The organism is Aequorivita sp. CIP111184 (genome assembly GCF_900489465.1).
Classification (GTDB): domain Bacteria; phylum Bacteroidota; class Bacteroidia; order Flavobacteriales; family Flavobacteriaceae; genus Aequorivita.
The window spans coordinates 461,373-519,043 of sequence record NZ_UEFQ01000013.1 but is presented as its reverse complement, the minus strand read 5'-3'; the positions used below and the strand labels follow the sequence as shown (position 1 = coordinate 519,043).

Below are 57,671 nucleotides of genomic sequence, written 5' to 3'. Positions count from 1 at the left end.
ACCCTTGAAACATACCATACACGTATAGCCCTGGTAAAAGAAATAAATCTTGAATGTGGCAAGTGATATATAATGCCATAATAAATTATTAGCGTTAATTTTTTGTACATACCTTTTTAAGTTGATCCAAAAGCATCTGCATAACATGTTCGCTTTCATATTCTTTAGCAGTTTCAAAAGCGGCATTCCTCATATTTTGTTTTTCGTGAAGTGAAAAATTAAGAAATTTTTCAATACTAATAGTCAATTCGGAAACATTTCCAGGCTCAAATAACATTCCGTTTATATTGTTTTCAATATATGTTTTCAATCCGGCAATATTTCCTCCAATTACAGGAGTTTTACAACTCATAGCTTCAAGACCAACTAGACCAAGACTTTCTGCTTCCCTTTTTGTAGGAAACACCATTACGTCCATTTTATTGTAAAGGTGAACTAACTGTTCTTGTTTTATAAGTCCTAAAAATTCTACTTTGTCTTGCAAATTAAAATCGACTATCATGGATTTCATTTCTTTTTCCTGAAGTCCTTGTCCTGCAATTAATGCTGTGAAGCTTATATTTTTTTCATTTAAAACCTTTAAGGCTTTTAAAAAATCATCCCAACCTTTTCCTTCATCTATTCTTGAAATCATTCCCAAAATTGGGATTGAATTTGGGGCTTTCTCAATGGGGTAGAATCTTGTAGCATCCACACCGCCAGAGGGAGAGACAAAAATTTGTTCCTGTGTTAAAAAAGGATAATTTTCTAGCATCATCGTTTTAAAATAGGCAGAGGGTGTAACTACCAAATCTACTTTCTTTAAAACAAATTTATTTAATATATCAATTTTTCTGCCTTTTGAATTTGTAACGTCATCGCCGTGGACGTTCATAACCAAAGGCTTCTTTTTTTTGAATATAAAAAATAAAAAAGCTAATACCGGAGTATTATGCGACATAAAGTGAACATACAAAAGGTCGTATTTTTTGAAAATAAAATTATAAGAAACTGAAAAATAGTATTTTAAATAAGAAATTGATTTGTTAAAATTATCAGCTCTTTTACCTTTTATAACAGATATTGCGGAAAAAATAACTCCTTTTTTTTCAAGCTCTATCCTAAAATTCTTCACAAACACACCAAAGAGCGAATCTTTCGAAGAAGGATACATATTTGAAACTAGGAAAATCTTCATATTTAATTTTTGAAATTTATTTGTTATCCTGCAACCAATAATAAATACTAAGCAAAAGAAATATTTGCTTTTCTCTGTTATAACCTTTTAAATGCTCGTCGAGAACATTCTTTATGGCTTCTTTATTAAATATCTCTGTAAATGGACTTGGTTTTAGAAGCAGTTCCAAAATTTGTTCGTTATAATTTTTAAACCAAATTTTTGTTGGGGATTGAAAGGCGAATTTTTTTCTATTAATAATTCGTTCAGGTAAAATTTTCTTGGCGTATTCCTTGTGTATAATTTTGGTCTTTCTAATTGCCAATCTTTCTTTTGCAGGCAATGATTCAATATATTTTATCAATTCGGTATCTAACATTGGCACTCTGCACTCCAAGGAAAAGTTCATTGTAATTTTATCGGTATAGAGCAGCAAATCATCTGGAAGATTCATACGAACGTCTATAGCCATCATCCTTTCTGCCGCAGTCTTTTTACGCTCGCAATTAAGAGTTTCATAAAAATAGGATATCAATCCAAATGCCTTATCCTCTTTTACATTGAGCAACTTGAGTATATCATTTTGTGTAAAAATAGAATAGACGTTTAAAAAACGTTGTACATCATCTCTTTCTCCCAGTGCATTTGCAGAGCGCAGTAGGCGTTCATTTTTAATGCCAATATGGGGAATGAGCTTATTAGAAGAATGTATAAGGCCTCGGGGAATTTTTTCTGAAATAACCTCGCCTTGGTATCTTTGATACCCTCCCAAAGGCTCATCGGCCCCTTGTCCTGTCAGTACAACTTTTACATGCTTAGATGCCAATTGTGAAAGGTAATACATGGGAATAACGGAGGTTGTGGCCAGTGGTTCCTCAATTATCCTTGTAGTTTCTTCAAAGATGGACAGAAAATTATCAAAATTTATTTTTTTTGAAAAATGTTCCAGCCCTAAAATTTCGGCGGTTTCCTTTGCTGCATCAATTTCATCTTCTTTATGCAAGCCTTCAAAACCAATAGTAAAAGCCTTAAGTTTTTTATCGGAATGTTTCTGTGCTATTGCAGCAACAACTGCGGAATCTACCCCTCCGCTTAACAAAACTCCTATTTCCACATCGGCCATTAATTGTCTTTTAACCGCGTTTTCAATATAAGTTTCATACCCTTTTAAAGCATTCCCTTTTCTTGGAGTTTGCGCTAATGGTTGCTCTTTAACGAAATATTTTTCAGTGTAATGCAGTTTTTCAGAAGTTAGATCTACTTCAATATAATGACCTGGTTTTAGTTTTTGAATATTTTTGTGAAGCGTTAATGGTGACGGAAGATAACGCAGACGTAATAAGGTTGGAAGATTTTCAAAATCTGGTTCTGGGTTATCCTGCAAATTTTTAACTGGGCGTATTTCTGAGGAAAAAATAAAACTTTTCTCGTCTTGAAAATAGTAAACTGGTTTCACTCCAAAATGATCCCGGGCCAAATACAACTTTTCGTTTTCAATATCCAAAAAGGAAAATCCAAAAATTCCATTGAAATCTACAACGCTGTCAATACCAAATTTTTTAAGGTAATAAAGAATGGTCTCGGTATCTGAATGGCCTTTAAATTCAACTTCCTTAAGTTTTTCCCGTAAATCAAGGTGGTTGTAAATTTCACCATTAAAAGTAATTGCGAATTTCCCGCAGGAAGAAATCATGGGTTGTCTCCCAGCGTCAGAAAGTTCAACAATTGCTAGACGTACAAGACCCAACCTAATGTCGTGTTGGGCTACCTTGAAAGTTTCAATTTCGGAGGCATCAGGGCCTCGGTGTTCTATAAGTTTGAGGGCACTTAAATTGTATGATTTGTTTATTGAACCAATTATTCCACACATAGGCTTTTGTTAGCTTCGTTTTATTTAAATTTTATGGCTTTATTTGGGTACCAAAGAATAAATAGGGAATAGAAAAAAGCAAAAATAAACACTCCTTTACTTAATCCAAAAATGCTTTCCGAAAATGAAAATAGCGCTATTATTATAAAAAAGCTCATCGCTTCCCCTTTTAAATTTGTATTCCTAAAAAAGATAAGCAAAACAATAATAAAGATGGATAACCCCAATAATCCAGTTGAAATGAGAAATTCTATATATTGATTATGTGCATTATAGTGATTGTCCAGTGCTATTGTAAATCCGCTCTTGCTATAGGCCATATCATATAATGCCTGCGAGTCCCCTGTACCTATTCCGAAAATCCAATTTCCCCGATTACTAAAATCTGAAAGAATAGCTATCCAACGCGGATATCTGTCCAATGTTACATTTCCTTGGGTATCAACAATTGTGGCAAATTTGGAGCCCAAATAATCAAATTTTATGGAAAGTATGGCCAAGATTGCAACCAAACCAATTAAGTAGAAGATCTTTTTAATTTCCAGTTTTCTAAATATAGTAACAACAATCATCACGATTAAACAAATAACTCCAATTCTGCTGCTCGTTTCTATTAAAAAAAGAAAGAAAGGAATTAGCAAAAGAATAAGTTTCAGTTTATTCTTCCTTAAATTGATGAATTCTGGCATTCTTATAATACCCAAGATAAAGATTACAATCATTATTGCAAAATAGCTTGGGTGACCTTCTAAGGGTATTAGGGCATTCCACCCGTTGTATATCCATTTAAAAAAGTATCCTGCCTGAACCCAAGGGGTAGCATTGGTTACAATTGATTTAATAATATATGCCCAGCAAATTAGCATTCCAATAAAAAGTCCTGTGCCCAAAGAAATATAGATTCTTTTAAGGTTAAAATCTTCTCGTTTATGGGAAAGTATAATGAGTGGAATTAAAACCAAGGTCAAGGTGCGTTCCATATCCCTGAGAGCATCTTTTACATTGGTAGAAAAAAACCAACCCATTACAAACAGTAAATAGAGGGCGACTAAAAAATAAAAAGCAATATTATTTTTTTTGAGATTCTGCAAACGCTCTTTTGGCGCTATTAAAAATACTGAGGAAGCAACAAAAATCCACAATACAATAGTATTCAGGTTTTCCCATAAAGGTAAGGTAGCAACAAAAAGACAGGTGCTGGCTTCAAAAAACAACCTTCTTGGTGAATTATTGTTCCAGTAACTTCTGATACCTTTTATCATACGTATTGTTAAGGGCTATTGTTTTTAGGGAATGGAGCAAATCTTTATATTCTGGGGCTCCAATACTGATAATTTTTTGATTTATTTGATCACTATTTTCAAAAGATGCAAAAAGGGGATAATCGTTGCTTAAAAGGTTTTCTAGTGGAATATGTTTTTCAGTAAAAAAGGGGAGTTGAAAACTTAAAAAATCGAACACTTTTATAGGAAACGTGAGATCGTCATACATATTTCGTGGTCGGGTATGTAGCGCATACGCAATATTATTATTCTGAATAAAGGCTGCAATATCAGCACGTGGAATTTTTGAGGCTTTAATAGTTGTTCCTTGAAGCATTTCGCTAATATTTGTGGCTCCAGATAGCACAAAGAAATTATAGTTCTGAGAATATTTTTTTGCGAATAAAATAAAAGCATCAAAACCAGAGTTTTTATAGTCAATGCTTCCCAAATATAGTAGTCCAAGTTTCTTTGAAAAATCTGGAAGTTTTATATTTTGTGTGATATTATAGGTTCCGGGTGGCAAATCGGAATAAGGCCTCTTGGGAAAAAATTTGTTTTTCTGAAAGAAAACCTCACCCATTTCCTTTGTGGGAAATACCATAGAAGTAGAAACCCAAGTAAGGTAAAAGTTGCTAAATTTATTTAGATAGAATGTAATTTTTTTGCGAAAACCACTGTAATCCTCCGGAAAAAGTTCGATGTAAATATCTCGTATAAAAACAATTACTTTTTTGGATCTAAATTTTATAAAGAAAAGAGGCAATAAATCTATTAGCGCTATTCTGTTTGTGGCCGATTCTATGTAGCAAATATCCCGTTTCTGAAATATTGATTTAAGTTTATTCTCTTCAGTTATTATTTGTCCGCCTTCTTTTTGAAACGCTTTTTTAAATAAATTAATTCTTGTAATGGGCCCTCCGGAAATTTTATTCAGATTAGGCACAACGTATAAACTATTCTTCATTACTTATGCTTTTGGAGAGCTGCTTTTTACTTCTTATTTCAGTTTCAAGAATTAAAAATGGCACTATTAAATAGAACATGTTTGTAAAATAATGGATAGAAAGAAGGTTTGTAAAAAGAACTAATGCTATAAACCCAAGTTTTGCCTTCATGGAAGGAATTTTAAAAACTAGATAAATATGAGCTATTAAAAATATGAAGAGCAACAAAAACCCACCTCGGTGATAGACATAATAAAATCCGTTATCTATTTCCAGAAATGTAAATTTCCCGCTGAAAAATTGTGCTATTTTATTCTCACGATATACCGTTGTGGTTACACCAAAACCTTTTCCAATTAATTTTTCGGACCAAGTAAAATTTTCTGTCAATAGTGCTGTGTTTAAATCCTGTATTCTAATTTTCAAACTATCATATTCCCATGGTTTAAGCACGTACGGTAATTTTTCCTTAATTGCCTCAGGAGCATATTTTGAATTAAAGAATGCTATAGAAACAACAATCATTAAGGAAAAACCTAAAATAAAAACTGGTTTGAAAATCTTGCTCACATTTATTACAATCAATAAAAGCAAGACACCTGCTGTAACGAGGTTCATTAAATTTGAAGTAAGAAACAAATAAATCAATGCAATTACCCACGAGACAGCAAGCGGCAAATCAAAAGACATTCTGTTGTATAGATAGTAAAAACCAATAAGAACAATTGGTATAATTGCCGGGCCGTATACGCGGCCTCCTTTTCCGGTAGTATCTATATTCCACAAGCTGGGTACAAAGCCTAAATAACTTAATATATAAACAATTGCGACTACGGCATTTAAAATAAAAAGTACGCGGAGTATTTTTAGATCTTTAACGTTTACCAGAAAAAGATAAAAAATAAGTCCGTAGAACTGAAATTTTATATCAATAGTTGGATTTGGATATTCGTGTATTAATCCTAATATTAAAAAAGGAATATAAAAACAAGCCACAACAATAACATAATGGGGCACTTCCAACTTTCCCTTTTTAGTAGCTACCCATGCTCCAAAAAGCAACACCACTAAGCAAAGTGCCATTAAACTACTGAAGCTGAGCGTGCCAACACTTAAAAAAAGGACAACCAGTATTATTTGATATATAGACTTCAATGTATGAATTTATGGATGGACTATCCCCTTCCAGTGATGCCACAAAGCTACTGTTTTTAAAATTTTCTCGTGAAAAAGAAATGGATTAAAAATTTAAAGGCCCTGGATGTAAATACATAAAACCTATACCGAAAAAGTTTTTATTATTTAAAATTGAGATTAGAAGCTTTTAAATTTGCAAGCTGTGTTTTAGGGACAAATAAATATTCGCAATTATTCATATCTGAATGAATTTCTATTGTCTTCAGTTCCTTTATGCCAGTAAGATCTTTATTATTTTTGATAATTCGGAACATAGTATATTCAAGCGACATTAGAAGTTCTTGAAGTTTGTTTTGTCTATCATATCGTTCTGGATTTTCTAATTTATCATAAACAGGTAATATTTCGGTAATTATAAAAGGGCTGCTTTTTAATATTTCATCTTTAAAACTGTTTATCACTTCCAGTTCTGCGCCTTCTACATCAATCTTAAGAATGGACATGCCATCAAAATTTATATTGGCTTTTAAAGTTTGTACATCAAACAAAGGAATATACTCTTTACGGTTTACCTTAGTATGATTAAAGTTATTTAAGATGGAGGCAGAACCATCAGTTTCACTTTCATAAAAGAAGTTAAGTTCACCCAGCTCAGTATTGCTTGAAATTCCCACAGGATATAGCGAGGTAATTTTAATTGAATTGGCTTTTATCAATTTATTTACATAAAATATACACGTAGGGTTTGGCTCAAAACCCAGATATTTAACATCGTTGTCAACACTCCTCAATTTTAAAAGTGTTTGCCCTACGTTAACACCAACGTCCACAAATTTTTCACCTTTTATTTTTAATAAAACCTTAAGCAGATCGACCATCCATTGTTCACTAATGGATAGGTTAGATATACCTACATTACCTTGAATGGGTATTTTAAAATACTTTCCATTTACCTTGCTCCTTGTGGTAAAATTAAAATTACTAATCCCCTTTTTCACTAATGAGTTGATTGTTTTCCTACTGGACATTATTTAAGAAATTTATGGTTAGATTAGTTTTTTGAGAGTTGCAACAAAGATACTTTTTTTTAAATTTTACCCTAAGGGAGCACGAATTATAAAAATTAAATAACCTTAAAATTTTAAAGCTATTATTTTATGTAGCTTTGAAATAAAAACAGAAAACAACTTTCGGCCCCATTAACAATTATGACCTCTTACAAGTTTTACTTCGTTCTTATACTTCCACTTATTTTTCTTGCTTGTAATAATCAAAGAACAGAAAAATTAAAAGATACCTCCATCAATATCAGCCTAGGTGAAAAAAATTACGCTCTTGGCTTATACGATATTTCTGAGTCGTTAGATTTTGAAGAAATACCTAGAACAGTTCCCTATGATTCTATTCAAGCAAAAAAATATGCAGATTTAATTTTAAAGGATTCAATAGTTGTTCTACATTCCTTTAAACCCCAATTTATTCCATTAGATAAAATTACGTGGACAGAAAATCCAGAGAACAATGCTAGTTGGCAAGCGTATTTTGAAAACCTATTTTTTGTTTCTATTTTAAACCATACTTACCACAGCTATGGCGACAAGCAATATCATGAAAAAGCGAAAGCCTATGTTTTAAGCTATGTTGCGGCACACAAATCTCTTGCGGAAAAAACCTCAGACCAAACTTGGGAAATGGGTGCGGTGGGCATGCGGACTGCACATCTTTTACAAACTGTATATAATGAATTAGAACAGGATGATCCAGATACTGAATTTATTCAAAAGGCTTTTGATCTCCTGTCTCTCAATGCCACGTATATGTTAGATCCTAAAAATTATCATCCCACCAACCATGCATTGATAATGGATAGAAGCCTTTTAACGCTGGCAAAAATTACAAAAGCGAACACTCAATTATACAAAGCTATTTAAGAGCCCACTGTTACCCGTACATTAAAAAATATTGATTATATAATTGATGATAGTGGTTTGGCAAAAGAACATGCCACAACTTACCACATCTATAATCACAATTTGGACCGAAAAATAATAGACCTTATTGAAAAAGAAGATATCAATCCTGCTTTTCAACTTAAATTATTGAAAAAGAATGATGTGCTCTTGCAATTGGTGAAGCCAGACCTTACTTTTCCTATTTGGGGCGATAGTGGTATTGAGTATTTAAACCAACATTTGGCAGAAAGTTTTGGTAATGACCAACGCATTTTAGACGTTATGTCTGGCAAAAGATTGCCATCCATGGTTAATTTTGAAAACAACATTGCTACGTTACGCACTCAAGCAGATGACAGCAGTTATGTAGCACTTTTTGCAAATTATTACTCCCTGACCCATAAACACAATGATGATTTACAATTCATCTTTCAAACACTTGGAGTTGATATTCTTACAGATCAAGGTTATTATGGTTATGAAGATAAGTACAGACCATTTTTAACATCCGTTTTTGCGCATAATTCCATTGCTATTAACGATGCGGATTATAAATTGGGTAAAGAGGGCCAATATTCAAAACTTACGGGATATTATACAAGTGACGATGTAGACATTATTTCTGCCGAACATACTATGTACGATTCCATTACTGTAAAACGCAATTTGTATTTTATAAAACCAAATGTTATTGTGCTCGAGGATTGGGCAGAATCTAAAGATGCAAATCTCATTAAAAGTATAAGCCAACAATTTAATTTTAGTGAAAAGGCGAATTTAAATGTTACCATTTCAGAGAATAGTGCCACGGTTTTGTTTCCAAAAAACATTAAGGCAGTTGTAAAATCATTTAGCGACAATGATAAAATTACAGCAAAAGAAATTTCCAGATCTAGGATTCAATATTCGCTTACGCCTATACCACAAGTAAAAGTGCGAAAGGAAGGCAATAAGTTAACCACCATAATTGAAGTACAATCCGAATTATACAAAAATTCTGTTTCTAATATCCGGATAAAGGACGGTATAATTCAATTTTTAAAAGGCAGAGAAAAATATCATTTACCTTTATCCCCAAAAATCTAAAATTAATAAATATAAAATTAGTATATTCATATTAAATTTGAATATAATGAAATTTCAGTTTGTATTTCTCATTATCACAACGCCTTTATTAACATTGTATTCTCAGTCTACTTATGTTCCCGATAATAATTTTGAGCAACGATTAATCGTTTTAGGCTTAGATGATGTTTTGGACGATTACGTTTTAACCAGTAATATTTCAGGTCTTACCATGCTCGATCTTCAAAGCCAAAATGTTAGTGACCTCACTGGTCTTCAAGACTTTGAAAGTTTAAGATATTTTGATGCCAGTAACAATCATTTTTCCTACATTCCATTGCATCCAAATGCAAATCTTTATGCTTTAACAGCCAACAACAATCAATTAACTGAACTTGATTTAAGCCAACATACAAACTTAACCGAACTTACTTGTGCCAACAATTTAATTACAAGTTTGGATTTAAGTCAAAATACAAATTTAATGTACTTAACAGCTGGCGAAAATACATTTCCAGAACTCGATGTGTCAAACCACCCAAATCTCCGGGAAGTCCGTCTTTTTGGGCAAAATACGTCGTTAGTAAATGTTGATGTAAGAAATGGCAATAATCCCGTGATTCAAGAATTTGTTGTACTAAATAGCCCAAATCTACCGTATATTTATGTTGACGATTGTAATTATAGTACGATAAACTGGACCAATATTGATCCAAATACTATTTTTGTAGAAGTGGAAGGGCAGACAGAATGCGAATTGTTGGGTATGGAAGATAACTTTTCAATTCAAAATTTAGCAGTATATCCTAATCCCATAATTGACTTTATAAACATAAAGACTGCAAATGGATTGTACATTAAAGAACTAACCATTTTCAGCATATTTGGTAAAAAACTTAAAACGTTATATATTGATTTTGAGAAAATAGATTTTAAATCATTTTCCGCTGGAATATATTATTTAAAAATCCAAACTAGTAAAGGAACCGTAGTCAAAAAGGTTTTAAAAGATTAATCAAAAAAAATTCAAAATGAAGATTTACTACATAATTACGCTATTCCTTTTAAGCAGTATTGCTCAAGCTCAAATTGTAAATATTCCAGATGCGAATTTTAAAAACGCATTATTAAACCATTCGCCCATAATTGATACTAATGGTGATGGAGAAATACAAGTAACTGAAGCTGAAGCTACTCTAATAATAACTATTGAACACAAAGGAATACAATCCTTAAATGGTATTCAAAGTTTTGTGAATCTTGAAGATTTAAACTGTCACGACAATTCATTGACGGTCCTTGACATTTCACAAAACCAAAACCTAAAAAAATTACGTTGCTCATGGAACCAATTAACGAATTTAGACATATCGCAGAACTTGAATCTGGAGTTGCTTGTTTGTTATCACAATGAATTAACCAATATAGATGTAACTCAGCACCCAAACCTGGAAGAGTTATGGGTTTCTATAAACCCATTGACCTCTCTTGATGTAACGCACAACTCCAGTCTTAAAAAGTTACATTGTGATTCAACACAATTAACCAGTCTAGATGTTAGTCAAAACTCAAATCTCGAAGGCCTTAGTTTTAAAGACACTCAATTTTCTAACATAGATGTGACCCAAAATTTTAAACTCAGATACATAACTTTTAGTAATGCAAACCTAACACATTTAGATCTCAGTCAAAACCCAAATTTAATTGCTTTAGATTGTTATAATAATCAATTAATATATTTGAATATTAAAAATGGTAATAATATAAATATGCCATATATGGATGCGGAAAATAATCCAAATCTACAATGTATAAAAGTTGATAATGTTGTAAATGCAAATAACAGACAGTGTTACCGTGGCGATCCTATGGTGGGTTGGTGCAAAGATGCAACAGCAAGTTTCAGTGAAGAATGTGTACTTGGAATTGACGAACAAAATTTAGCAACTTTTGATTTATTTCCTAACCCTGCAAAAGATATTTTAATTATCAAAGCCAAAGAAACTCCGGAACTTATTCAAATATACACTACCACGGGTATGCTTATTAGAACTACCTCAAATACTACTTTGGACATTTCAGACTTAGCTTCTGGATTATATTTTTTAAGTGCCTCTATTCAGGGGAAATCCATCACAAAAAAGTTTATAAAGTCTTAGCCCTAAAATATTTATTATGAAAACTTCAAAAACCTATAATTTAATCTGGTCATGCATATTACTCTTATTTGTTGCAGCCTGCAGCGAAGACGATCCAAACACTGGAAATACAACGCCCAGTGCATTTGAAGTTACTATTACTGAAATAAGAAATACTACATCAAAAGTAGCTTGGACGGCGTCTACTACCGGAGTACCGACCACCATTACATATGCTATTTTCCTTAATGATTCGTTGCTTATTGAAAACCTTACCGAAACAACCTATAATTTATCCAACTTAGCCATCGCTACAACCTACACGGTAAAAGTGGAAGCCAAAAATGAATACAGCACTACAAGCGCTTCAAAAGATTTTACGACCCTGCAGCCAACTAATTTGAGGCTTAAAAGTTATAATCAGGGCAATTATGAATTTATATTGAATTATAACGCCCAGGGTTTATTGACCTATAGAGGCAATCCAAGCCCTATTGGATATACAAACATTGATTTTACTTACAACCAAAACAACGAGATTTTAACCGAAAATTCAAAATATAGAGATGCTACTGGCAACCCAAAAGGTATATTAACTTATGAGTATTCCAATACTACTTTAACCGGTCTTACAATACAACAAACTGGGGAAGATTTTTCTGCGGACTCCGACTTCCAATTTGATGCCCCTTTAAATTATAGATATACGGTTAACGGAGAAATCTTAACTGGCGGTCCGCCAGAGGTCTTTAACTATAATTATGAGGTAACTCTTGAAACTGACAGCAATAACAAAATTACAAAGTATACTCGTCTCAATACTGATGATTCACATGTAGACAGAGTCTATTTTGAATATGATAATGGAAACTTAACCAAATTAACCAATGGCTCTAATATTACAGAAATAACCTATGATGAGGCCAATAATTGGCATACCTATAGAAGTGGATTTAATCCCAGTTTCTATAGTCCTGCTGCTAGAGATATTGGAGGATTTATATATTATCCTAATACTTTATATTGGCTAAATCAAATTCCATATTTTTTTAATTTCAACAATAAAAATAATCCCACAGCATATAAAGTGAACGGGGAGGTAGTTACTTCTTTTCAATATGAATACAATGCTGCCAATTATCCTAGTAAAATAACCATACCTCAGCAAAATGTAGTAATAGATTTAGAATATGAAGCTGTAGATTAGTGAAAATTGCTAGCTATTGATTATTCCATTCAAAAGCTTAATCTGTACTTTTATTTCTTTTTAGAAGTGCCTTTATTTCAGCATATTTAAACTTTGGGATTATAGCAACTAGATATTCTTTAAGCGAGGCACCCGTTAATCTATAAACCAAAAAACGCCAGCTGGGCACTAGCAGTATTGCCATTGCAACTGTAATTGCTATTGCTACAGCTTCTATTGAAAACTGTGCCCCAAGAATTATAGCAATTGGTAAAAAGATTAGGGTAAAAATATTCCAGAAAAATTCTAAATCTGTTCTTCCGGTAGCAATAACCAAACTACCCACAGGGTTTCCGATGGCTCTAAATATCATATAAACACTAAGTATCCTTACAACGGGTACAATGTTGAGGTATTGCTCGCCGTATAAGATGGTTACTATTAGGGGCGCAAAAACAATAATACCCGTATATATTGGAACATTTATGCTGCTCACGGCGTTTAATAATTTCAAATAATTTGTTTTCAATAATTTTATGTCACTTTGCATTTTGGCCAAGATTGGGGTCGCCACTCGGGTAAAAATAGGATTCAATATCTGTGCAGGTCTAAATACAAGTTGTTTGGCAAGGCTGTAGCCACCCAATAAATCTGCCCCAAAAAACTTACCAATAATTAAAATATCCAAATCTCTATTAAAGTAGTTCACTACTTGACTTCCCACCTGATAAATCCCTATTTTCAAAAAAGGTTTGGTTTCAGCGTAGTTATAATGGAATAGTAATGCCTGCTTTCTAACGCCAATAATAAAAAATAAAACATTGCTCAAAAAATATTGTACTAATGCTGAATAGACCAAGGCATAAACTCCGAAATTTTCTATGGCCAACAGGATTGCCAAAATCAACGATATAACAGCCGCAATAATTTCTACTAGGGCAATGGTCTTAAATTCAATTTCCTTTTGAAGAATGGTCTTGTATTGTCTTCCTATAGCTGAAAATATTATCCCTACTCCCATAACGGAAACAAGTTGCGCTAACTGAGGCTCATTATAGAAGTCGGCTAAAACAGGACCCAAAGACACAATGAGGGCAAAGAGAATTAAGCTAAAAAAAACATTGAGCCAATACAAACTTGCATATTCTTTTTCTTTTATATTTTGTTTGTGAAGAATTGCAGAGGTTATCCCCATATCCATAAACAAATCCATAAACCCGAGAATAAAAGAAACCAATGCTATCAGCCCAAAGTCTGATTTATCTAAAAAACGCGTTAGAACGGAAATTTTTAGCAACATACAAATAGCAATTGTCGCGGTTGCTACCGTGGTCCATTTTACGCCATTTATTGCCTGTTTGCTAATACTCATGAACTAAAGCCGTCAATTGATTTTTAAGATCTGTCTTTAAAGTTTCAAAACTTATTTCGTCTGTTAAAATTTGTCTATTGTGGGCAACTTTATCTGCTTCCAATTTTTTTAAAGCTTGGGTATTCTCTAGCTTTAAATCTTTTTCTATAGAATAAACATGAACCTGTTTTCTTTTCAAATAATGATAAAAGGTATTTTTCTCATCTAAATACACTTTCGCTCCCATCCACAACATGGCCAAAATATTCCCGATGGCCTGTTGTCTATAATGATTCATAACCACTATGCCACATTTCGTAATAAATTTATTATACTCCTGTAATGGCAAAAAGGTGGTAATAGCCTGAAAATTTTCACCAAAAAGATTTTTTCCCTCTTCCACTATGATATTTGCATACTCCATATCACCATAATTGAGTGGGGCAATGACTTTTCTATCTTTCAGCGGCATCTTTTTTAAGATATCAAACGCTTCTAAATGATTATTTGTTCGAGAAGCAGAATTGCCTACCAGAATATTTTCGTGTGTGACTATATTTTTTTCAATGCCTTTAAAAATAAATTCAATGGGATAATAAGACATCTTTATGTGCACTACATCCTTAGATAATAAATGTTTTGATTGCAACAAAGCCACTTCTTCTTCGTGAATTACTCCAAAATACTTTATTTGGCGCGCAGCTTTTAAAACAGATTTTTCGGGAGTTAAAGATGAATTTTTTAGCTGATAATAGAAGGGTCTAATCGCTGCCTTTACTTTATTCTTAATACTTTCAGGGCTTTGCGTTCTGCTCGTTCTCTTTCCCAAAGTGTTATTAAAATTGGCGCGGGGATTGTCATAAAGTTCACCGCCCCAAAAAAACCAGATAAATTTATTTGGATTTTTCGCCTTCAAAAAAACCATACTTTGGAAATACATAAGTCCGTGAAATATTATTAAATCGAACTTACTTATTTGGTCTAAGCAAAATTTAAGGCCTTTCGAATTTTCAGAAATTATTTGAAGATTATTTTCAATAGAAACATATTTTGGTTCTTTAACTCCTTTGGCTAAAAAAACCACAAACTCATTACTTCCAGGAAATACATTTTCGAACTGCCAGTAAATACTATTTATAAACTTTTCATCTGAAGTTATATGAAGTATTCTCAATGGATATAAATTTATGAAGTGCTACGGCAAAGTTGGGACTATTTTTTATAAAAATCTGCAATGCATTGTACAATATATTCCACGTGAGAAGTTTCAAGTTCAAAGAACAACGGAAGACGTATTAAATTCTCAGAATATCTATCAGCATTTTTTAGTGGTTCTGTTTTACCGTATAAGCCTTCATAATATGAGCTTTTATGCAACGAGAGATAATGAAAAACCGCGTGCACACCCTTTTCTTTTAAAAAAGAAATTAGTTTATCCCGATGTTCCGGATTTTCTGTGACCACATAAAACATGTGGGCGTTATTTGTTGCATAATCAGGAATACTGGGAAGTTTAATTTGTCCGGTTTCTTGAAGATTTTGAAGACCTTTGTAATAAGTATTCCACAAAATCTTCCTTTTGGTTTGTATTTTATCAAGATTTTCCAGCTGAGCATATAAAAATGCTGCTATAATATCTGATGGTAAAAAGGAAGATCCTGTATCTACCCATCCATATTTATCTACTTCTCCTTTAAAGAAAGCAGAGCGATTGGTTCCTTTTTCCCAAATAATCTCGGACCTATCTAAAAAATCCTTGTAATTAATGGAAAGCAATCCTCCTTCGCCTGAAATAATATTTTTGGTCTCGTGAAAGGAGAAAGCGCCCAAATGTCCAATTCCTCCTAAGGGTTTCTGTTTATAATATGAGTCTATTCCTTGAGCGGCATCTTCTATTACATATAAATTGTTACGTAATGCCACATCCATTACAACATCCATATCGCAAGCAACTCCTGCATAATGAACCACTACAATTGCTTTAGTTTTATTGGTAATGGCAGCTTCAATTTTCTGTTCATCCATGCCCGGATGGTCATCTCTGCTGTCTACAAAAACTATTTTGGCTCCCTCCCGCACAAATGCAAGAGCAGAGGTAACGAAGGTATATGAGGGTACAATTATTTCGTCTCCCGGTTTTATATTAATTAACAGGGCTGCCATTTCTAGCGCATCTGTACAAGAGGTAGTCAACAGTGTTTTTTTAAAGCTGAATTTTTCTTCAAAAAAAGTTTGACATTTTTTAGTAAAAATGCCATTTCCAGAAATTTTGCCTGAGGTTACTGCTTCCGAAATATATTGAAGTTCGTTTCCTGAAAGGAAGGGTTTGTTAAAAGGTATCATAGATTCCAGTAATGATAAATATTTGTAATTGATTTTATCTCAAAATCACATTTTTTGTAAAGTCCGACGGCAGCTTGATTTTCCATTTGTGTTACTACCTCAATACTATTAAATCCTTTCGCGGCCGCTATATTTATTGCTTCTTCGATTAGTTGAGAACCAATTCCTTTTCCCCGAGCTTTATTGCTTACTGCTACTAAGCCAATATTTGCGGTATTATCCTCCTTTGTGTTTAAAGATGCAAAACCTAGAATATCGTTGCTCTCTATATAGACAATTATTTCAAAAGCTTCTTTTTTGATGACCAGATTCTCAATCCATTGCAGATACATTCTTTGAAATTCATCATTTCTAAAATTTTCGTCTCTGCTGAATCTAGAATATAGCCCACTTTTTAAGGAAAGTTGTTTTAACTGTTCGTAACCGTCTATACTAAAATTAAAAGAAGTTAAGTTTTTATTGGAAGCTCTCTTTTTCCATTGATTAAGATTGTATTTAAATACCACCTTTTCATCCATCAATCTTAATGGAGCATCATCCAATTTATCCTGAGAAAAAATGTAGACCAATTTAAAGCTTTCACTCTCTTTCAGAAATTCTTGCAAGCTAAAGGAAGAACCTTTCGATAGCATCAATTTGCCTACATTGTAACCAAAAAATTCACTATCCCAATTTACCTTTTCTATAGGCATGCTATTTTAAAATTATAGGTTCATCTAAAAAGGCTCTATGATTTTATAGTGGTAGTATGTTCACTACATCTTTCACAGATTCAATAATTTATTTGATTGTATTAAGCACACCACAAAAATCAAAAACTTTTATTTCAGCGTTCAGCTTTAAGCCTTTAAACTCTTTGTGAGCTACCAAATAGGTAATGATATCGGCTTTTTCATTTGCTTTATTCATTTCTGTTAGCTGGTATTTGGTGTGTGTATTCAAATTTGGCTCCACAAATAATACTTTAAAACCATCTGTTTGTAACTGTTCAGCTACGTGAAGTGCGGGAGATTCTCTTAAATCATCAATGTTTGGTTTAAATGCAAGACCCATACAAGCTATAATAGCATCTCTACCATTATCAATTTTAAACTGAAGTGCGGCATTTTTTACTTTTTCAATGGCCCACTCAGTTTTATAGTTATTTATTTCGCGCGCAGAACGTATTATTTTTGATTCCTCAGGAAATTCAGAAACTATAAACCACGGATCTACAGCGATACAATGGCCGCCAACGCCAGTTCCTGGCTGCAATATGTTTACTCGAGGATGTTTGTTTGCCAAACGAATCAATTCCCACACATTGATATTAGCTTTATCGCAGATCATTGAAAGCTCATTTGCAAATGCTATCTGAACATCGCGTGAGGAGTTTTCAACCAATTTGCACATTTCAGCAGTTTGAGAATTGGTTTTATGCAATTCACCTTTAACGAAATGCTTGTAAAACCAAATGGCTTTTTCGGTGGATGCTTCATCAATTCCGCCTATTGCACGATCATTTTGTTCTAGTTCATAAATAACGTTTCCTGGTAATACCCGTTCTGGACAATATGCAATAAAGATTTCGCCTTTTAAGTCAGGTCGTGCCTCAAAAATTATTTTTTGAATACTATGGGTTGTTCCGACTGGACTTGTTGATTCTAAGATAACAAGTGCATTTTTTTGTAATGTTGGAATAATATTTTTTACCGCGCTTTCTACATAAGAGAGATCTGGCACGTGATTATCTTTAAAAGGGGTTGGTACCGCAATTAAATAGACATCTGCTTCTACGGGCTTTATGGAGGCGTTTAGATAGCCTTGCTTTACCACATGATGAACCAGTCCATCTAGATCTGGCTCAACAATGTGTATTTTGCCCTCATTTATAGTGTCTACAACATGTTGATTTATATCAATTCCTGTTACTTTTATTCCTTTACTGGCAATTAAAGCTGCTGTTGGTAAACCAATATAGCCTAGGCCCATCATTACCACAGTGGGTTTGTTCTTCATTTTTATAATCCTTCAATAAAATTTACAATTCGTTGGGTTGCTTTTCCGTCCCCATACGGGTTGTGAAGCATACTCATTCCTTCGTAATATTCTTTATTAATCAATAATTTTTCGGTTTCGTCAATAATTCTATTTGAATCTGTCCCTACTAAAATTACAGTGCCTTCTTCAACAGCTTCTGGACGCTCGGTGGTGGTTCTTGTTACCAAAACAGGTTTCCCCAAGCTTGGTGCTTCTTCCTGAATTCCGCCACTATCTGTAATGATTAAATAGGATTTCTCCATTAGCCAAATAAACGCAGGGTATGCCAATGGGGCTATTAAATGTATATTTTCAATCCCGCCAAGAAGTTCGTTCACTGGTCCTTTTACATTCGGATTTAAATGAACTGGATAAATTATCTCAACATCTGGATTGTTTTGTGCAATTGTTTTTAAAGCTGTACAAATGTTTATTAGCCCATCTCCATGATTTTCTCGTCTATGTCCAGTAACAAGTATAATTTTTTTCTGAAAATTCAAAATAGTTTTTAAACTCTCAATTTCTTCATCAATAAAGTTTTCAGCATTTACTTTTTCAATTCCATAAAGAAGTGCATCTATTACAGTATTGCCGGTAACTAGGATGTTGTCTTCTTTAGTGTTTTCCACTAAAAGATTTCTCTTAGAAAGCTCAGTAGGCGAAAAATGAAAATCAGCAATTTTTCCAGTAAGCTGACGGTTGAATTCTTCAGGGAAAGGATATTGTCTGTCAAAAGTTCTTAAGCCTGCCTCTACGTGACATATTTTAGCGCCACTATAAAAAGCAGCAATACCTACCGCCATAGATGTTGTTGTATCTCCGTGAACGTATACATAATCTGGTTTAACCTCATCAAGGACGGGTTTCATATTCTCAATTATGGAGGCTGTTAGAGAGTAAAGATTTTGATTTGGTTTCATCAAATTCAAATCAAAATCTGGTGTTATTTCAAAGAAATCCAATACTTGATCAAGCATTTCACGGTGCTGTGCAGTAACACATACTTTAGTATCAAAATTTTTATTCTCTATAAATTTCTGAACCAAAGGAGCCATTTTTATAGCTTCTGGCCTTGTTCCAAAAACAATTAAGTTCTTCTTTTTCATGAAATTCTTCTTTGAAAAAAGGATTTTTACAATAAATAAATTAGTAGCGTCTTTACTCTAAAGACGAATATTTTTTTAGACTCTTAAAAAGATATATAATAAAAAATACGAGTGAAAACAAAAACACTAAAAGTAATGGATACTTAATTTTGTTTGGTATCTGTATTATTTTTGAGGATTCCAAGTTATAATCAGCACTTACAATTTTGATAGGCACGCTAAAGTCTATAGCTTCCATTTTAAGTTCTAAAATTTCTTTTATCAATTGTCTTTTCCTGTCAATAAGATTAAACAAATCGGTTCCGTTATTGATAGAAACATTAGTCGCTGTATTATTTAAATTAGAATTTGCTTTCATAACGGAGTCTATCTGTGATATCATCAAATAATGCTCTTGAATGTCTAGCTCGTTATTCTCTTTGTAAACTTTTTGATAATCCTTGAAATGATTGTTTTCGTTAAGGAAAGCAAGAAGGTCAGTAACAATATTTTCGGAAGAATTGCCTCCTTTTATTGAAATAATCATGCGATGATACTTGTAATACTTGCTTGTGGAAAGGTCTTCGGCATATTTTGAAAAATCTTGATTTTCAGCTATAAGCCTTAACACATCATAATTTCTATAAGATTTAGATATAAAATTATAAATGTCAACGATTGCTTCTAATTCAATATTTTGAAGCTTTCCAAAATCTTTACCAAAGATATTCTTGAGATAAAGAGTGTCACCTTGAGCAATTTTGAGATTAATTGCTTCCACTCTTCCATACATATAATCAACACTTTCAAAATTTGGAATTACAATGACTTCGGTTTTATAGGTTTCCTCAGTATTGTAATCTTTGTAATATCCATAAGCGAACCCGATGAGTACTAAAATGATTAGGATAACAAAGTATTTTCTTAGGAAGTCTAAAGCTTGAAACAAGGCTTTTGCCAAGTGTTTAAAAAAATTGTTAGATTTTCGGAACAAATACCCCAAATCAACCTCTTCTGATGAATTTTGCTGTGCCATAAACAACTATTATTATAAATTATTGACTGTCTTTATTAATACAGATTTTAAGCTTTCCAGCCAGTCTATATGCTTTAATTTTAACGTATTCTGTGCCTTTGTGTTATCTAGAACACTATACTTTGGTCTTGCGGCAAAAGTACGGTAATGGTTGGTTTTTGCAAGATTTGTATCTTTTAATTTTTCCGTTAGCTGGAGTATCGCTTCTGCAAAGCCAAACCAAGTAGTCTCCCCATAGTTACTATAGTGATAAACGCCATAATCTATTGAATTTTGTGAAATTGTCTGTAATAGCGCATTTGCCAAATCATTTGCATTTGTAGGAGTTCCAATTTGTTCGGTGGTAATAGTAAGCGGCTTTCCTTCTCTAGCGTACCTCAAGATTGTTTTCAAAAAATTATGACCGTATTGCGAATAGAGCCAAGAAGTGCGGAAAATAAAAAATTTATCGCAAATTTCTTGAATATAATCTTCTCCTTTGAGTTTTGAAGCACCGTAAACATTGAGGGGGTTTGTTGCATCGGATTCCAAGTAAGGAGATTCTTTTTTTCCGTCAAAAACGTAGTCAGTGGAAATATGAAGCAGAACAACGTGATTTTCCTTACAGGTTTCAGCTAAATTTTTCACTGCTTGGGCGTTGATTGTAAATGCTTTTTCAGACTCACTTTCCGCATTTTCAACGTTAGTGTAAGCAGCTGTATTTATGCAAAAATTAAAAGTGTTTTTTTTTAAGAAATCTGCAAGCAACGCCGAATTTTCAATATCCAACTCTTCTTTTGAAAGGAAGATAAATTCAAGGTCGAGGAAATCGGGTGCAGCATCTTTTATGCATCTTCCCAGTTGTCCGTTAGCGCCTGTAACCAATATTTTTTTCATGAAATCGCTTCCTCAAAAGTGGGAAGTTCCAAATCTTTTGCTGAAATAATGAATTCTTCCTTTGGAAGATGCCAATCTAATGCTAAGGTTGCGTCATTATAGATGATTCCGCTTTCTGAAGTTTTATCGTAATAATTATCACACTTATAAGAAAATATAGATTGTTCAGAAAGTGTAATAAAGCCATGCGCAAAACCTCTAGGCACAAAAAGTTGAAGATGTTCTTTATCGTTCAAAATAAGGGAGAAAGATTCTCGAAAAGTTTCGGAATCTTTCCGAAGATCAACCACTATATCTAAAACCTCGCCTTTCACAACCCGAACAAGCTTGGCCTGTGCCATTTCTCCATTTTGAAAATGAAGCCCGCGCAGTACACCCTTTGATGAAACAGATTGGTTGTCTTGGACAAAATTAAATTTTAATCCCGTGATTTTTTCAAATGAGGCTTGATTGTAGGTTTCATAAAATAAACCCCGTTCATCCCTAAAAACATCCGGTTTGAGTATAAAACAATCTTTTAAAGGAGTTTTTTGTAGTTCCAAATTTAATCGAGTTGAAGTAAATGTTTTCCATATCCGCTTTTCAATAAAGGTTCTGCCAAGGCGATTAACTGTTCCTTTGAAATATAGCCCATTTCATAAGCAGCTTCTTCAATGGCACCAATTTTTAAGCCTTGTCGTTCTTCAATAACCTCAACAAATTGTGCTGCTTGCATTAAGGAAGCAAAGGTGCCCGTGTCCAGCCACGCTGTGCCTTTATCAAGAATACTAACATTTAATTTACCTTTTTTTAAGTACACGTTGTTCACATCGGTTATTTCGAGTTCGCCTCGAGCGCTGGGTTTTATGTTCGCGGCAATTTCCACGACGCTATTATCATAAAAATAGATTCCGGGAACTGCATAATTTGATTTGGGGTTTTTTGGCTTTTCTTCAATGGAAAGTGCTTTTCCATCTTTATCAAAGTCCACAACGCCATATCTTTCAGGATCTAACACATGGTATGCATAAATTACTCCGCCATCAGGATTATTATTTGATTGCAAAAGTTCCTTCAAACCAGAACCGTAAAAAATGTTGTCGCCAAGAATTAAGGCAACTTTATCATTGCCAATAAACTCCTTGCCAATAATAAAAGCCTCTGCCAGTCCATTTGGGTTTGCTTGTTCTGCATATTCAAAGTTGCAGCCCAGTTTTTTTCCATCGCCCAAAAGTTGTTTAAAAAGAGGGAGATCCTGCGGAGTGGAAATAATTAAAATATCCCGAATACCAGCATACATAAGTGTTGATAACGGATAATATATCATCGGTTTGTCATAGACAGGCATAAGTTGTTTGCTGACTGCCAAAGTGATGGGGTGCAAACGTGTGCCTGAACCTCCTGCTAAAATTATTCCTTTCATATGTGGCTTAAAATTATAATCTATCTCTATTATCCAAATACCAAGCTATCGTTTTCTTGATACCAGTTTCAAAATTCTCCTTCGCTTTCCAACCTAACTCGTTTTCAATTTTTGAAGCGTCAATAGCGTATCTAAAATCATGGCCAGGACGGTCTTTTACGAATGTTATTTGTTCTTTATAGGAAGCATCCCTAGGAAGCATTTCATCCAACAATTCACAAATAACATTGGCAATATAAAGGTTTTCACGTTCATTGCGACCGCCAATGTTGTAAGTTTCACCCAGTTTTCCTTTTTCTAAAGCTAAATAAATGCCGCTGCAATGATCCATTACATAGAGCCAATCGCGTACATTTTTTCCGTCGCCGTAGATTGGGATTGGTTGTCCTGAAATAGCTTTGCGAATAATGGTTGGAATCAATTTTTCCTTATGCTGATTTGGCCCGTAATTATTTGAACAATTTGTAGTTACAACAGGCATTCCGTAAGTATGGAAATAACTGCGAACAATGAAATCTGAAGATGCTTTTGAAGCACTATATGGGCTATTGGGCGCATAAGATGTTTCTTCTGTAAAAAGCCCAGTTTCGCCCAATGTTCCATAAACCTCATCGGTAGAAATATGCAAGAAACGGGCGTTTTTGAATTCATCTTTTAAATCATTCGGGCCATTCATCCAAGTTTTATAGGCACTTTGAAGCAAGTTAAACGTACCAACAATATTTGTTTGAATAAATTCTGAAGGGCCTGAAATGGAATTGTCCACGTGACTCTCCGCAGCAAAATGAACTACTTTCTGGAATTGATGTTCTGTGAATAGTTTTTGAACCATATCCAAATCACAAATATCTCCTTTTATGAAGGTGATTTTGTCTGAAACATTTTCCAAATTCTTCAAATTCCCGGCATAGGTAAGCTTATCGAGCACGAATATTTCGTCTGCCGAATTATTTAGTACATATTCCACATAATTGGAACCTATAAAACCTGCGCCTCCGGTAATCAGTACTTTATCATTCATTAAAATTAATTTTTAGAAGTGTCTAAAATCTGTTTTAACATCTTTTCAGTAATTAAATAGGTGGGTTTTACGCCAGTTGTGCCCAATCCGCCGGAAGCTAAAGTACTTCCAGTTTCCAATGGATTGTCAGAAGCATAATACGCATATCTAACCTTCACTTTCGGACTGATACTATGCCGAATTTTAGAAGCAGACTGTATCGCTTTTTGATAATGTGCGCCTTCCATTTCCAGCCCAATTACATTCCAAGAGGAATTATAGAAGAACTTGAGTACATCACGATTTTGAAGCGAAGTTCCCAGAACTGAAATCATAGTTCCAGTACAAACTTTTACATCATCATCTTTAAAAAGTGATTTCTCTAGTTTATTTTTAAAGGGGTAATTATCTCCCGTACCTTCAAAAACATGGGCTGATGGTATCATAATGTCTCCTTTTCCACCTTCCAAGATTCCTGCTTTTCCCATTATGGATACTGAAGCAACATTTAAAAAATGTCTTTCTTTATTCGCATCCACAAAAGGTTTTAAAAGCTCGTCCATTGTTTCATAGGCCTGTTCCCCAAAAGCATAGTCCATGACAACAATTACAGGCACTTTTGAGTTTTCAACGTCCTTTAATCCTTCACTATAAGTACTTTCCTTTATCTTAGAGGTGTCTATTATCTGAACGTCAATATTGGTTCCGCTTTGGTCTTCAATAAAAATCATTCCTTCTGCCAATGCAGTTTTGGTTACTTTTTCGCGTAATTTTAAGTTGGCCGAAATACTTAAGGCTTCAAAAACTTCCATGGATTTCTTCTTTGAAAATTCAGAAGCCAAAGCTTTTGGTGCATATAAACTGTTCATTACACTGTGCATATTGGCGCTGATAATATGTAACGGACGTTCCAGCAAGCCTTTTTGTTGTAGTGTCTGCTTTATTTGATAAGCCCACTGTTCGCCATGAATATGGTGACCTAAACTTTCACGTAGCACAGGACTGAAAGTGATAATCCGTTTATTATCCTCAATAATTTCTTCTATTGCTATTTTGCCTAGAAAATAAATAATGTTTAAAAATCTATTTTCGTTTTGTTCTGTTGCAAAAAAAGGATAAACACTTTTAACCTCATCAAAGGTTCTACCCAGAAAATTAGCAGTGTGCGTGAGTGCAACTTCTTTTTCTTCTTGTGAAAGTTTTCCGTTTTTCAATACCGCTTGTTCCAGCTTTTTCCAATCGCGGATCACCTCGCCATTTTCATTAATAAGCACCTGCTTCATAATCTTGTGCGATTCAATGAAAAGAAAGGTCAAGTGTGTTAAAATATCATAGATTTCCGAACGTCCGCGGGTTATCTCGATATTCATCTGCTCAGCATCTATACGGTAGCAGTTTCTGCGGCGTTTCAGTGGAATTATAGGCTCAAAATGTGAATTTTTGTACCCTTCATCGCTGGTTAAATTTATGAATCTACATTCCTCAATTCCGTAAGGCAAACGGTCCATTACGTATAACAAACCTTGTAATTCAATTTTATCTTCCTTTATAGAGCCATAAATTTCAGGGCGAAGGGTTAATAATGATTCACGAAGCGTTTCCCCAGAGATACCCATAGGTTTGTAAAACCCACGGTTAAAAAGGTGGCGCATTGTGATGTAAAGTCGCTCAATGGCTTGGGTGCTTTCTTGCGCACGTGTTCTTGTATGTGTTTTCAATTTGTTCATTGGGTGCAAATATAACACTAATTTTGGGGCTGAATTTTTACAAGCGCGTCCGCTATTTTTCTATCGTTGGAAAGGCGTGGAACTTTATTTTGACCGCCCAGCTTGCCTTCAGATTTCATAAATTTTTGGAAGCTATCTTTTTTAAGTGAAACAATTTTTAAGGGTTGAAGCACTTTTCCTTCAATTAAATCGAGGTAATAAGAGTTCTGCTGCTGCATTTCTAAATCTAAAAATTCTACTACTTTTTGAAGGTTTTCAGGAGCATTATCAAACTCCACAAGCCATTCGTGATAGGGAAGATTTTCTTCGAAAGGCGTTATTTGCGGAGCAACGGTAAATTCAGTAATTGAAAAATTGAATTTTGAAATTGCTTTTTTCATCGCTTCCTCCACTTCTTTTCCAATTACGTGTTCTCCAAAGGCGGAAATAAAATGCTTTATTCTTCCCGAAACAATTACTCGATACGGTTTAGTTGAAGTAAACTGTACGGTATCACCCAAATTGTATGCCCAAAGTCCTGCGTTTGTTGAAATAATCATCACATAATTAACGCCTAATTTTACTTCTCCAATAGTGAGTCGTTTTGCATTTTCATCAAAAAAAGATGAAGCTTTAACAAATTCATAAAAAATTCCAGAATTCAAAAGTAATAACATTCCCTTTTCCTTTTGGCTGTCCTGAAAGGCGAAAAAGCCTTCACTGGCAGGAAAGAGCTCGATGCTGTCAACTTTTCTTCCTATTAAATTTTCAAATTTGGCGCGATAGGGTTCAAAATTTACTCCACCGTAAATGAATAGATTGAAGTTTTTGAAAAGATCGCCAACTTTTTTCCCAGTATTTTTTTGAAGTTTTTCAAAATACATCTGCACCCACGAAGGAATACCGCTAATTACGGTCATGTCTTGGTCTTTGGTTTCATCAACAACAGCATCAACTTTGGTTTCCCAGTCGTCAATACAATTTGTTTCCCAACTGGGCAAACGGTTTTTTTGAAGATAGGCGGGAACATAATGCGCCACGATTCCAGATAGTCTACCTATTTTAATGCCATTTTTTTCCTGCATTTCGGGGCTTCCCTGAAGAAAAATCATTTTACCATCCACAAAATCAGCTTTTCCAGTTTCGTTGATATAGCAAAGAATTGCATTTCGAGCTGCTTCAATATGGTGAGGCATAGATTCCTTAGTTAACGGAATGTATTTAGCACCTGAAGTTGTACCCGAAGTTTTGGCAAAATAGAGGGGTTTTCTGGGCCAAAGAATATTTTCTTCCCCAGAAACTACACGATCAACGTAGGGTTTCAACTCTTCGTAATCGCGAATTGGAACCTGTTTGGCAAATTCTTCAAAGGAATTAATATTATTGAAATTGTGGTCTTTTCCGAAGGCTGTATTTTTTGCATTAAAAATGAGCTTTTCGAAAACTATCTGCTGCGTTTCAATAGGTTTTTTAGACCATTTTTGAATTTGAATAATAACAATTTTGGCAAATATTTTTGCGCCGAAGGATTTTAAGGACATATGCTAAATCAATTAAAATCTATGAAACTTGTTGGATTGACCGGATAGCCATCACGCCACAACTCAAAATGCAAATGGGGACCAGTGGTTAGCTCGCCTGTATTGCCAACCGTGCCAATAACCTCGCCCGCTTTTACAATCTCGCCCTGTTCTTTGGTTAGCATTGCATTGTGCTTATAAACAGAAATTAAATTATTATCGTGTTTTAAAATAATAACATAACCAGTAGCCGCGGTCCATTCTGCAAAAATAACAGTACCATCTGCCATGGCCTTTACGGGTGAGTTTTTAGCAGTTACCACATCAACTGCATAGTGTTTAGTTTTTGAATCATAAGGTTCTGAAATTACTCCTTTTACAGGTGCAAAGAGTGCATATTGCTGAACTTGGGGTGCAATAAGGGGGTTATATCTGTCTTCTTTTGCAACCGCTTCGCGAAGAAGAGAATCTTTTCTGGAAGTCCGTATCAAAACAGAAGGATCGGTTTTAGCTACCTCAATGAGAGAATCTTTGTTGAAATTTACGGTTTTAACATCGCCTGTGAGCACTTTTCTAATTGAAGAGAGGTATTGTTCATTTACATCAAGGATCTTCTGTAGAGAGTCTGTTTCATATGCCAAGCGAGTAGCATTCTTTTTTAAAGTGGTGGATGAGTATCCAGGAATATATTCCCTAAGCGGGGTAAAAGCAATAATAAAGGTAGTTGCCAGAATAAGAAACAAGGCAAAAAGCGTACTAAAAACAAATACGTTCAATCTATTCAACTTAAAAGAAAACCGTTCTTCAAAGGTTTCTTCATTAAGTATTACCAGTCGGTATTTATGCAACAGCTTTCTTTTGAAGCGCTTGCTACCTTTTTCTTTCTTTGTCATACTATCCAATAGCTTTTTACAAATATAAAATAAACTATAGCCCCACACGCTAAAGTTACCCCCAAAACGTTGTATCTAAACATTTCTTGTTACCTTTGCTTAATTAAATTTTCAAAATTATGAGTGCATTGTTTATTCCTTTAGGTGTTGTTGGCCCTTGGCAGATTATATTGATTGTGGTTATTGTGCTATTATTGTTCGGCGGAAAGAAAATTCCAGAACTTATGCGCGGTTTGGGTAGTGGTCTTAAAGAATTCAAGGACGCTTCCAAAGACGATACAAACGAAAAAAAGATTGATGAGAATAAATAATTTCATTTTATATTCTTAACAAAAGACCCTTTCAATTTTAAAATTGAGAGGGTCTTTTGTTATATTGATATTTTTGGAAATCTATTTTATTTTAGCTGAATTTAAAATGGATTCTAACTCAAATTGAAGATCTCTTTTGGCTACTGCAGGGGCATATGTAAATCCTTCCAATATTAAGTAGCGGTTATTTTTCTCATCGAGAACGGCATAATTTACAAAGGGGCCTCCCATCCAGTCGCCTTTTACTTCCCACGTACCTTTAGTTTCGTAAGCAAACTTACCGTCAATTTTAGTTTTAAATAGGTAGGGGGCATAAGCGTCTTCAGTAATAAACTGACCATCATCTTCAACTGGTAGGAGTCTACTTCCAATGGAATCGCGAATTTTTATAATATCGCCGACAGCCGTGCTATCGTTTTCAATCATATTTAATGGCACTTGATATACTAGAATATTGGTAGTTCCGTCTTTTAAATCTTTTCGTAACCAGAAAAAACTATCTGTTGCTTTAGCAATTCTATATGCGCTTGGAATTTGTAAACTCACACCCATTACTTTTTTAAGAGAATCTCCTTTCATCAATGAAATAGAGGTTCTTCGCTGTCTTTCCTTTATTTCGGAGGCATGAAAAGCTTCAATAATCTTGGCTGAATTTTTATTGATAAGCTCCACCAATTTCTCTTCGGAAGTTGCTTTTATAACAGCTCCAGACTGAGGTCTGGCATATTCGTTTGTGGCTATGGTTGCTTTATCTTCATTGCTAAGAACAACGTAAAGGAAAAGACGGTTACTACGGGCAAAACCAGAAAAAGCATCTGGTGGCATTTGGTTCATAGAAAATATGGGCTCGTCTTGAGGAAGACCATCTGTGGGAGCGGCAAAATTATTTCGAATTGCTTCGCCCACTATGCCATTCCACAAATCGTTGGGTATAACAATTTGGAGGGCATTAATATTTCCTACAGAACTTGGAAGGAACGGTTTGTCCTTTTTACCGCCCTCGTTACAAGATGTTAAAGCAATAAAAATTGAAAAAAATACAATATAATAGGATCTCATTTAAAGGATGTGTTTGGGAACTATCCTTTATAAATTTTCAGTTTAGTTCCAGGTTTCAAGTTGTCACCACTAATATCGTTCCATTTTTGGATATTTTGCACTGAAACACCAGGAAATTTTTGAGAAATGCTCCATAATGAATCTCCGTTGCGCACAGTATATGTTTTTTCTGAAGAACTTGAAGAACTTGTTTGCGCTACAGGCTTATTACTGGCTATGTCTTGGGAACTCTTTTTTGGATAGATAATCAAGTTCTGACCTACTTTAACCGTATTGCTACGCATTCCATTCCAACTTCTTATTTGACTAACCCCAACACCATATCTCTCTGCAATTTTACCCAAAAAATCACCTCTTTTTACACGATAACGCACTTTGTCAGGTTGTTCAAATAATTCTGGTAATGGCTTCTCTGCTACTTCCTGTTCTTCTTGAGCGAAGGCATAAATAGCATTTTCGTTATTAACAAAGGTTCCCACTGAAGTTAATGGAAGTCTCAACATATAATTTTCATTCTTAACTACAGGTATTATTCCAAGTTTATAGGAAGGATTCAGGAATTCAAGTTCCTCTTTGTCAAGATTGGTAAGTTTCGCAACTTGGTCTAGTGTAATCTGTTGTTTCACTTTAATGGTATCAGTAGCTACGTAAGGAATTCTCGGGCCTTGTTTTTTAAAACCGTGCTCTTCTGCATATTCAAAAATATACATAGTAGCCAAAAACGCAGGAACATATCCAGCAGTTTCACGTGGAAGATAATCGCGAAGATTCCAATAATTAGTTTTTCCACCAGAACGACGAATAGCTTTCGATACATTTCCCGGTCCTGAATTATATGCAGCAAGTGCTAAATCCCAATCATTAAAACTGTTGTTAAGACTTTTTAAATATTTGCAGGCCGCTTCTGTAGCCATAATTGGGTCTGAACGTTCATCTACGTATGAACTTACGTCCAAGCCAAACATTTTACCTGTGGTAAACATAAATTGCCAAAGACCGGTAGCGCCAACCCTTGATTGTGCGCGTGGGTTTAAAGCTGATTCTATTACTGCCAAATATTTTAATTCTAGTGGGAGATTATTTTTATCAAGCTCTTGCTCAAACATTGGGAAGTAATATTCGCTCAAGCCCATCAATCTCTCCAATGTTCCTCTTCGGTTCTTTAAATATTGCTTGATCACACTTTCTAAGGAAGCGTTATATTCAACTTTAAAAGGAGTGCGTGCATCAAGCTCTTTTAGTCGCTGTTTCAAAACTTCAGTTGGAAGTTCATCATAATCAACTGCTGTATAATCTTGATTGGTTACACTGCTATATATATCTTCAAATAGATCAGATTTGTACAATTCCTTTAACCATAGGCTATCCTTTTTTCTGGCAAGAGCCATATCTTTTAGATCATATATAATAGTATCTTTAAGGGAAGTGGCTATAACTGTGGATGGAAGTTCTTTAGCTATTTTGGAAACTTTAATGGAATCAACAACTTGAACTTTTTTAGTGTTCAATTTTTTGTCATTTCTTTTTCCCTGTTGGGCAAAACCTATGCTAAAGACCAGCAAAAGCATTAGGAGGAGGATTTTGTTTAGTTTCATCAGCTTATTAATTGCATTTGGGGATTATGGCAAATTCGCCTGATTAATATATTTTTTTTTTAAAGGAGGCACAGTTAAATTCCTAAATCTGTAACGCTCTTTTATAAAATAAATTTTATCAAAAGTAACAATTCCGCGAAATTACGCAAATATTTGACTCCAAATCATTAGTTTACTGATATTTAACATTATTGCAGTAAGGCTTTAATTCCCGGTAATGTCTTTCCCTCCAGCATTTCCAGCATTGCACCACCGCCAGTGGATACATAACTTACTTTATCAGTAAGATTAAATTTGTGTACCGCTGCGACAGAATCGCCACCCCCCACTAATGAAAAGGCTCCATTTTGTGTAGCTTTAGCAATATTTTGGCCTAAAATTTTAGTTCCCTCGGCAAACTTATCCATTTCAAAAACTCCAACAGGACCATTCCACAAAATTGTTTTAGACTCAGCAAGTACATCACCGAAGATTTCATTGGTTCTGGGACCTACATCAAGTCCCATCCATCCATTGGGAATATTTTTTATTGAAGAGATTTTGGTATTGGCTGTTTCAGAAAAATTATCTGCAATTACTGCATCAACTGGCAAATGGACAATAACGTTTTTCTTTTTTGCTTCTTCCAAAATTTCTAATGCCAGTTCCTGCTTATCTTCTTCAACTAGGGAATTTCCAATCTTTCCGCCTTGGGCTTTTATAAATGTAAAAGCCATTCCTCCTCCAATTATTAAATGGTCAATCTTGTCTAGAATATTTTCAATAATAGTGATTTTCGAAGAAACCTTTGCACCGCCAATAATCGCTGTAACTGGCTTTTCACTATTTTCTAATACTTTTTTTACATTTTCAATTTCTGAAGCTAGCAATAAACCAAAACATTTATTTTCTGGGAAAAAATCGGCAATTATTGCCGTGGAAGCATGTGCACGATGTGCTGTTCCGAAAGCATCATTCACATACACATCCCCAAATTTTGATAATTTTTCGGCAAAATCACGATCACCTTTTGTTTCTTCTTCATAAAAACGAAGATTTTCCAACAAAAGAATTTCTCCAAATTTTAAATCCGAAACAGCCTCAGTTACCTTTGGTCCTATGCAGTCATCTACAAATTTAACCTGCACACCCAGGATATTAGACACAGACTTCACAAGATGTTGCAAAGAAAATTCAGATTCTTTGTTTTTGGGTCGCCCAAGATGGGACATTAAAACACAGCTGCCACCGTCTTCCAAAATTTTTAGTATGGTTGGCTTGGCAGCACGTATTCGTGTATCGTCCGTAACATTAAAATCAGCATCTAACGGAACATTAAAGTCTACCCGTATTAATGCCTTTTTTCCTTTAAAATCTATATCGTTTACCGTTATCATATCAAAAATATTATCCTGCAAATATAGTTTTTTTGGACTTTAATAAAGGGATGATTATGTGGACAAAAAAGCAATGGTGAATTAAGTTTTATAGAAGTCATTTCAAAAATTTGTTTAAATAATAACCCGCAAAAATGTTTAAATTTGCGAATGGATTTTTCTGAAATAATAGGTCACCAACATATAAAATCACATCTTTTAAAAACCATTGAAAATGGCCGAATTCCACATGCTCAATTATTTTCGGGTGTTAATGGGAGTGGGTTATTGCCACTGGCGATTGCTTATGCTTCAGAGTTATTGTGCAACAATTACGAAAAAGAAAGTTCTGAATATCTTTCCTGCAAAAATAAAGTTTCAAAATTAATTCACCCTGATTTACATTTTGTTTACCCAGTAAATACTAGTGATGATGTTAAAAAGAATGCGGTTTCAGATAATTATGCGGAAGGTTGGAGAAATTTTGTTTTGAACAATCCCTACGCCTCCCTTTTTGAATGGCTACAAAGCATTGGAATAGAAAAAAAACAAGGGAATATTAGCAAATATGAAGCTGAAAATATATCAAAAAAACTTTCCCTTAAAGCATTTGAAGGTGGTTATAAAGTGATGATTATTTGGATGGCCGATAATATGAACGGCGAATGTGCCAATAAAATTCTTAAATTAATTGAGGAGCCCACAGATAAAACTGTACTTCTTTTATTGACCGAAAAAGAGCAACAAATAATTACAACTATCCGCTCACGTTGCCAAAAAATAGATATCCCATTACTTTCTGAAGCCGATATTTCTGAAAGTTTAATTAAAAAACAGCAAGTAAAGGAATCTGTAGCATTTCAAACTGCCCGTAGAGCAAGGGGTGATTATAATAAAGCGTTACAATTATTGGATGAAACCGGGGAAGATGAAGTTTTTGAAAAATGGTTTATAAGTTGGGTTCGTGCAGCTTTTAGAGCGAAGGGGAATAAAACTGCTATTAATAATTTATTGGATTGGAGCGATGAACTTGCAAAAGAGGGGCGTGAAACCCAAAAGAAATTTCTTTTTTATTGTATCGAAATTTTTAGACAAGCGCTTTTAAAAAATTACAATGCAGATACACTTTTATTTTTTGAAGCGAAGGATGAGTCTTTTTCTTTAACCAAATTTGCCCCTTTTGTACATCAAAATAATATTTTTGAAATAAATTCTGCTCTAGAAGATGCTTCTTATCATATTGAAAGAAACGGAAATGCTAAAATTATATTTACTGACCTTTCTATAAAATTAACACGGTTAATTCATAAATCGGAAAAAGCATAGTACTATTTTATAACTATTAATTTAAAATAGATAAAATCTATTTTAAAGCAACCTTTTTCCGTTCATTTCAAAGATTATTTTAATTCAAGCAGCGCAACACCCCGCTTTAGGTTAAAAATAGCACAGCGACGCTAAAATGGCTTTATTTTACTTTTCTGAAGCAATAAATATGTGAAGAGTATTCTTTTGAGGTTTTTGCTTTTAAATTTGATATAAGTCCGAACCAAATAGCTTTTAAAGAAAATTTATTTCCGGTTTTATACTTTTCAGAAAGTAGACTTACATAAAATGAATCAAAAATCATAGGTTCGATTTTTTCAATTTCAAAATTTTCAGAAAAAAGTTTTTGAATAGACTCTTTCGAAAAATGCCAAAGATGTCGAGGGACATCAAAAGCCGCCCAAAATTTTCCGTAATGCTTCGCATCAAAGCTTTTAAAATTTGGAACAGCAATAATCAATGTTCCGTTTGGTTTTACCAGTTTTGATAATTCTATAATTGTTTCCTCTAAATTTGGAATATGTTCTAAGACATGCCAAAGTGTAATAACATCAAATTGCTTTCCTTTAAAATCATTTAAAGATGGTTTTAATTCAATCCCTTTTTCTGAAGCTAATTTTACGGCATTTTTATTTGGTTCCATTCCTTGAACTTGCCAACCGCTTTCCTTTGCAATTTTTAAAAAATCTCCTGTTCCAGCACCAACATCCAGCAAAGAACCAATTCCATTATTTTGACTTAAGATTAATTTAGTTTTTTTTTGAAGGGACCATTTTTTTACTAATTGATACATGCTCGAAAACAAACCACGCTTTTCATCTGTATGTGAAATATAGTTTTGACTTTCGTAATACTTCGGAAGAGCCTCAATATTTGGTTGGGGAAAAGTTTTTAGGAGATCCAATTCTGAATCATAAATCAAATCAAAAGATTCTTCAGAGACTAAATAATCCTTTACTGATAAATACTTTTTTTCGTTGTTTTTCAAGAATGAAAATTTTGTTTTAAAAAAACTCTTTTGTTGATTGCATAATATTGTTCCACGTGAAACAATGTCGCTAACGCCCCATATATACTAATAGAACCGAAACATCATTTGGAGAAACACCACTTATTCTTGAAGCTTGCGAAACTGTTGCTGGTTTAATTTTTGTAAGTTTTTCCCTAGCTTCGTAAGAGAGGGATTTCAACTTTGAATAATCAAAAGATGCTGGAATTTTTAAGCCTTCTAATCTATTTAATTTATCGGCATTATTTTTTTCCTTTGCAATATATCCAGAATACTTAACTTGAATTTCAGTTTGCTGAATCATTTCAGTGTCTAAGTTATTTTCTTCAATATGATTTTTCACTGAAGCTAACCCTATCATATCTTCCATCGTTACCTCCGGACGGGAAAAAAATTTAAACATTTTATCGCTTTGTTCAACCAAAGCAGATTCTCTCGCTTTAAAAATAGGATTGATATCTTCAGGAACAACGCTGGTATCTTTAAAAAACTGAACAAAAGCTTCGGATTTTTCTTTCTTTTCTTCCATCTTTCGCATCCGTTCTTCACCCGCCAAACCAATCTCAAATGCTTTAGGTGTAAGCCTAAAATCAGCATTATCTTGTCGTAACAAAGTTCTATACTCTGCACGTGATGTAAACATTCTATATGGCTCCTCAGTACCCTTTGTAATAAGGTCATCAATCAAAACTCCAATATAAGCCTCATTTCTTTGAAGAATAAAAGATTCTTTTTCATGAACTTTTAAATGCGCATTTATGCCTGCCATTAGCCCTTGCGACGCAGCCTCTTCATAACCTGTAGTTCCGTTAATTTGGCCAGCAAAATACAAACCTGAAACCAATTTCGTTTCAAGCGTATGTTTCAATTGCGTTGGAGGAAAATAATCATATTCAATAGCATAACCAGGACGGAAAAATTTTACATTTTCAAAACCCGCTACTTGACGCAAAGCCTTAAACTGAATATCTTCTGGTAGCGAAGTGGAAAATCCATTAATATAATATTCTACTGTATCCCATCCTTCAGGTTCAACAAAAAGTTGGTGTCTATCTTTATCAGCAAACCGATTGATTTTATCTTCAATTGACGGACAATATCTAGGTCCAAGACTCTGTATGGAACCGTTAAACATTGGAGATCTATCAAAACCTTCTCGCAAAATATTATGTACCTCTAAGCTTGTATAGCTCATGTGGCAAGAACGTTGATTTTTAAGTGTAGTGGTTTTATCGGAATAACTAAATTTTTCAGGAATTTCATCTCCGGGTTGTTCAACCATTTTGGAGAAATCTAAAGAACGTCCATCAACTCTTGGTGGAGTTCCTGTTTTCATTCTCCCTGATTCAAATCCTAAATCAAGTAAATCTTGGGTAATTCCAGTTGAAGCTCTTTCGCCAGCTCGACCTCCACCAAATTGCTTTTCGCCAATATGTATTAAGCCATTTAGGAAAGTTCCATTAGTAAGAACAACACTCTTGCCTTTTATTTCTAATCCAAGAGATGTTTTAACACCTCGAATTTCACCATTTTCAACAATAATTCCTGAGATCATTTCTTGATAAAAATCAAGATTCGGTGTTTGTTCAAGCATTAATCTCCAAGTTTCAGCAAAACGCATTCGGTCACTCTGAACTCGAGGACTCCACATAGCAGGACCTTTTGATTTGTTAAGCATTTTAAACTGAATTGCCGTTTTATCTGAAACTATCCCACTATAGCCACCCATGGCATCAATTTCTCTCACAATTTGCCCTTTTGCAATACCTCCCATAGCAGGATTACAACTCATCTGCGCAATAGTTTGTAGATTCATTGTAACCAATAAAGTTTTTGAACCCATATTGGCAGCAGCAGCTGCAGCTTCAGATCCTGCGTGACCAGCACCAACAACAATAACATCGTACTCGTTTAGAAACATATATTCTTATAATTGTTCCACGTGGAACATTTTATTAATCGATTTTTTTAAAGGGGTGCAAAATTACAATATTATACTAACAATAAGGTAATTAGCTTTTGAAAAAAATTACATTTTAGACAACACCTTAAGAGCTTCTTCTTCTTTCACACGCATCATAAACTCATCTTTTTTAGTTTTGTCTTTATATTCGCAGAAGTGAAGTATGCCGTGAATCATAACGCGGTGTAATTCATCATCAAAATTTGTGTTGAAATCTTTAGCATTATCTTCAACGCGTTCAACAGAAATATAAATTTCTCCGTTTATTTGATTACCAACTTTATAATCAAAGCTGATTATATCAGTTAATGTATCGTGATTTAAAAATTCTAAATTTAATTTATGTAAAAATTCGTCATCACAAAAAACATATAAGATTTCACCCATTTCGTAACCTTCTGAAATAATACTTTCAGAAATCCATTGTTTTAAAATAGCTTCGTTTTTTAGCTTAAAATCAGTTTCAAAAGTAAAATCAATCATTCGTTTCCTTAAAATATTCCTGAACCTTATTTTTGTAATCTTGGCGCAAAGGTAATGCCTCTCTATTCAATATTTCAGTGGTATTAAAGTATTTTTTTATCTCTTCAGGAGTAAGTTTTACATTGTTTTGAAAATCTCTTTTGTTAGTTTGAGATTCTCTTCTACTTTCCTGCCCTTGTTCAAGATCAGCTTTGTCTAATTTTAAAAGTTCATATTTTAAATTAAGCATCTGCTGAAGTGTGTTTTGATTAAAGCCTTTATCTAATAATTGTTGTTCAATACCTTCCATTTTTTTTAATAGATTACCACCATTACCTTTTAGTCCTTCCTTACTTAATCTATCCTGAAGTTGATTGCGCAATTCTTGTTGTTGTTTGTATATTTCAAAAATCTCTCCATTAATATCCTCGCTTTCGCCACTTCCTTCTCTATCGCCAGCCTTATTATTTCCTTTTTGTCCATCTCTTCCGTTTTCTCCATTCTCACCATCGCCATCACCACTACCTTCGCCTTTTCCATCACCTTTTCCTTCACCCTCACCTTTTTTGCCTTTCTTTCCTTTCTTCATACCTTCTTTCATTTTTTCGCCAAGACTCTCCTGTTTTTGAATAATATCTGGAAGTTGAAATCCACTTCCACTACCTTGTCCAGGACTCGGTTTTCCTTTCCCCGAACCAGAGCCCATAGCCATAGACATCTGCATTTGCATGTTATTTAATATATCACTCAACAAAACTGCCAAATCATTAGCGCCAGTAATAGTATATTGCTGATTTCCAATACCTTGTCTTGATTCATTTTGTGCTAATCGCTCTAGAGATTTATCAATATTATATTGTATTTCTGTAAGCGAAGTGTTTATTTGCGAACCAATTAGCGGCTGGCGAAGCGATAAAGCAAAGATACTGTCATCTATATGTTCAAAATTAGTTTTAAGGTCATTTTGAATATTTAGCTTCTTACCAAAAATTGGATTGCCATATTCAATTTTTTTGAAAACTTCCATTAAATCTTCCTGTTGAAACGAAAAGACTACCAGATTGTCTACAATTTGACGGAGCATCTTTACGTCTTCTTCAATTGATTCTGATTCTCCAGATTGCATTTGCATCTGCATGCTTTTACTCATCTCCTTCATTTTCTGGCCAGCCTTCTTTTGATTTTTACCAGCCTCGCTAGGCTTTTGTTCTTCAAGTTTATCAGTAGCTTTTTGTTGTTCTTTATCAATCTGCTCTTCGGTTGGTTTATCTTCAGGAATATCCATAGGTTTCTTTAAACCTTCATTTTCCTTTTGCAGTTCGTCCATTTGCTTTTTGTATTCTTCAAAATTTTTGTTAAGCTCTTCTTGGGCTTCTTTGGTATTTTCATCCTCAGGTTTATCAGCAAGTTCTTCTTGCTCTTCCCCCAAATCGAATAGCTCCTCTGCAAGTTTTTCAGCTTTCTTTTCTACATAGTATCTTTTTGTAAGCTCGAGCAACTGTTCAAGATTCTTCTCTTGATTTTTATTCTGTTTTGAAAGCTTTTCAAGCTTTTCAGTAAGCTCCTCCTTTTCTATTTTATCCTGTAGTTTTTCAAGTTCATCAAGTAATTTTTCGTTTTCCTTCAAACGTTCCTCGTTTTCGTCCAATCTTTTTTCAAGTTCTTCTTTAAAAGGATCTTTCTCTTTGTTCTCTGGTTGAAAATTTTCCAATTCGTCTTTCATTTCTTTTGAAAAATTCTTCATCATTTCTTCCTGCTTTTGTTGTCGCTGGATAAAGTTTTCAAGTTTCTTTTTATCGTTGTAATTAAGTTCGTTTTTTTCTTTTTGCGTTTTTGATAACTCTTCTAGAGTTTGCTTTCTATCTTTTAATTCTTCCAAAGATTTGTCAAGCCCCTTTATAGCATTCTGCTGATTTTGAAGTTGCTCATCCTCCAATTCATTCTTCGTCAATTTTCTAAAGGAATAAATTCCAGATTTTGAGGATTTATAATTATGAATAGCGTCGTTATCAAAAACCTCAAAATAATATTCATATGAAATGCCTTCATCCAAAGAAATATTTCCAGGAAAACTATATGTAAATTGATCGAAATTGGTTTTGTTAAGCGGCAAAGCAAGTGTTTTAGCTTCTTTTTCTTCACCTTCGGGAAAATAGACCAACCGAAGTTTAGTTAGTCCGTAATCGTCCGAAATCTGGCCCAAAAAGAGATACCGCTGCGAATCTGTGCTGTCTTGCTTAGATTGCACTTCTATTTCAGGGAATTGATCCTTAACAACATTTAAACTGAAAGCAAGATTTTCATAATCCTTCAATTTTTCGTTGGAAGTAGTTATAGCATAATCCAACTTATTATAGACTCCCTTTTCAAAATTGAAATTTTCACCTTTTGAAGTAAATGAAAAGGAAGTATCCGCAGTTTTTAAAGTAACTGCTAAGGTGTTTTTTGTAGATACGTTCCATTTAACATGTGTTCCCTCCGGAATGGTAGCGTTTCCCGTACTTTTTAATGCTTCATCTTTTTTCCCGGTATAGGAAGGATAGTCCAAAATCATTTCAAAATTAAGTAACGAAGGTATTTTTATAACATCCAATGTATATTCACGGGAACTAACTTTATTTGCCTTTAAGCTGAAATCAATAGATTCCAAAGGTTGCTGAAATGTATATTCAAATAAGCCTGGGGCCGTCTGTTGCAGATAATACGTTTCACCGTTATAATTAATGCTCGCATTCTCTGGAATTGCGGTTCCCTCAGTTCTAATTTTTAAGTTGAAAGTTTTGTTTTCAACTGCATTTAAATCTCCATTCATTACAATAAAAGAGAACGGTGCTGGGGGTTCAAAAGCGGTATCATAATGAACAACGCGTTTGTAGCTACTGGAAAAAATATCCATTCCCCCTAAAACACTAAAAAGTAAAAACACTAAAACCGGAATGGCTGCGTATTTCAAATATTTTGCATTCTTTTTAAAGTTAACGGCACTTTTAAAGGGAACTGGTTGCAGTTCAGTGGCTTTTTGGTCGATGCTGGCCGCAAGCAATTCACTTTCGCGTTGGTTTTGGTTAAGTTGAATTACGTTTAGTAGTTTATCATTTACTTGCGGAAAATGTTTACCGATTATTCTTGAGGCTTCTTCGTAATTAATTCCTTTTTGAAGTTTGAAAAGTTTTGCCAAGGGAAAAGCGATAAACCGAACTAATAAAGCAAATTCAACAATTATGAATAACCAAAAGAGTATGCGTCTTCCTAATGGATTGAGCCATAAAAAGTATTCTATAAGCAACGTTATCAATAAATACAGCAAACCAATAGCAAAAAAAAGGATGGCCCCTTTTATAAGCTCATTGGTATAGTATTTTTTAATAAATTCTTCCAGCTTTAGCTGGATAGTATTGAATGTGCTCATAATTCTATTTCTCTTTGTTGCAAACTTCTAAAATACAATAATATTTTGTGTTGGGCACGCTGCAAATATTGCTCCAAAAAAAGAAAAACCACACCTTGTAATAACTTTAAAATACGTTGTAGAATTGTACCTTTACCGTTTCTAAAAAGAATACAGATTATGTCTCAAAAAGTTAGGGTGCGTTTTGCCCCAAGTCCAACTGGTCCTTTACACATTGGTGGTGTTCGCACTGCTTTGTTTAATTATTTATTCGCAAAAAAACACGGTGGTGATTTTCTGTTAAGAATAGAAGATACTGACCAAAATCGTTATGTGGAAGGTGCAGAGGCATATATCATTGAAGCTTTAAATTGGCTTAACATTCCCTACGATGAAGGTCCAGGAAAAGAGGCTGAATGCGGTCCCTATCGCCAAAGCGAGCGAAAAGATCTTTATAAGCAATACGCAGATGCGCTGATTGAATCTGAAAATGCATATTACGCCTTCGATACTGCTGAAGAACTTGATGCACACCGAAAAGACCATGAAGAAAAAGGAAAGACTTTTATTTATAACTGGCACAACCGTTTAAAACTGAAAAATTCCTTGACTATTTCTGCAAAGGAAACGCAGGAAAAAATAGCCAATGGTGAAGAATACGTAATCCGTTTTAAGACTCCAGTGGATGAAACACTTTATTTAAATGACATAATCCGTGGCGGAATGCAGGTGGAAACCAACATTCTTGATGATAAAGTTCTTTTTAAAAGTGATGGAATGCCAACCTATCATTTGGCAAATATTGTGGATGACCACTTAATGGAAATTACACACGTTATTCGTGGCGAGGAATGGTTGCCGTCGTTAGCCTTACACGTTTTATTGTATCGCGCTTTTGGTTGGGATGCCCCACAGTTCGCACATTTACCGCTAATTTTAAAACCAACTGGTAATGGAAAATTAAGTAAACGCGACGGCGACAAAATGGGTTTCCCGGTGTTTCCTTTACGATGGGAAACAGCTGATGGCGACTTATTTTCTGGCTATCGCGAAGATGGATATTTGCCAGAAGCCGTTATAAATATGCTGGCCTTTTTAGGCTGGAATCCAGGAACGGAACAGGAAATTTTTAGTTTGGAGGAATTGATTGAAACTTTTGAATTAGATCGCGTACATAAAGCCGGAGCAAAATTTGATCCCGAAAAAACGAAATGGTTTCAGCATCAATATCTGCAAGAGGTTGATGATGAAAAACTGTCTTCCCAGTTTTTGAAATTTTTAAAAGAAAAAGACATATCGAGTGCTCTCGATGTGAAAAAAATAGTTTCACTTTTAAAAGAACGCGCCACTTTTGTAAGCGATCTTTGGGAGCAGGGAAGTTTCTTCTTTGAAGCGCCTAAAACCTATGATGCAAAAGCTGCAGAAAAAGCGTTTAAACCTGAAACGACCGACTTGCTTCAAAAAGTAGTTTCAATATTAAACACTTCGGAAAACTTTTCCGCAGAAAACATTTCAGAAAAAGTAAAGGGTTGGATTACTTCAGAAAATATTGGTTTTGGAAAAGTGATGATGCCACTTCGTTTAGCACTTGTTGGTGAAATGAAAGGGCCGGATGTATTTGATATTCTTTCAATTTTAGGAAAGGAAGAAAGCATTTCCCGTATTGAAAAAGCAATTGATTATATAGGTTAAAAGTAAATTACACCAGCAATAACAATGGTGGAGCTATGACCTTCAAAATCTTTATTTTCTAAACCTCTGTCGTTCAGTTTTCCTAACATATTCGTCACGCCATATTGGTATTGGGCGCTAATTCTGAAATGCTCCAATCCCGCCGTTAACCCAGCTGCTAGCCGAACATTGAATCTTGATATTTCTTGTATATCTTTGGCTTTAAGCTCTTCGTATCCCGTTAAAATGTAGTTTTCATATTTATCATTGTCAAGTTTCATCTTGCCGTTAATGTCGAAAACTGGGCCGAATTCAATACTCAAATGTTTAACGATGATGTTATAACTTCCTAAAAAATTTATCTGGGCACCTTGAATTGTATATCCAATATCCTGTTTATCGATACCTAGGCTTCCTTCCACTCCTACTGTGGAACTTTGAAAACTCAACCCATAAACCAAATCAAAATCATTTCTAAATGCACCACGTGTTGTAAAACCAGCCGTAAAACCTTCTTTTTGTTTGGTTACTAAATCGTCGGTCTGAATGTCGAAGAATGTTATTCCGCCCTGAATTCCTAAAAAATTATAGCTATTATAGTTGCGTTGAGCGAAGGTTTGCTGAAAAAAGAAAAGGCAAAGAGAAACAAAAATTAATTGTTTAAAATTCATAGCTGAGGATATTTTGAGGGCGTGAAAATAGGTTTTATTTTTTGTATCTTCCACAATGTTTAATTATTAATATTTAAAAATTATGGGTGGATTTATTTTTATACCACTACTTATTGTTGGTTTTTTTATTCTCTTGGCAGGATTTTTTACTGTAAAACAGCAAACCGCTGCAATAGTAGAACGCTTCGGAAAGTTTCACAGTATAAGACATTCAGGATTACAGTTAAAGATTCCTTTAATTGATCGTATTGCTGGGCGTATTAATTTGAAAATTCAACAATTGGATGTAATTGTAGAAACAAAAACCAAAGATGACGTTTTTGTACGTCTTAAAATATCGGTACAATTTCAGGTATTGGAACAGAAAGTTTATGACGCCTTTTACAAGTTGGAAAATCCGCACGATCAGATTACATCTTATGTTTTTGATGTTGTACGTGCAGAAGTACCTAAAATGAAGCTCGATGATGTTTTTGAAAGAAAAGACGACGTTGCAATTGCCGTAAAAGCAGAATTGAATGAAGCGATGAGCACGTATGGTTATGATATTATTAAAACACTAGTTACAGATATTGATCCGGACATACAGGTAAAAGCGGCAATGAACCGAATAAACGCAGCTGAACGTGAAAAAGTTGCTGCAGAGTTTGAAGCAGAAGCTGAAAGAATAAAAATAGTAGCTAAAGCAAGAGCAGAAGCTGAGAGTAAACGTTTGCAAGGACAAGGTATAGCAGATCAGCGTCGTGAAATTGCCCGCGGTTTGGAAGAAAGTGTGGACGTATTGAATAATGTAGGTATCAATTCACAAGAGGCTTCGGCATTGATTGTAGTTACACAGCATTACGACACATTACAATCCATTGGAGAAGCAACAAATACTAACCTTATCCTTTTGCCTAATTCTCCTCAAGCGGGCAGCGAGATGTTGAACAATATGATAGCTTCATTTGTAGCCAGCAATCAAATTGGTGAGGAGATGAAGAAAAAAAACCTCGAAAAAGGAATTGTTAACAAAAAGAAACCAAAACGCCAATCTCCACCAAGACAAGAGGAGGGTGACGATTTAAATTATTAATTCATTCTAAACCATTAAATACAAAAAGGCCGCTGAAATTTCAGCGGTCTTTTTCTAAATAAATAAAAGTGAGGAAAGCATAAAAATGCTAATCTTCATCGTATTCTTTCTTTTTTACTGGTTTTATACCTATAAGCTTATCCACTATTTTCAATACAAAAGCTTTTTTAATAATTGAGCCAACTGTACTGGCAACTAAATTGATTGGGGAAAAAGTTTCACTTATGGTATCCTTGCTTGCATTAAGTCCTAATTTCACCTCTTCAAGATCAATCTGCGACTTAAGCCGAAGGTATTTCAAATCTCTGTCTATTTCTTCAAAAGTAGTATATCGCTTCATAGATGCTATTTTGAGTTTTCTGCTTTTCTAATGGCTTCCTCTTGCAATGTTTCTTCATATTCCTTAATTTCTTGCTCAGCAAGAACTTCTGGGTCTAAATCATCTTCATCATATAATAATCCTGAGAATTTATAGAGCATATTACGTTCTATAATTTTTCTGCCGAAAATAAACATGAAAATTAAAATGACTCCATAGAAGCCACCTATTAGAAGAAAACCTATATAAGATTCTTCAAAAAATGTACCCAACCAAAAGGCTGCACCAATAGAAAGAAAGAGTAATACAAAAAGGGAAAGACTGCCATAAACCAAAAGATTTACAAGTGATACAGAACCCTTCATTGCAGATTTAAACAAGCGGAGTTTGTAATACTCCGCCATGCTTAAACCATAATCTTCTATTCTATCTGTTACCTTGTGGAGGCTGTCTGTAAGGCCTTTAAATATCATACTTATACAGTTACCTTTTTGGCTGAAGATTTTGCTTTATCAACTGTAGAATCAATTTGAAGTTTTGCATTTTGTTTTCTCAAAGCTTCTAATTTATCTTCCATTGCCAACAAAATATCATCCGCTTTATAACTAGCTGAAGATAAAGTATCGTTCAACTTTTGCTCAAAATTATACTTAGCATATTGAGCTTTTTCGCTTAACGTATGACTAGTTTCTTGAATTTGCTGATTCAATTTTTTCTGAGCTTTCTTAGCTTCTTTGCTAAGTTTTTCTCTTGTTTTAGAACCTTTTTCCGGTGCATATAGTATACCCAATCCCGCTCCAATCGCGGCTCCAGTTAATAATGCAATAAGTGTTTGACCAGTATTTGATGCCATTGTTATATATATTTATTAGTTAATGATATCAAAGGTAGGTAACACTATCTTGGTTAGCTGTTAATAACCGGTTAATAGTTAATTTTAAATATATAAATTTATCTTAAAAAGTAAGATAATTAGCCAAATTCTCTTAAAAAACAAATTATATTTAAGTGAAAATGTTAATTATCAGCCAGTTTAGACCAAGAGTCACGTAATGGAACCGTTCGATTGAAAACAATTTTTTCTGAAGTAGAGTCTCTATCAATAACGAAATACCCCAAACGCTGAAACTGAAATTTATCTTCTGCTATTGAATTTTTTACACTTGGTTCCGCATAACCAGTAATTACCTCTAGAGAATCAGGATTTATAAATTCCATAAAATCTTTTGCTTTGTTAGTATCTGGTGAAGCTTCAGTAAAAAGACGATCGTAAAGACGTACTTCAACAGGAAGTGCGTGTGCTGCAGAGACCCAATGTAGCGTGCCTTTTACTTTTCTCAATGAAGCCTCAGAACCACTTCCACTTTTGCTTTCTGGATCGTAGGTGCAATGAATTTCTGTAATATTTCCCTCAGTGTCTTTTACAACACTTTCGCCTTTGATAATATATGCATTTTTTAAACGTACTTCTTTTCCAAGGGTCAATCGGAAAAACTTACGGTTTGCCTCTTCCAGAAAATCTTCTCTTTCAATTAATAACTCTCTCGAAAATGGCACTTCTCGACTTCCAGCGCTATCATCTTCCTGATTGTTTTCGGCCTCAAGCATTTCGGTTTTACCTTCGGGATAATTATCTATTATCAATTTAACAGGATCCAAAACCACCATTATTCGCGGTGCTTTTTTGTTGAGATCTTCGCGAACATTGAATTCCAAATGTGATACATCTATCAAATTCTCACGTTTTCCAACACCTATACTATCTGCAAAGTTTTTAATGGATTCTGGGGTGTACCCTCTGCGGCGCAAACCGGAAATTGTAGGCATCCGTGGATCATCCCATCCTTTCACAACGCCACTACTTACCAATTGCGCAAGTTTACGTTTGCTTACAACAGTATGGCTTAAATTTCTACGGGCAAATTCACGCTGTTTAGGGCGCAATTTTTCTGAATCATATACTTGGTCCAAAAACCAATCGTAAAGCTCTCTGTGTGGCAAGAATTCCAGCGTACAGAAAGAATGTGATACTTGTTCTATATAATCACTTTCACCGTGAGTCCAATCGTACATTGGAAAGATTTTCCAATCTGTTCCAGTACGGTGATGGTGTTTGTTAATGGTTCGGTACATTACTGGATCACGCATCAACATATTAGGCGACTCCATATTTATTTTTGCGCGAAGTACGTGTTCCCCTTCTTTGGTTTCGCCATTTTTCATCTTTTCAAGCAAGTCCAAATTTTCTTCAACGGAACGATCTCTAAAAGGACTTGGTTTTCCTGGTGTATTGGGAGTTCCTTTTTGTTCAGCAATCGCTTCCGAGGTTTGGGAATCTACATATGCTTTTCCTTGTTTTATAAGCTGAACAGCCCAATCATACAACTGTTGAAAATAATCAGAAGCATACCTTTCTTCAGCCCATTCATAACCCAACCACGAGATATCGCGTTTTATTGCATCCACAAATTCCTGCTCTTCTTTTGCTGGGTTTGTATCGTCAAAACGAAGGTTTACTGGTGCATTATACCTTTCACCCAAACCGAAATTTAAGCAAATTGAAGAGGCGTGACCAATATGAAGATAGCCATTGGGTTCTGGTGGAAAACGGAAACACAATTGTTCTTTTTTGTAACCTTTTGTGAGATCTTCTTCAATAATATGCTCAATAAAATTCAGCGGCGCGGCTTCGTTTGTCATATATTTTTAGTTTAAAGACGCTTGCGTCCTATAAATAATGCTTTTGTTTTAAGAGGTACAAAGGTAACCAAATAACATAAAAAAGTATCTTTGCGAAAACTAATTCCATGGGAACCATTCGTTTAAAAAATATAAAGATTTATGCCTTTCACGGCTGCCTAACTGAGGAAGGACAAATAGGCTCTGATTATTTAGTGAATCTTTCGGTAAAGGCAGATTTAAATAAAGCCTCTAAAAGTGACGAGCTTGCAGATACCGTTGATTATGTGATGCTTCAAAAAATTGTTAGAGAAGAAATGGCAATACGCGCGAAGTTATTAGAACACGTAGCAAAACGCATCATTGACAGTATTTTATTGAAGGTGGAAATGGTTAATGAAGTAAAAGTTACGGTTGCTAAAAGAAATCCACCCATTGGCGGGGATGTAGCAGAAGTTAGTGTAACAATAAAGGAGAAAAGGTAATTTGTTTTTTAAGTAGGAATTTTAAGTTTAATTTTTTTACATTTGCAAGCCTAATAAGGTATCGTGGCCGAGTGGCTAGGCTCAGCTCTGCAAAAGCTGCTACAGCGGTTCGAATCCGCTCGATACCTCCAAAACCTTCAACATAAAGTTGGAGGTTTTTTATTGCTTTAAAATAATACAGCGGGTCCCCCGAAGTGTCGGGGCGCTCGATACATCATCAAAAGATTTAGTTTAAACTGAGAGATTTTTATTTATAATAGTTTCAAAATATGAAGAATTTAAAAAACAGATTGTTAGCATTTGGAGTCTTATTATTGATTATCTCTTGCAAAACCTATACTATTCCAGTGGAGAGTTTTCGTGAGCAAATGATAAATGAAACTTCTGAAAATATGAAAAAGGTTAAGGTTAATAACCCTTTTTTCTATTCTGATATTAAATATACTTCTAACAATATTAAGCGAATAATAGTAACGGATAAAGACGGAAAAAGAACGTATTTAGACAATTCTCCTTCAATAGAAATGCGGGTGACGCAAGTAAATGGTAAAAAATATACTTTCTATTTTGATACCGTAATTTTAGAAAATGATACTTTAAAAGGAGGCCGTGCACGTTTGGTACAAGGATTTTTAAGGAAAATACCCTTGGATAGCATTGTAAAAATAGAATTGCAGGACGGGGGTAAAAATTATAATTACAAGGAATAATTAATTTCTTATTTATTCTGGAGGAGTTTTCAATGAAGCATCCACAGGAGGTATTGGGTTTTCTTTTAAATGTTGCTGACTTGGAATTCTGTCCAATCCAGCTTCTACTCCTTTAGGAAAAATACCTTGTATAAGTAGTAAAACTCCAAAGCCCAAGATTAAAATACTTACCCACTTTTTAGTTTTGAAAATAAAACGCGGGGTCATTTTATTTTTTAACCTTTTTGCCAAAAGCATTTTTAATAGGTCTGTGAGAAAAAAGGTCGCTAATACAGTGGCAATAAAAATAAGTACACCGTTTTCAGAAGTGGTGAGTGCATTTGCCATAATTAAAGTTCCTATCCAACCTGCCAAAACGCCAAAGTTTACAAAATTCAAAAGAAAACCCTTTAGAAATAAACCACCAAGATTCTTTTTCACTTTTACAGCGTAATGCTCCCGAACTATTTTAAAGATAGATTTGTTAGTTCGAATGTATGAAATAATACCGTAAGCAATAAGAATAGCACCGCCAAAGATAAGCAAACCAGGATCGTGTTTAACTTTTTCAAGAATTCTATTGGTGCTGAAAAAAGCAATCAATATAAAAATGACATCTGCAAATAGTGCTCCGAGATCAAAAAATATAGCAGCTTTAATTCCTTTGGTAATAGCAGTTTCAATCAAAGTGAAAAACACTGGACCGACAGCAAATGCCAATAAAAATCCGTAGAATGCCGCGTAGAGTAAACCGTCAAACATAGTAGGGTAAAAATACAAATTACTTTTACCCAATTACTGAAAAAATTTTAATTTTTACCTTCTATTATTTTAATCTTACCGCCAGCAAATTTCTTTTTCTTCACATCTTTCGGGTTACCATAGACAGTAATATAACCTCCAGCTGTAACTTTAGCCTCAACTTTATCTGTTGTGTAAATAGTTGCAGAACCACCAGCAGTTACAGTTACATAAGCTTCAGAGGATATTAAATCTTTTGCTTCATAAGTACCGCCGGAATTGATATTCACATCTTGTTTTGTTACTGTCCCTTTAGTTATAATGTCACCACCAGAAACTGATTTCACATCGAGATTTTCTGCAGCTATCATCACATTAATTTTTCCACCTTCTTGGACTTTAAGTTCAAATTTAGGTTGTTTTATTTCCGCGTCAGAATAGATTTCTGCACCTTCATTTGCATCAATAATGGATATACTTTTAAAAAAAACGGTTACAGTAGTGGCATTTCCATCAAAACGTTCTTCTAATTCCATGCGTATTTTTAAAACTCCATTATCATTGATTGTTTTTACAAATTCTGTATTCTCACCAGCTACAACAACACTATTCTCATCAGATGGAACAAGTTTTACTGTGATAAGATCATATACTTTCAATTCACTAAAGTCTCCAACTTCTGTACTTCCTTGAGAAAATGATAAAGCAGAAATAGAAAGAATTGCTATAAAAATCAGTTTTTTCATTTTTATAAATTTAATTTTTATACTCTTTTTCGTGTCCTAACATTGTAAAATCAAGGTGTTTTTTCACCAAATCTGCATTCTTTACTTTTACATACACTTCATCACCAAGTCTGTAAACATTTTTAGTTCGTTGTCCAATTACCGCAAACTCGTCTCTATCAAATTCATATCTGTCATCGCTCAAATCTTGTAAACGAACCATACCTTCGCATTTATTCGACATAATTTCTACATAGATTCCCCATTCGGTAACACCAGAAATTACTCCTAAAAAGTCTTGGTCTTGATGATCCTGCATATACTTAACTTGCATGTACTTGATGCTATCGCGCTCAGCATTAGTAGCAAGATTTTCCATATCGCTGCTATGACCACATTTTTCTTCGTATTCTTCTTCTTTCGCTGATTTTCCATTATCTAAATAATGTTGAAGAAGGCGGTGGACCATCACATCTGGGTAACGACGAATGGGCGAAGTAAAATGGGTGTAATAATCAAATGCCAATCCGTAATGACCTATGTTGTGAGTAGTATACATTGCTTTACTCATAGTTCGGATGGCAAGTGTATCTATCAAATTTTGTTCTTTCTTGCCATGAACATCTTTTAAAAGCTTGTTCATTGAAGTTGCAGTGGTATGGCGGTCTTTGGTATTCAGTTTATAGCCAAAGCGTTTAATTATATTTTCTAAGGCTGCTATTTTTTCATCATCCGGTTCATCGTGAACTCGATAAACAAAAGTCTTTTTTGGTTCTTGTTTTCCTATAAATTCAGCAACGCTTCTGTTTGCTAAAAGCATAAATTCCTCAATCAATTTGTTGGCATCTTTACTTTCTTTGAAATAGACACCTTCTGGATTGCTTTTTTCATCCAAAATGAATTTTACTTCCACTTTATCGAAAGAAATAGCACCAGCACGCATTCTTTTAGTGCGTAATATTTTTGCTAAACGATCCATTTCAAGAATAGCTGCTGCTATTTCAGGTTTAACAGTGTATTCTTTATCTGTAATTGAAATATTTGAAGGAATTGTGTGCGTTTCTTCGGAAGGATTTTCAATTATATGTTGCGCCTCTTCATAAGCAAAACGCGCATCGCTATAGGTTACAGTTCTTCCAAACCACTGTTTTACTACTTCTGCTTTTTGATTTATTTCAAACACTGCAGAAAAGGTATATTTTTCTTCATTTGGACGAAGAGAACACGCATTATTTGAAAGAATCTCAGGAAGCATCGGCACGACTCTATCTACCAAATATACCGAAGTTGCGCGCTCATAAGCTTCATCATCCAACTCATTTCCTGGAGTTAAGTAATGTGAAACATCTGCAATATGGATTCCTATTTCGTAGTTTCCGTTCTCTAATTTATCAAAAGAAAGTGCATCATCAAAATCCTTTGCATCTTTTGGATCTATCGTAAACGTTAAAACATCACGCATATCGCGACGTTTTTTTATTTCGGAAGCTTGTATTGAAGTATCAATATTATTGGCATAATCTTCAACTTCTTTCGGAAATTCATACGGAAGACCGTATTGCGCAAGAATGGAATGGATTTCAGTGTTATGTTCGCCAGGCATACCTAGCACTTTTATAACACTTCCAAAAGGAGAATCGGCTTTTTCAGGCCAATCTTCCATCGCTACCAATACTTTTTCTCCATTTTTAGCACCGTTTATTTTATTCTTCGGAACAAAAATATCGGTGTACATTTTATAATCGGTAACATCAACAAATGCAAAGTTTTCTTGCACTTGAATGGTACCTACAAATTCGGTGCGCTTTCGCTCAATAATTTTTGTGATTTCACCTTCTGTCTTACCACCTTTTTTACGTTTAAAAACGTAAACTTCAACAATATCGCCGTTTAAGGCTTTATTTAAATTTTTATTGCTTACATAAATATCATCTTCTAAATCCTCGACGATAATATAACCTTGGCCACGGCCTGCAATGTCAACCCTTCCTGTGTAGTAATTTTGAGAAGGTGTAAGTATATATTTACCGCGTTCAATTTCTTGAATGGTTCCTTTACCCTGCAGATCCTTTAGTTTTTTAACTATTTGGTTTCTGCTACTGGGATCGTCCAGTTGAAGTTTTGCGGCAATTTGTTTGTAGTTGAAAGCTTGTGAATGATCTTTCCGAAGAATGTTTAATATAGTTTGAGAAAGATTTTCAATTTTATTGGTTTTCTTTTTTCTTTTTTGTTTTGGCATAGTTTATTTTGTAATTAACGTAAAAGTACTACTTCTCAAGGAATGACGTGTTTACATTAGGAAAGATTTAGTACCTTAGTAAGGGTCTGTTATTTTCATAAAAATCTAAAATGAAGCATTTTAAAACCATAGCAATATTTTCATACCCTGCAGAATATGCGGTACTTCAGCTTTTGTTTGACCAAGAGGAAATTCGATACTTTTTTCAAAATGAAACAATGATCAGTGTTTTTCCATTTTATTCAAACGCCATTGGCGGTATTAGACTCCAAGTGCATGTTGAAGACATAGCCCAAGCAGAAGAGATTATCAAAAATCTGGATCATCCTTCCAATCTTAAAATTGTTTAAGCAACTTTCAAAAATTCGTTTTACTTACTTTTATTGTTATCAACATATATATATACATCATTTGTTTTTTTTGAAATTTTAAAATAAAAAATGGTGATGATTATAGGGTGTTAATATGTACAATAACTTTTTGAAAATTTACTTTGAAATAAATTTATCGCCTTTTAATAAGAGGTTATTAACATATATTTAAGATTTAAAATCCTTTATAATAATGAGATAGCATGAGTAATGAACAACTGTGAACAACGTGTTTTGATAAGTGGAAACTCACAAGTTTTTAGTGAAATATTGTTTGAAAGGGAAGAATTTGTGATAACAACTTACAAGCAAAAAATGACTTAAATTTTTGGTGTTCTGCAAATTTAAAACCTATTGTAAATAATTTTTACACTCGCAATTTTACTTGTCGTAATTCCGTAAACAAATATCAACAATGTTGTTAACCAAATAATGAAGTGTTCGTTAAGAAATCGTTATCATTTGATTTTCAATTGGTATAGAACACAAACGTTAGGATAATTAAAATTCTAATTCTACTTAAATAAAAAGACGATGTTTTATCTTTGAAAAAAATTAAAGTTATGAAAATTTCAGTCGGTAACGATCACGCAGGTACAGAGTATAAGTTTGAAATCATTTCTTTTTTAGAAAAAGAAGGTCATACAGTTATTAACCACGGAACCGATACTGAAGCAAGTGTAGATTATCCAGATTTTGTACATCCCGTTGCAAATGATGTTGAAAACGGAAAAGTAGATTTTGGAATCATAATCTGCGGCAGCGGAAACGGAGCAAATATGACTGCCAATAAACATCAAAAAGTGCGTTCAGCACTTTGCTGGACCAAGGAAATTACAGAACTTGCACGCCAACACAACGATGCTAATATTTTAAGTATTCCTGCCCGTTTTACAAGTAAACCACAAGCTGTTGAAATGGTAAAGACTTTTTTAAGAACTGAATTCGAAGGTGGTCGCCACCAAAACCGCGTTGAAAAAATAGCGTGTTCATAACCCTTTACAATGCCTCATAGCCACGCACATTCCCATGACCATTCACACCCTGATTTGAAAGGAAAAAAGCTTTTGCTTTCTATTCTTTTGAATATTGTTATTACCGTTGCTCAAGTAATCGGCGGATTAATTTCAGGGAGTTTATCTCTATTGTCGGATGCGCTTCACAATTTTAGTGATGTGCTTTCTTTAATAGTAAGTTATATAGCCGATAGATATTCTAAAAAAGATGCTTCCGTTACCAAAACCTTTGGTTATAAGCGTGCTGAAATAATTGCTGCTTTTGTGAACTCCGCTACTTTGATCGTGGTTGCAATTTACCTTATTTATGAAGCAATTCTTCGTTTTACTGATCCACACACTATTAAAAGTAGTTTGGTAATTTGGTTGGCAATATTAGGGATTGCCGTTAATGGTTTTAGTGTTTTATTACTTTTTAAAGATTCAAAAAGCAATATGAATATGCGTTCAGCATATCTTCATTTGTTTACTGATATGGCTGCATCTGTTGCTGTTTTGATTGGTGGTCTTTTGATGAAATATTTTGAATGGTTTTGGGTGGACAGCCTTCTCACGTTGCTTATTGCTCTATATTTAATCGTTATGGGTTACGATTTATTGAAAAGCTCTTTTAAAGTGTTGATGCTTTTTACCCCAGATGATTTAAGTTTAGAAGTAATTCACGACGCTGTTTGTAAAATTCCCGAGATAAAAAATATACACCACATGCATATTTGGCAACTTAATGAGCAAGAAACACATTTAGAAGCACATGTAGATTTTTATAAAGACGTTACACTTTCTCAATTTGATGCAGTGTTAACCAAAGTTGAAGAAGTGCTTTTTCACGACTTCGGAATAAACCACGTAACAATTCAACCCGAGCACCAAAAGGACGACCCAAAAGATATTATTGTTCAAGATTGATTTTATTTAAAAAGCTATGGAAATTGAAGTAAAGAATTTTGAGGAATTAAACATAACCGAACTTTATGAGTTATTGCAATTGCGAAGCGAAGTTTTTGTTGTGGAGCAGGATTGTGTATATCAAGATATTGATGGAAAGGACGAGCGCGCTTTACACGTTTTAGGTTGGGAAGATGGAAAACTTGTTGCATACACACGCTGTTTTAAAGCGGGAGATTATTTTGACGAAGCATCCATAGGAAGGGTTTTAGTGCGTGAAAACTACCGAAAACTTGGTTATGGGCACGAAATCACAAAAGCCTCAATAAACGCCATTAAAACAAAATATAAAGCCGATAAGATAAAGATATCGGCTCAAACATATTTAGTTATTTTTTACGAAAGCCATGGATTTAAAACCACCGGCGACCGTTATTTAGAAGATGGTATTCCACATATTGCTATGGTTAGAGTTTAATTAAGTTCTTTTCCAAATTAAGATCTTTCAACATTTCGTCAGTAAATTTATAATGCCCGCGGCGTGTAATTATTTTGAAACGCTGGTTTCGCATGCGCGTCAAAGTATCTAAAAATTGCCATTTAGATTTTAATAATCTTGGTTTTTCTGACTTTAAACTGATTTCAAAATAATGTTTTATTCCAGCTCTGTCAGCTACAATATCTGGAGTAATTACTACATCGCTATCTTTTTTGTGATAGGATTTTGGAGTTTCATAACCTTCCACATCAGCCTGAATGTGTTCAAAACCCCGGTTCTCTAAATAGGCCACAGATTCCTTTAGAATCTCCTTGTTTTCGTCTCTTTCTGTTTGTACCATAACTCCCAAGTTACGATAATATTGATAAACAGTCGGTTAAGGTTTTGTTAAGTGAATTTTTGGAGTGTTAATTTTCTTTAAGGAAGGAATAGTAAAAACCAGCTTTCACCCAAACGGGCATTGTTTCGAAGAAGGTTAGAAAGGAGTTCATTCTTTTTTCGCTTTATATTCTGCCAAACCAATTACATCGTCTCTGATTTCTTTCAACCATTTTTTTCCGTAATTCGCTATTAGTAAATCAAAAACCTTCATATTATAAGCAACCGCAACCTTTTTATCTAATGGTTCACAACCAAAATTTATTATTGAAACACCATATTTAGATTTAAAATCAAAGTCCGAAGCATAAATTATTGGAGCAATTCCTCCAGGAACAATTAGAAATAGAGAATTATTTTCTATGTCTTCTTTAGCAAATTTTTCTGCTTCAGAAATATTATCTGCGCTTATAATTTTTGAAACATAACTATTTTGAAAGTTATTCGAATTAACAGTTTCAATCTCTTCTTGGCCAAAAGCTGAAATAGATAGAATTATTGAAATTGTAAATAGAGTTATTCTCATAGTTTCTTTGATGTATGACAAATTGGAATAGTAGATTTTTTTTAAGAAAATCACTTCAAAATCTTCTTATACCTACCCTCATCATTCAAAACAGCAACTGCCTCCAAAATCTCTGGATTGTGCTCAATTTGATAATTATACAATCCTTCGCGATAAAAATAACGCTTTAGAATTTCGTCCATCAGCAATGATTCTATTTCCACTTTTTTCTCAACGATGGCTTTGTCTTTTGCAGAATCAATTGCTGCCATAAGTTGATTATAGCTTGCCGAAATGTCTTTACCCAAATCATCATCATCAGAAATTTTTAAACCTTCGGCGAATTTCTTTTCAGTTTCGGTTTCGTATTCAAAATTGTTGTCCTTCAAAAACTTCAGAAAGTCCTGAAAATCGGCTTCCCCGAATTTAAAACTTTTCGAATCTGTTATTTGATGGCTGTAATAATATTTTGTTGCATAATCAAAAATAGCGTTGTCTTTTAATAATGCTGTTGTAATCGGGCTATAAACAGCAGATTTTAACTCCACATCCGGAAGAATTCCGCCACCGTCATAAACCGTTCTTCCTCCTTTAGTTTTGAAAGCGTTGTATTCTTTAGCGTCTTTCCGAACGGGATCACCATTTTCGTCACGGTGCCAATAATCCAAAGCTTGAATACACCGTCCGCTAGGCGTATAATATCTTGAAATTGTAACCTTTAGCTGTGTACCATAAGTCAATTTTTTTGGTCGCTGAACCAGTCCTTTTCCAAAACTACGGGCGCCAACAATCACCGCGCGATCTAAATCTTGCAAGCCTCCGGAAACAATTTCGCTGGCAGAAGCGCTTCTTCCGTTTACCAAAACTACCAATGGAATTTCCTTGTCCACCGGATCAAATTTGGTTTTATAGGTTTGGTTGTATTTTTCTATTACAGATTTTGTAGTCGTTATCACTTCGCCTTTATCTACAAAAAGATTTACCACATTTATCGCTTCATTCAACAATCCTCCTGGATTTCCACGTAAATCCAAAATTATTTTTTTTGCCCCCTGCGATTTCAAGTCAACCAAAGCAGCTTTCGTTTCCACAGTTGTTCTGCCGTTGAATTGTGAGAGAACAATATAGCCAATATCGTTATTCATCAATTTATAAAAGGGAACAGCTTTAAGCTCTACAGCACCTCGAGTAATGGTTGTGGTTACTGTTTTCCCCTGTCTTTTATAGGTTACATCAACTGTTGATCCTGGTGCGCCTTTTAGCAATTCACCCGCGTCCTCTTCCATATCGGCAATATTTATATTACCAATTTTTATGATTTCATCCCCTGCTTTCAATCCAGCTTTGTCTGCCGGATAATCTTTATAGGGTTCAACTATAATTATTTTGTCCTTTCTGTTTTGAGCCGAAGCGCCAATACCTGTGTAAATACCTGAATTGTTGATTTTAGCGTCCTCAACCTGCTGTTCGTTCCAGTAAACGGTGTATGGATCCAAATCTTCCAACATTCCCTTTATGGCTTTATCCATAAGCGTTGCGGGCGTTACTTCATCTACATAATTCATATTCAATTCCTTGAAAAGTGTAGTGAAAATTTCAATCTGTTTGGCAATTTCAAAGAAATCACTTTTGAAACTTACCGTGGTAAAAAATATGCCTATGGCGATTATGGGAATTAAGATTCTTTTTTTCATTTTCTGAAATTTAATGTGTTTTCTTTCTCTTCTTCAGAAATATACGAAGAACAAAAACTATAATAATTGCAACGAGGAATAAAGGCCAAAGGTATAAAATGCCCAAGAAAAACACCGAAATACCATTCCAGCCACCTTGAAAGGCGTTTTTCATTTTTTGTCCGTAAGATTGGGTAATACCTGTTTCTGCGGTGATTTTATAAAATTCAATATTTACGGTACTCATTGAAACTTGGTTTTGAAGATACTGCAAACGGCCTTGCTTTGCTTCAATTTCTTCACGAATATTGGAAAGTTCTCTTTCTATTTCCAGCATTTCCTTTACGTTGTTTGCTTTTTTCAGCAATTCAAGATAACGATCTTCAAGTGTGCGCTTTGCTTTTAATCGCGCTTCCAGATCAATGAATTCTTCGGAAACATCTTGTTGCGAAATATCGCGTTGGTCAAAATAATTAACCCCTTCGGAAATACCGTCAATAAACGATTGAAAATTTTCTGTAGGAACTCGAACTGTCAAATTTTTAAAAATTCGGTTGTAGTCTTTCCCACTGTTGTCGCTTTGCACTAAACCTTTGTATTGCGATGCAAGCTGACGAATTTTTGTATGGGTTGCTTCC

Annotated in this window: 54 protein-coding genes and 1 tRNA gene (1 of these 55 only partly in view); 16 read left to right on the top strand and 39 right to left on the bottom strand. The window is 34.3% G+C overall.

Going from position 1 to position 57,671, the window contains the following annotated elements; translation table 11 throughout:
• Positions 1-94: 94 nt before the first annotated feature.
• From AEQU1_RS02490 to AEQU1_RS02465, 6 genes are all read right to left on the bottom strand, one after another.
• Complete coding sequence (locus AEQU1_RS02490) at positions 95-1,177, bottom strand: glycosyltransferase family 4 protein (RefSeq protein WP_111878517.1); 1,083 nt, start codon at positions 1,175-1,177, stop codon at positions 95-97.
• 16 nt (positions 1,178-1,193) lie between these two features.
• Complete coding sequence (gene asnB / locus AEQU1_RS02485) at positions 1,194-3,026, bottom strand: asparagine synthase (glutamine-hydrolyzing) (protein ID WP_111878515.1); 1,833 nt, start codon at positions 3,024-3,026, stop codon at positions 1,194-1,196.
• Positions 3,027-3,046: 20 nt separating this feature from the next.
• Positions 3,047-4,288 (bottom strand): O-antigen ligase, encoded by a 1,242-nt coding sequence (locus AEQU1_RS02480; protein ID WP_111878513.1) that lies wholly within the window; start codon positions 4,286-4,288, stop codon positions 3,047-3,049.
• Entirely contained in the window at positions 4,254-5,255 is a 1,002-nt protein-coding gene (locus AEQU1_RS02475) for a hypothetical protein (protein ID WP_111878512.1), read from the bottom strand. Before AEQU1_RS02475 ends, AEQU1_RS02480 begins: the two co-directional genes overlap by 35 nt.
• Positions 5,245-6,390 carry a hypothetical protein gene (locus tag AEQU1_RS02470; protein WP_146743706.1) on the bottom strand — a complete coding sequence of 382 codons (1,146 nt, stop codon included), beginning with the start codon at positions 6,388-6,390 and terminating at the stop codon, positions 5,245-5,247. The genes AEQU1_RS02475 and AEQU1_RS02470 overlap by 11 nt, the downstream gene beginning before the upstream one ends.
• 143 nt (positions 6,391-6,533) lie before the next feature.
• Positions 6,534-7,400 (bottom strand): FkbM family methyltransferase, encoded by an 867-nt coding sequence (locus AEQU1_RS02465; protein WP_111878508.1) that lies wholly within the window; start codon positions 7,398-7,400, stop codon positions 6,534-6,536.
• Positions 7,401-7,580: 180 nt separating this feature from the next.
• On the opposite strand from AEQU1_RS02465, the gene AEQU1_RS02460 reads away from it, so the two are divergent.
• The 5 genes from AEQU1_RS02460 to AEQU1_RS02440 are packed head-to-tail and all read left to right on the top strand — an operon-like array spanning position 7,581 to position 12,734.
• Positions 7,581-8,303 (top strand): hypothetical protein, encoded by a 723-nt coding sequence (locus AEQU1_RS02460; protein ID WP_111878507.1) that lies wholly within the window; start codon positions 7,581-7,583, stop codon positions 8,301-8,303.
• Between the two features lie 57 nt (positions 8,304-8,360).
• Positions 8,361-9,410 (top strand): heparinase II/III family protein, encoded by a 1,050-nt coding sequence (locus AEQU1_RS02455; protein ID WP_111878505.1) that lies wholly within the window; start codon positions 8,361-8,363, stop codon positions 9,408-9,410.
• A gap of 46 nt (positions 9,411-9,456) precedes the next feature.
• Positions 9,457-10,404 (top strand): T9SS type A sorting domain-containing protein, encoded by a 948-nt coding sequence (locus AEQU1_RS02450; RefSeq protein ID WP_111878503.1) that lies wholly within the window; start codon positions 9,457-9,459, stop codon positions 10,402-10,404.
• A 16-nt stretch (positions 10,405-10,420) separates the two neighbouring features.
• Positions 10,421-11,548 (top strand): T9SS type A sorting domain-containing protein, encoded by a 1,128-nt coding sequence (locus AEQU1_RS02445; RefSeq protein ID WP_111878502.1) that lies wholly within the window; start codon positions 10,421-10,423, stop codon positions 11,546-11,548.
• 16 nt (positions 11,549-11,564) lie between these two features.
• Positions 11,565-12,734, top strand: coding sequence for a fibronectin type III domain-containing protein (locus tag AEQU1_RS02440; RefSeq protein WP_111878500.1), 1,170 nt, complete (start codon positions 11,565-11,567; stop codon positions 12,732-12,734).
• Positions 12,735-12,771: 37 nt separating this feature from the next.
• On the opposite strand, the gene AEQU1_RS02435 is transcribed toward AEQU1_RS02440, so the two are convergent.
• From AEQU1_RS02435 to AEQU1_RS02370, 14 genes are all read right to left on the bottom strand, one after another.
• Positions 12,772-14,085, bottom strand: a complete 1,314-nt coding sequence (locus AEQU1_RS02435; RefSeq protein ID WP_111878499.1) for an MOP flippase family protein — start codon at positions 14,083-14,085, stop codon at positions 12,772-12,774.
• Positions 14,075-14,893: a TDP-N-acetylfucosamine:lipid II N-acetylfucosaminyltransferase gene (locus tag AEQU1_RS02430; RefSeq protein WP_181566687.1), complete on the bottom strand. Its 819-nt coding sequence runs from the start codon at positions 14,891-14,893 to the stop codon at positions 14,075-14,077. Before AEQU1_RS02430 ends, AEQU1_RS02435 begins: the two co-directional genes overlap by 11 nt.
• A gap of 383 nt (positions 14,894-15,276) precedes the next feature.
• A complete protein-coding gene (gene rffA / locus AEQU1_RS02425; RefSeq protein WP_111878495.1) occupies positions 15,277-16,407 on the bottom strand; it encodes a dTDP-4-amino-4,6-dideoxygalactose transaminase in 1,131 nt (376 codons plus the stop codon).
• Entirely contained in the window at positions 16,404-17,099 is a 696-nt protein-coding gene (locus AEQU1_RS02420) for a GNAT family N-acetyltransferase (protein WP_111878494.1), read from the bottom strand. Before AEQU1_RS02420 ends, rffA begins: the two co-directional genes overlap by 4 nt.
• Positions 17,100-17,187: 88 nt before the next feature.
• On the bottom strand, positions 17,188-18,405 hold the full coding sequence (gene wecC / locus AEQU1_RS02415) for a UDP-N-acetyl-D-mannosamine dehydrogenase (protein ID WP_220092303.1): 1,218 nt from the start codon (positions 18,403-18,405) through the stop codon (positions 17,188-17,190).
• A 2-nt stretch (positions 18,406-18,407) separates the two neighbouring features.
• The gene (wecB, locus tag AEQU1_RS02410; protein WP_111878492.1) at positions 18,408-19,532 is read right to left on the bottom strand and encodes a non-hydrolyzing UDP-N-acetylglucosamine 2-epimerase; all 1,125 of its coding nucleotides are present in this window, start codon (positions 19,530-19,532) and stop codon (positions 18,408-18,410) included.
• A 52-nt stretch (positions 19,533-19,584) separates the two neighbouring features.
• Positions 19,585-20,547, bottom strand: a complete 963-nt coding sequence (locus AEQU1_RS02405; protein ID WP_111878491.1) for a hypothetical protein — start codon at positions 20,545-20,547, stop codon at positions 19,585-19,587.
• Between the two features lie 12 nt (positions 20,548-20,559).
• Positions 20,560-21,423 carry a dTDP-4-dehydrorhamnose reductase gene (rfbD, locus tag AEQU1_RS02400; protein ID WP_111878489.1) on the bottom strand — a complete coding sequence of 288 codons (864 nt, stop codon included), beginning with the start codon at positions 21,421-21,423 and terminating at the stop codon, positions 20,560-20,562.
• Positions 21,420-21,965: a dTDP-4-dehydrorhamnose 3,5-epimerase gene (gene rfbC / locus AEQU1_RS02395; protein ID WP_111878487.1), complete on the bottom strand. Its 546-nt coding sequence runs from the start codon at positions 21,963-21,965 to the stop codon at positions 21,420-21,422. Before rfbC ends, rfbD begins: the two co-directional genes overlap by 4 nt.
• Before the next feature lie 2 nt (positions 21,966-21,967).
• Positions 21,968-22,825, bottom strand: coding sequence for a glucose-1-phosphate thymidylyltransferase RfbA (gene rfbA, locus AEQU1_RS02390; RefSeq protein WP_111878486.1), 858 nt, complete (start codon positions 22,823-22,825; stop codon positions 21,968-21,970).
• A gap of 13 nt (positions 22,826-22,838) precedes the next feature.
• Complete coding sequence (gene rfbB / locus AEQU1_RS02385) at positions 22,839-23,846, bottom strand: dTDP-glucose 4,6-dehydratase (RefSeq protein WP_111878484.1); 1,008 nt, start codon at positions 23,844-23,846, stop codon at positions 22,839-22,841.
• Positions 23,847-23,851: 5 nt separating this feature from the next.
• The gene (locus AEQU1_RS02380; RefSeq protein WP_111878482.1) at positions 23,852-25,552 is read right to left on the bottom strand and encodes a DUF6909 family protein; all 1,701 of its coding nucleotides are present in this window, start codon (positions 25,550-25,552) and stop codon (positions 23,852-23,854) included.
• A gap of 17 nt (positions 25,553-25,569) precedes the next feature.
• Complete coding sequence (locus AEQU1_RS02375; protein WP_111878481.1) at positions 25,570-27,072, bottom strand: GH3 auxin-responsive promoter family protein; 1,503 nt, start codon at positions 27,070-27,072, stop codon at positions 25,570-25,572.
• Positions 27,073-27,080: 8 nt separating this feature from the next.
• On the bottom strand, positions 27,081-27,944 hold the full coding sequence (locus tag AEQU1_RS02370) for a M23 family metallopeptidase (RefSeq protein ID WP_111878479.1): 864 nt from the start codon (positions 27,942-27,944) through the stop codon (positions 27,081-27,083).
• 119 nt (positions 27,945-28,063) lie between these two features.
• On the opposite strand from AEQU1_RS02370, the gene tatA reads away from it, so the two are divergent.
• Positions 28,064-28,255 (top strand): twin-arginine translocase TatA/TatE family subunit, encoded by a 192-nt coding sequence (tatA, locus tag AEQU1_RS02365; protein WP_111878477.1) that lies wholly within the window; start codon positions 28,064-28,066, stop codon positions 28,253-28,255.
• A gap of 81 nt (positions 28,256-28,336) precedes the next feature.
• Here tatA and AEQU1_RS02360 read toward each other — a convergent pair whose 3' ends face one another.
• From AEQU1_RS02360 to AEQU1_RS02350, 3 genes are all read right to left on the bottom strand, one after another.
• Entirely contained in the window at positions 28,337-29,314 is a 978-nt protein-coding gene (locus AEQU1_RS02360; RefSeq protein ID WP_111878476.1) for a DUF4837 family protein, read from the bottom strand.
• 20 nt (positions 29,315-29,334) lie between these two features.
• Positions 29,335-30,909 carry a LysM peptidoglycan-binding domain-containing protein gene (locus tag AEQU1_RS02355; protein WP_111878474.1) on the bottom strand — a complete coding sequence of 525 codons (1,575 nt, stop codon included), beginning with the start codon at positions 30,907-30,909 and terminating at the stop codon, positions 29,335-29,337.
• Between the two features lie 188 nt (positions 30,910-31,097).
• Positions 31,098-32,285 carry a phosphoglycerate kinase gene (locus tag AEQU1_RS02350; RefSeq protein ID WP_111878472.1) on the bottom strand — a complete coding sequence of 396 codons (1,188 nt, stop codon included), beginning with the start codon at positions 32,283-32,285 and terminating at the stop codon, positions 31,098-31,100.
• Positions 32,286-32,435: 150 nt separating this feature from the next.
• On the opposite strand from AEQU1_RS02350, the gene AEQU1_RS02345 reads away from it, so the two are divergent.
• Entirely contained in the window at positions 32,436-33,590 is a 1,155-nt protein-coding gene (locus AEQU1_RS02345) for a DNA polymerase III subunit delta' (RefSeq protein ID WP_111878471.1), read from the top strand.
• Positions 33,591-33,732: 142 nt separating this feature from the next.
• On the opposite strand, the gene AEQU1_RS02340 is transcribed toward AEQU1_RS02345, so the two are convergent.
• From AEQU1_RS02340 to AEQU1_RS02325, 4 genes are all read right to left on the bottom strand, one after another.
• Positions 33,733-34,578, bottom strand: a complete 846-nt coding sequence (locus AEQU1_RS02340) for a bifunctional 2-polyprenyl-6-hydroxyphenol methylase/3-demethylubiquinol 3-O-methyltransferase UbiG (protein WP_111878469.1) — start codon at positions 34,576-34,578, stop codon at positions 33,733-33,735.
• 70 nt (positions 34,579-34,648) lie between these two features.
• Positions 34,649-36,520 (bottom strand): tRNA uridine-5-carboxymethylaminomethyl(34) synthesis enzyme MnmG, encoded by a 1,872-nt coding sequence (gene mnmG / locus AEQU1_RS02335; protein WP_111878468.1) that lies wholly within the window; start codon positions 36,518-36,520, stop codon positions 34,649-34,651.
• Positions 36,521-36,628: 108 nt separating this feature from the next.
• Positions 36,629-37,045: an rRNA maturation RNase YbeY gene (gene ybeY / locus AEQU1_RS02330; protein WP_111878466.1), complete on the bottom strand. Its 417-nt coding sequence runs from the start codon at positions 37,043-37,045 to the stop codon at positions 36,629-36,631.
• Positions 37,038-40,433 (bottom strand): DUF4175 family protein, encoded by a 3,396-nt coding sequence (locus AEQU1_RS02325; protein WP_111878464.1) that lies wholly within the window; start codon positions 40,431-40,433, stop codon positions 37,038-37,040. Before AEQU1_RS02325 ends, ybeY begins: the two co-directional genes overlap by 8 nt.
• Positions 40,434-40,592: 159 nt before the next feature.
• Between AEQU1_RS02325 and gltX the strand changes: the two genes are divergently transcribed.
• Positions 40,593-42,104 carry a glutamate--tRNA ligase gene (gltX, locus tag AEQU1_RS02320; protein ID WP_111878462.1) on the top strand — a complete coding sequence of 504 codons (1,512 nt, stop codon included), beginning with the start codon at positions 40,593-40,595 and terminating at the stop codon, positions 42,102-42,104.
• Here gltX and AEQU1_RS02315 read toward each other — a convergent pair.
• Positions 42,101-42,754 (bottom strand): hypothetical protein, encoded by a 654-nt coding sequence (locus AEQU1_RS02315; RefSeq protein WP_146743705.1) that lies wholly within the window; start codon positions 42,752-42,754, stop codon positions 42,101-42,103. The two genes, gltX and AEQU1_RS02315, sit on opposite strands and share 4 nt — an antisense overlap.
• Positions 42,755-42,836: 82 nt before the next feature.
• Here AEQU1_RS02315 and AEQU1_RS02310 point away from each other — a divergent pair, with 82 nt between their 5' ends.
• Complete coding sequence (locus AEQU1_RS02310) at positions 42,837-43,829, top strand: SPFH domain-containing protein (protein WP_111878459.1); 993 nt, start codon at positions 42,837-42,839, stop codon at positions 43,827-43,829.
• Positions 43,830-43,917: 88 nt separating this feature from the next.
• Here AEQU1_RS02310 and AEQU1_RS02305 read toward each other — a convergent pair whose 3' ends face one another.
• From AEQU1_RS02305 to AEQU1_RS02290, 4 genes are all read right to left on the bottom strand, one after another.
• Positions 43,918-44,169, bottom strand: a complete 252-nt coding sequence (locus tag AEQU1_RS02305) for a hypothetical protein (RefSeq protein WP_111878457.1) — start codon at positions 44,167-44,169, stop codon at positions 43,918-43,920.
• A 5-nt stretch (positions 44,170-44,174) separates the two neighbouring features.
• On the bottom strand, positions 44,175-44,621 hold the full coding sequence (locus AEQU1_RS02300) for a hypothetical protein (protein ID WP_111878456.1): 447 nt from the start codon (positions 44,619-44,621) through the stop codon (positions 44,175-44,177).
• A 2-nt stretch (positions 44,622-44,623) separates the two neighbouring features.
• Positions 44,624-45,001 carry a YtxH domain-containing protein gene (locus AEQU1_RS02295; RefSeq protein WP_111878454.1) on the bottom strand — a complete coding sequence of 126 codons (378 nt, stop codon included), beginning with the start codon at positions 44,999-45,001 and terminating at the stop codon, positions 44,624-44,626.
• A 164-nt stretch (positions 45,002-45,165) separates the two neighbouring features.
• Positions 45,166-46,848 carry a glutamine--tRNA ligase/YqeY domain fusion protein gene (locus tag AEQU1_RS02290; RefSeq protein ID WP_111878453.1) on the bottom strand — a complete coding sequence of 561 codons (1,683 nt, stop codon included), beginning with the start codon at positions 46,846-46,848 and terminating at the stop codon, positions 45,166-45,168.
• Positions 46,849-46,955: 107 nt separating this feature from the next.
• Between AEQU1_RS02290 and folB the strand changes: the two genes are divergently transcribed.
• From folB to AEQU1_RS02275, 3 genes are all read left to right on the top strand, one after another.
• The gene (gene folB / locus AEQU1_RS02285) at positions 46,956-47,312 is read left to right on the top strand and encodes a dihydroneopterin aldolase (RefSeq protein WP_111878451.1); all 357 of its coding nucleotides are present in this window, start codon (positions 46,956-46,958) and stop codon (positions 47,310-47,312) included.
• A 57-nt stretch (positions 47,313-47,369) separates the two neighbouring features.
• Positions 47,370-47,443, top strand: a tRNA-Cys gene (locus AEQU1_RS02280).
• Positions 47,444-47,581: 138 nt separating this feature from the next.
• Positions 47,582-48,022, top strand: coding sequence for a hypothetical protein (locus tag AEQU1_RS02275; protein WP_111878449.1), 441 nt, complete (start codon positions 47,582-47,584; stop codon positions 48,020-48,022).
• Positions 48,023-48,034: 12 nt separating this feature from the next.
• Here the strand turns inward: AEQU1_RS02275 and AEQU1_RS02270 are convergent, their stop codons facing one another.
• Genes AEQU1_RS02270 through rnr form a run of 3 tightly spaced genes read right to left on the bottom strand, consistent with a single transcriptional unit; the run spans position 48,035 to position 51,706 of the window.
• Entirely contained in the window at positions 48,035-48,763 is a 729-nt protein-coding gene (locus AEQU1_RS02270; RefSeq protein ID WP_111878447.1) for a LysE family translocator, read from the bottom strand.
• Between the two features lie 47 nt (positions 48,764-48,810).
• Positions 48,811-49,488, bottom strand: coding sequence for a head GIN domain-containing protein (locus AEQU1_RS02265; protein WP_111878446.1), 678 nt, complete (start codon positions 49,486-49,488; stop codon positions 48,811-48,813).
• Between the two features lie 10 nt (positions 49,489-49,498).
• Positions 49,499-51,706: a ribonuclease R gene (gene rnr / locus AEQU1_RS02260; protein WP_111878445.1), complete on the bottom strand. Its 2,208-nt coding sequence runs from the start codon at positions 51,704-51,706 to the stop codon at positions 49,499-49,501.
• Between the two features lie 110 nt (positions 51,707-51,816).
• On the opposite strand from rnr, the gene AEQU1_RS02255 reads away from it, so the two are divergent.
• From AEQU1_RS02255 to AEQU1_RS02240, 4 genes are all read left to right on the top strand, one after another.
• Positions 51,817-52,056, top strand: a complete 240-nt coding sequence (locus AEQU1_RS02255) for a DUF2007 domain-containing protein (protein ID WP_111878444.1) — start codon at positions 51,817-51,819, stop codon at positions 52,054-52,056.
• 584 nt (positions 52,057-52,640) lie between these two features.
• A complete protein-coding gene (gene rpiB, locus AEQU1_RS02250; protein ID WP_111878442.1) occupies positions 52,641-53,072 on the top strand; it encodes a ribose 5-phosphate isomerase B in 432 nt (143 codons plus the stop codon).
• A gap of 9 nt (positions 53,073-53,081) precedes the next feature.
• A complete protein-coding gene (locus tag AEQU1_RS02245; RefSeq protein ID WP_111878441.1) occupies positions 53,082-53,999 on the top strand; it encodes a cation diffusion facilitator family transporter in 918 nt (305 codons plus the stop codon).
• Between the two features lie 16 nt (positions 54,000-54,015).
• Complete coding sequence (locus AEQU1_RS02240; protein ID WP_111878440.1) at positions 54,016-54,456, top strand: GNAT family N-acetyltransferase; 441 nt, start codon at positions 54,016-54,018, stop codon at positions 54,454-54,456.
• Here the strand turns inward: AEQU1_RS02240 and AEQU1_RS02235 are convergent.
• From AEQU1_RS02235 to AEQU1_RS02220, 4 genes are all read right to left on the bottom strand, one after another.
• Positions 54,446-54,817 (bottom strand): hypothetical protein, encoded by a 372-nt coding sequence (locus AEQU1_RS02235; protein WP_111878438.1) that lies wholly within the window; start codon positions 54,815-54,817, stop codon positions 54,446-54,448. The two genes, AEQU1_RS02240 and AEQU1_RS02235, sit on opposite strands and share 11 nt — an antisense overlap.
• Before the next feature lie 147 nt (positions 54,818-54,964).
• The gene (locus AEQU1_RS02230; RefSeq protein WP_146743704.1) at positions 54,965-55,381 is read right to left on the bottom strand and encodes a hypothetical protein; all 417 of its coding nucleotides are present in this window, start codon (positions 55,379-55,381) and stop codon (positions 54,965-54,967) included.
• A gap of 50 nt (positions 55,382-55,431) precedes the next feature.
• Entirely contained in the window at positions 55,432-57,054 is a 1,623-nt protein-coding gene (locus AEQU1_RS02225) for a S41 family peptidase (RefSeq protein ID WP_111878436.1), read from the bottom strand.
• A 10-nt stretch (positions 57,055-57,064) separates the two neighbouring features.
• On the bottom strand, positions 57,065-57,671 hold the 3' portion of the coding sequence (locus AEQU1_RS02220; protein WP_111878435.1) for a DUF4349 domain-containing protein. Its footprint extends 206 nt past the window's final position; only the last 607 of its 813 coding nucleotides appear in the window; the start codon falls outside the window, past its right edge; its stop codon occupies positions 57,065-57,067.

What these genes read in the sequence shown, in the direction of transcription:
- AEQU1_RS02490 (WP_111878517.1), bottom strand. Translation starts at nt 1,177, where the DNA reads ATGAAGATTTTCCTAGTTTCAAATATGTATCCTTCTTCGAAAGATTCG.
- asnB (WP_111878515.1), bottom strand. Translation starts at nt 3,026, where the DNA reads ATGTGTGGAATAATTGGTTCAATAAACAAATCATACAATTTAAGTGCC.
- AEQU1_RS02480 (WP_111878513.1), bottom strand. Translation starts at nt 4,288, where the DNA reads ATGATAAAAGGTATCAGAAGTTACTGGAACAATAATTCACCAAGAAGG.
- AEQU1_RS02475 (WP_111878512.1), bottom strand. Translation starts at nt 5,255, where the DNA reads ATGAAGAATAGTTTATACGTTGTGCCTAATCTGAATAAAATTTCCGGA.
- AEQU1_RS02465 (WP_111878508.1), bottom strand. Translation starts at nt 7,400, where the DNA reads ATGTCCAGTAGGAAAACAATCAACTCATTAGTGAAAAAGGGGATTAGT.
- AEQU1_RS02460 (WP_111878507.1), top strand. Translation starts at nt 7,581, where the DNA reads ATGACCTCTTACAAGTTTTACTTCGTTCTTATACTTCCACTTATTTTT.
- AEQU1_RS02450 (WP_111878503.1), top strand. Translation starts at nt 9,457, where the DNA reads ATGAAATTTCAGTTTGTATTTCTCATTATCACAACGCCTTTATTAACA.
- AEQU1_RS02445 (WP_111878502.1), top strand. Translation starts at nt 10,421, where the DNA reads ATGAAGATTTACTACATAATTACGCTATTCCTTTTAAGCAGTATTGCT.
- AEQU1_RS02440 (WP_111878500.1), top strand. Translation starts at nt 11,565, where the DNA reads ATGAAAACTTCAAAAACCTATAATTTAATCTGGTCATGCATATTACTC.
- AEQU1_RS02435 (WP_111878499.1), bottom strand. Translation starts at nt 14,085, where the DNA reads ATGAGTATTAGCAAACAGGCAATAAATGGCGTAAAATGGACCACGGTA.
- rffA (WP_111878495.1), bottom strand. Translation starts at nt 16,407, where the DNA reads ATGATACCTTTTAACAAACCCTTCCTTTCAGGAAACGAACTTCAATAT.
- AEQU1_RS02420 (WP_111878494.1), bottom strand. Translation starts at nt 17,099, where the DNA reads ATGCCTATAGAAAAGGTAAATTGGGATAGTGAATTTTTTGGTTACAAT.
- wecC (WP_220092303.1), bottom strand. Translation starts at nt 18,405, where the DNA reads ATGAAGAACAAACCCACTGTGGTAATGATGGGCCTAGGCTATATTGGT.
- wecB (WP_111878492.1), bottom strand. Translation starts at nt 19,532, where the DNA reads ATGAAAAAGAAGAACTTAATTGTTTTTGGAACAAGGCCAGAAGCTATA.
- AEQU1_RS02405 (WP_111878491.1), bottom strand. Translation starts at nt 20,547, where the DNA reads ATGGCACAGCAAAATTCATCAGAAGAGGTTGATTTGGGGTATTTGTTC.
- rfbD (WP_111878489.1), bottom strand. Translation starts at nt 21,423, where the DNA reads ATGAAAAAAATATTGGTTACAGGCGCTAACGGACAACTGGGAAGATGC.
- rfbA (WP_111878486.1), bottom strand. Translation starts at nt 22,825, where the DNA reads ATGAAAGGAATAATTTTAGCAGGAGGTTCAGGCACACGTTTGCACCCC.
- rfbB (WP_111878484.1), bottom strand. Translation starts at nt 23,846, where the DNA reads ATGAATGATAAAGTACTGATTACCGGAGGCGCAGGTTTTATAGGTTCC.
- AEQU1_RS02380 (WP_111878482.1), bottom strand. Translation starts at nt 25,552, where the DNA reads ATGAACAAATTGAAAACACATACAAGAACACGTGCGCAAGAAAGCACC.
- AEQU1_RS02375 (WP_111878481.1), bottom strand. Translation starts at nt 27,072, where the DNA reads ATGTCCTTAAAATCCTTCGGCGCAAAAATATTTGCCAAAATTGTTATT.
- AEQU1_RS02370 (WP_111878479.1), bottom strand. Translation starts at nt 27,944, where the DNA reads ATGACAAAGAAAGAAAAAGGTAGCAAGCGCTTCAAAAGAAAGCTGTTG.
- tatA (WP_111878477.1), top strand. Translation starts at nt 28,064, where the DNA reads ATGAGTGCATTGTTTATTCCTTTAGGTGTTGTTGGCCCTTGGCAGATT.
- AEQU1_RS02360 (WP_111878476.1), bottom strand. Translation starts at nt 29,314, where the DNA reads ATGAGATCCTATTATATTGTATTTTTTTCAATTTTTATTGCTTTAACA.
- AEQU1_RS02355 (WP_111878474.1), bottom strand. Translation starts at nt 30,909, where the DNA reads ATGAAACTAAACAAAATCCTCCTCCTAATGCTTTTGCTGGTCTTTAGC.
- AEQU1_RS02350 (WP_111878472.1), bottom strand. Translation starts at nt 32,285, where the DNA reads ATGATAACGGTAAACGATATAGATTTTAAAGGAAAAAAGGCATTAATA.
- AEQU1_RS02345 (WP_111878471.1), top strand. Translation starts at nt 32,436, where the DNA reads ATGGATTTTTCTGAAATAATAGGTCACCAACATATAAAATCACATCTT.
- mnmG (WP_111878468.1), bottom strand. Translation starts at nt 36,520, where the DNA reads ATGTTTCTAAACGAGTACGATGTTATTGTTGTTGGTGCTGGTCACGCA.
- ybeY (WP_111878466.1), bottom strand. Translation starts at nt 37,045, where the DNA reads ATGATTGATTTTACTTTTGAAACTGATTTTAAGCTAAAAAACGAAGCT.
- AEQU1_RS02325 (WP_111878464.1), bottom strand. Translation starts at nt 40,433, where the DNA reads ATGAGCACATTCAATACTATCCAGCTAAAGCTGGAAGAATTTATTAAA.
- gltX (WP_111878462.1), top strand. Translation starts at nt 40,593, where the DNA reads ATGTCTCAAAAAGTTAGGGTGCGTTTTGCCCCAAGTCCAACTGGTCCT.
- AEQU1_RS02315 (WP_146743705.1), bottom strand. Translation starts at nt 42,754, where the DNA reads ATGAATTTTAAACAATTAATTTTTGTTTCTCTTTGCCTTTTCTTTTTT.
- AEQU1_RS02310 (WP_111878459.1), top strand. Translation starts at nt 42,837, where the DNA reads ATGGGTGGATTTATTTTTATACCACTACTTATTGTTGGTTTTTTTATT.
- AEQU1_RS02305 (WP_111878457.1), bottom strand. Translation starts at nt 44,169, where the DNA reads ATGAAGCGATATACTACTTTTGAAGAAATAGACAGAGATTTGAAATAC.
- AEQU1_RS02300 (WP_111878456.1), bottom strand. Translation starts at nt 44,621, where the DNA reads ATGATATTTAAAGGCCTTACAGACAGCCTCCACAAGGTAACAGATAGA.
- AEQU1_RS02295 (WP_111878454.1), bottom strand. Translation starts at nt 45,001, where the DNA reads ATGGCATCAAATACTGGTCAAACACTTATTGCATTATTAACTGGAGCC.
- AEQU1_RS02290 (WP_111878453.1), bottom strand. Translation starts at nt 46,848, where the DNA reads ATGACAAACGAAGCCGCGCCGCTGAATTTTATTGAGCATATTATTGAA.
- folB (WP_111878451.1), top strand. Translation starts at nt 46,956, where the DNA reads ATGGGAACCATTCGTTTAAAAAATATAAAGATTTATGCCTTTCACGGC.
- AEQU1_RS02275 (WP_111878449.1), top strand. Translation starts at nt 47,582, where the DNA reads ATGAAGAATTTAAAAAACAGATTGTTAGCATTTGGAGTCTTATTATTG.
- AEQU1_RS02270 (WP_111878447.1), bottom strand. Translation starts at nt 48,763, where the DNA reads ATGTTTGACGGTTTACTCTACGCGGCATTCTACGGATTTTTATTGGCA.
- AEQU1_RS02265 (WP_111878446.1), bottom strand. Translation starts at nt 49,488, where the DNA reads ATGAAAAAACTGATTTTTATAGCAATTCTTTCTATTTCTGCTTTATCA.
- rnr (WP_111878445.1), bottom strand. Translation starts at nt 51,706, where the DNA reads ATGCCAAAACAAAAAAGAAAAAAGAAAACCAATAAAATTGAAAATCTT.
- AEQU1_RS02255 (WP_111878444.1), top strand. Translation starts at nt 51,817, where the DNA reads ATGAAGCATTTTAAAACCATAGCAATATTTTCATACCCTGCAGAATAT.
- rpiB (WP_111878442.1), top strand. Translation starts at nt 52,641, where the DNA reads ATGAAAATTTCAGTCGGTAACGATCACGCAGGTACAGAGTATAAGTTT.
- AEQU1_RS02245 (WP_111878441.1), top strand. Translation starts at nt 53,082, where the DNA reads ATGCCTCATAGCCACGCACATTCCCATGACCATTCACACCCTGATTTG.
- AEQU1_RS02240 (WP_111878440.1), top strand. Translation starts at nt 54,016, where the DNA reads ATGGAAATTGAAGTAAAGAATTTTGAGGAATTAAACATAACCGAACTT.
- AEQU1_RS02235 (WP_111878438.1), bottom strand. Translation starts at nt 54,817, where the DNA reads ATGGTACAAACAGAAAGAGACGAAAACAAGGAGATTCTAAAGGAATCT.
- AEQU1_RS02230 (WP_146743704.1), bottom strand. Translation starts at nt 55,381, where the DNA reads ATGAGAATAACTCTATTTACAATTTCAATAATTCTATCTATTTCAGCT.
- AEQU1_RS02225 (WP_111878436.1), bottom strand. Translation starts at nt 57,054, where the DNA reads ATGAAAAAAAGAATCTTAATTCCCATAATCGCCATAGGCATATTTTTT.